Source organism: Lentzea albidocapillata subsp. violacea (assembly GCF_900100275.1).
Lineage (GTDB): Bacteria > Actinomycetota > Actinomycetes > Mycobacteriales > Pseudonocardiaceae > Lentzea > Lentzea violacea.
On record NZ_FNET01000019.1, the window covers coordinates 57,485 to 113,439 of the forward strand.

The 55,955-nt window shown below is 67.3% G+C and carries 60 protein-coding genes (1 of these 60 cut by a window edge); 25 read left to right on the forward strand and 35 right to left on the reverse strand.

The annotated features are described in order from the left end of the window. Positions 1–301 precede the first annotated feature (301 nt). Positions 302–5,110 carry a DUF4082 domain-containing protein gene (locus tag BLR21_RS31855; protein WP_256335069.1) on the forward strand — a complete coding sequence of 1,603 codons (4,809 nt, stop codon included), beginning with the start codon at positions 302–304 and terminating at the stop codon, positions 5,108–5,110. A 70-nt stretch (positions 5,111–5,180) separates the two neighbouring features. Here BLR21_RS31855 and BLR21_RS31860 read toward each other — a convergent pair whose 3' ends face one another. The 3 genes from BLR21_RS31860 to BLR21_RS31870 form a co-directional block, all read right to left on the reverse strand. Further along, positions 5,181–5,717 (reverse strand): carboxymuconolactone decarboxylase family protein, encoded by a 537-nt coding sequence (locus tag BLR21_RS31860; protein ID WP_090011863.1) that lies wholly within the window; start codon positions 5,715–5,717, stop codon positions 5,181–5,183. Between the two features lie 68 nt (positions 5,718–5,785). Next, a complete protein-coding gene (locus BLR21_RS31865) occupies positions 5,786–7,219 on the reverse strand; it encodes an MFS transporter (RefSeq protein WP_090011865.1) in 1,434 nt (477 codons plus the stop codon). A 129-nt stretch (positions 7,220–7,348) separates the two neighbouring features. Continuing rightward, complete coding sequence (locus BLR21_RS31870) at positions 7,349–7,834, reverse strand: DUF4396 domain-containing protein (RefSeq protein WP_090011867.1); 486 nt, start codon at positions 7,832–7,834, stop codon at positions 7,349–7,351. 167 nt (positions 7,835–8,001) lie between these two features. Between BLR21_RS31870 and BLR21_RS44095 the strand changes: the two genes are divergently transcribed. Continuing rightward, complete coding sequence (locus BLR21_RS44095; RefSeq protein ID WP_256335070.1) at positions 8,002–8,247, forward strand: amidohydrolase family protein; 246 nt, start codon at positions 8,002–8,004, stop codon at positions 8,245–8,247. A 3-nt stretch (positions 8,248–8,250) separates the two neighbouring features. Further along, on the forward strand, positions 8,251–8,907 hold the full coding sequence (locus tag BLR21_RS31875) for an amidohydrolase family protein (protein ID WP_256335071.1): 657 nt from the start codon (positions 8,251–8,253) through the stop codon (positions 8,905–8,907). 39 nt (positions 8,908–8,946) lie between these two features. On the opposite strand, the gene BLR21_RS31880 is transcribed toward BLR21_RS31875, so the two are convergent. From BLR21_RS31880 to BLR21_RS31905, 7 genes are all read right to left on the reverse strand, one after another. Then, complete coding sequence (locus tag BLR21_RS31880; protein WP_256335072.1) at positions 8,947–9,153, reverse strand: SHOCT domain-containing protein; 207 nt, start codon at positions 9,151–9,153, stop codon at positions 8,947–8,949. A 130-nt stretch (positions 9,154–9,283) separates the two neighbouring features. Further along, positions 9,284–11,167, reverse strand: a complete 1,884-nt coding sequence (locus BLR21_RS31885; protein ID WP_256335073.1) for a heavy metal translocating P-type ATPase — start codon at positions 11,165–11,167, stop codon at positions 9,284–9,286. After that, a complete protein-coding gene (locus tag BLR21_RS44100) occupies positions 11,149–11,700 on the reverse strand; it encodes a cation transporter (RefSeq protein WP_256335074.1) in 552 nt (183 codons plus the stop codon). The genes BLR21_RS31885 and BLR21_RS44100 overlap by 19 nt, the downstream gene beginning before the upstream one ends. Before the next feature lie 2 nt (positions 11,701–11,702). After that, positions 11,703–12,575, reverse strand: coding sequence for a DMT family transporter (locus BLR21_RS31890; protein WP_090012021.1), 873 nt, complete (start codon positions 12,573–12,575; stop codon positions 11,703–11,705). Between the two features lie 41 nt (positions 12,576–12,616). Continuing rightward, positions 12,617–13,048: an ATP-binding cassette domain-containing protein gene (locus BLR21_RS31895; protein ID WP_090011871.1), complete on the reverse strand. Its 432-nt coding sequence runs from the start codon at positions 13,046–13,048 to the stop codon at positions 12,617–12,619. A 430-nt stretch (positions 13,049–13,478) separates the two neighbouring features. Next, positions 13,479–13,679, reverse strand: coding sequence for a hypothetical protein (locus tag BLR21_RS31900; RefSeq protein WP_143027958.1), 201 nt, complete (start codon positions 13,677–13,679; stop codon positions 13,479–13,481). Positions 13,680–14,171: 492 nt separating this feature from the next. Beyond that, complete coding sequence (locus BLR21_RS31905) at positions 14,172–14,390, reverse strand: DUF2933 domain-containing protein (RefSeq protein ID WP_090011876.1); 219 nt, start codon at positions 14,388–14,390, stop codon at positions 14,172–14,174. An 844-nt stretch (positions 14,391–15,234) separates the two neighbouring features. On the opposite strand from BLR21_RS31905, the gene BLR21_RS31915 reads away from it, so the two are divergent. From BLR21_RS31915 to BLR21_RS31925, 3 genes are all read left to right on the forward strand, one after another. Continuing rightward, the gene (locus BLR21_RS31915) at positions 15,235–15,852 is read left to right on the forward strand and encodes a DUF305 domain-containing protein (protein ID WP_090011880.1); all 618 of its coding nucleotides are present in this window, start codon (positions 15,235–15,237) and stop codon (positions 15,850–15,852) included. 192 nt (positions 15,853–16,044) lie between these two features. Then, positions 16,045–16,410 carry a BlaI/MecI/CopY family transcriptional regulator gene (locus tag BLR21_RS31920; protein ID WP_090011881.1) on the forward strand — a complete coding sequence of 122 codons (366 nt, stop codon included), beginning with the start codon at positions 16,045–16,047 and terminating at the stop codon, positions 16,408–16,410. Further along, entirely contained in the window at positions 16,407–17,345 is a 939-nt protein-coding gene (locus tag BLR21_RS31925) for a M56 family metallopeptidase (RefSeq protein WP_090011883.1), read from the forward strand. The genes BLR21_RS31920 and BLR21_RS31925 overlap by 4 nt, the downstream gene beginning before the upstream one ends. Positions 17,346–17,354: 9 nt before the next feature. Here BLR21_RS31925 and BLR21_RS41905 read toward each other — a convergent pair whose 3' ends face one another. The 4 genes from BLR21_RS41905 to BLR21_RS31945 all read right to left on the reverse strand — a co-directional run bounded on the left by BLR21_RS41905 (position 17,355) and on the right by BLR21_RS31945 (position 20,096). Then, the gene (locus BLR21_RS41905) at positions 17,355–17,942 is read right to left on the reverse strand and encodes a hypothetical protein (protein WP_143027959.1); all 588 of its coding nucleotides are present in this window, start codon (positions 17,940–17,942) and stop codon (positions 17,355–17,357) included. A 15-nt stretch (positions 17,943–17,957) separates the two neighbouring features. Then, the gene (locus BLR21_RS31935) at positions 17,958–19,133 is read right to left on the reverse strand and encodes a lytic transglycosylase domain-containing protein (protein ID WP_176929894.1); all 1,176 of its coding nucleotides are present in this window, start codon (positions 19,131–19,133) and stop codon (positions 17,958–17,960) included. Positions 19,134–19,198: 65 nt separating this feature from the next. Further along, the gene (locus BLR21_RS31940) at positions 19,199–19,669 is read right to left on the reverse strand and encodes a hypothetical protein (protein ID WP_090011889.1); all 471 of its coding nucleotides are present in this window, start codon (positions 19,667–19,669) and stop codon (positions 19,199–19,201) included. 22 nt (positions 19,670–19,691) lie between these two features. Beyond that, positions 19,692–20,096, reverse strand: a complete 405-nt coding sequence (locus BLR21_RS31945; RefSeq protein ID WP_176929895.1) for a TVP38/TMEM64 family protein — start codon at positions 20,094–20,096, stop codon at positions 19,692–19,694. On the opposite strand from BLR21_RS31945, the gene BLR21_RS31950 reads away from it, so the two are divergent. Together BLR21_RS31950 and BLR21_RS44105 are read left to right on the forward strand one after the other, a co-directional pair. Next, the gene (locus BLR21_RS31950) at positions 20,068–20,904 is read left to right on the forward strand and encodes an NADH-quinone oxidoreductase subunit N (protein WP_256335075.1); all 837 of its coding nucleotides are present in this window, start codon (positions 20,068–20,070) and stop codon (positions 20,902–20,904) included. The genes BLR21_RS31945 and BLR21_RS31950 overlap by 29 nt on opposite strands. Continuing rightward, a complete protein-coding gene (locus BLR21_RS44105) occupies positions 20,886–21,152 on the forward strand; it encodes a hypothetical protein (RefSeq protein ID WP_256335076.1) in 267 nt (88 codons plus the stop codon). Before BLR21_RS31950 ends, BLR21_RS44105 begins: the two co-directional genes overlap by 19 nt. A 369-nt stretch (positions 21,153–21,521) precedes the next feature. Here the strand turns inward: BLR21_RS44105 and BLR21_RS31960 are convergent, their stop codons facing one another. Continuing rightward, positions 21,522–23,033, reverse strand: coding sequence for a multicopper oxidase family protein (locus BLR21_RS31960; RefSeq protein WP_090012023.1), 1,512 nt, complete (start codon positions 23,031–23,033; stop codon positions 21,522–21,524). Positions 23,034–23,297: 264 nt separating this feature from the next. Here BLR21_RS31960 and BLR21_RS31965 point away from each other — a divergent pair, with 264 nt between their 5' ends. The 6 genes from BLR21_RS31965 to lnt all read left to right on the forward strand — a co-directional run bounded on the left by BLR21_RS31965 (position 23,298) and on the right by lnt (position 28,931). Then, a complete protein-coding gene (locus tag BLR21_RS31965) occupies positions 23,298–23,579 on the forward strand; it encodes a metal-sensitive transcriptional regulator (RefSeq protein WP_090011895.1) in 282 nt (93 codons plus the stop codon). Between the two features lie 36 nt (positions 23,580–23,615). Continuing rightward, a complete protein-coding gene (locus BLR21_RS31970; RefSeq protein ID WP_090011897.1) occupies positions 23,616–23,825 on the forward strand; it encodes a heavy-metal-associated domain-containing protein in 210 nt (69 codons plus the stop codon). Between the two features lie 11 nt (positions 23,826–23,836). Continuing rightward, the gene (locus tag BLR21_RS31975) at positions 23,837–24,778 is read left to right on the forward strand and encodes a hypothetical protein (protein WP_090011899.1); all 942 of its coding nucleotides are present in this window, start codon (positions 23,837–23,839) and stop codon (positions 24,776–24,778) included. Between the two features lie 28 nt (positions 24,779–24,806). Next, the gene (locus BLR21_RS31980; RefSeq protein WP_090012025.1) at positions 24,807–27,053 is read left to right on the forward strand and encodes a heavy metal translocating P-type ATPase; all 2,247 of its coding nucleotides are present in this window, start codon (positions 24,807–24,809) and stop codon (positions 27,051–27,053) included. A 49-nt stretch (positions 27,054–27,102) separates the two neighbouring features. After that, positions 27,103–27,264 (forward strand): hypothetical protein, encoded by a 162-nt coding sequence (locus tag BLR21_RS42850; RefSeq protein ID WP_176929896.1) that lies wholly within the window; start codon positions 27,103–27,105, stop codon positions 27,262–27,264. A gap of 140 nt (positions 27,265–27,404) precedes the next feature. After that, positions 27,405–28,931 (forward strand): apolipoprotein N-acyltransferase, encoded by a 1,527-nt coding sequence (gene lnt, locus BLR21_RS31990; protein ID WP_176929897.1) that lies wholly within the window; start codon positions 27,405–27,407, stop codon positions 28,929–28,931. On the opposite strand, the gene BLR21_RS31995 is transcribed toward lnt, so the two are convergent. The 11 genes from BLR21_RS31995 to BLR21_RS32045 form a co-directional block, all read right to left on the reverse strand. After that, positions 28,897–29,352, reverse strand: a complete 456-nt coding sequence (locus BLR21_RS31995) for a DUF2231 domain-containing protein (RefSeq protein WP_143027960.1) — start codon at positions 29,350–29,352, stop codon at positions 28,897–28,899. The genes lnt and BLR21_RS31995 overlap by 35 nt on opposite strands. A 40-nt stretch (positions 29,353–29,392) precedes the next feature. Beyond that, positions 29,393–29,779, reverse strand: a complete 387-nt coding sequence (locus tag BLR21_RS32000) for a hypothetical protein (RefSeq protein ID WP_143027961.1) — start codon at positions 29,777–29,779, stop codon at positions 29,393–29,395. An 88-nt stretch (positions 29,780–29,867) separates the two neighbouring features. After that, positions 29,868–30,482 (reverse strand): TlpA family protein disulfide reductase, encoded by a 615-nt coding sequence (locus BLR21_RS32005; protein WP_090011908.1) that lies wholly within the window; start codon positions 30,480–30,482, stop codon positions 29,868–29,870. A gap of 1 nt (position 30,483) precedes the next feature. After that, complete coding sequence (locus tag BLR21_RS32010) at positions 30,484–31,098, reverse strand: TlpA family protein disulfide reductase (protein ID WP_090011910.1); 615 nt, start codon at positions 31,096–31,098, stop codon at positions 30,484–30,486. Beyond that, complete coding sequence (locus tag BLR21_RS32015) at positions 31,095–31,706, reverse strand: hypothetical protein (RefSeq protein ID WP_090011912.1); 612 nt, start codon at positions 31,704–31,706, stop codon at positions 31,095–31,097. The genes BLR21_RS32010 and BLR21_RS32015 overlap by 4 nt, the downstream gene beginning before the upstream one ends. Continuing rightward, positions 31,703–32,182, reverse strand: coding sequence for a cytochrome c-type biogenesis protein (locus BLR21_RS32020; RefSeq protein WP_090011914.1), 480 nt, complete (start codon positions 32,180–32,182; stop codon positions 31,703–31,705). The genes BLR21_RS32015 and BLR21_RS32020 overlap by 4 nt, the downstream gene beginning before the upstream one ends. Next, complete coding sequence (locus BLR21_RS32025; RefSeq protein WP_090011916.1) at positions 32,175–34,148, reverse strand: heme lyase CcmF/NrfE family subunit; 1,974 nt, start codon at positions 34,146–34,148, stop codon at positions 32,175–32,177. The genes BLR21_RS32020 and BLR21_RS32025 overlap by 8 nt, the downstream gene beginning before the upstream one ends. Then, entirely contained in the window at positions 34,145–34,561 is a 417-nt protein-coding gene (locus BLR21_RS32030) for a cytochrome c maturation protein CcmE (RefSeq protein ID WP_090011917.1), read from the reverse strand. The genes BLR21_RS32025 and BLR21_RS32030 overlap by 4 nt, the downstream gene beginning before the upstream one ends. Positions 34,562–34,639: 78 nt before the next feature. Next, on the reverse strand, positions 34,640–35,359 hold the full coding sequence (gene ccsA, locus BLR21_RS32035) for a cytochrome c biogenesis protein CcsA (protein ID WP_090011919.1): 720 nt from the start codon (positions 35,357–35,359) through the stop codon (positions 34,640–34,642). Beyond that, positions 35,356–36,021: a heme exporter protein CcmB gene (locus BLR21_RS32040; protein WP_090011921.1), complete on the reverse strand. Its 666-nt coding sequence runs from the start codon at positions 36,019–36,021 to the stop codon at positions 35,356–35,358. The genes ccsA and BLR21_RS32040 overlap by 4 nt, the downstream gene beginning before the upstream one ends. Further along, a complete protein-coding gene (locus BLR21_RS32045; protein ID WP_218131025.1) occupies positions 36,018–36,641 on the reverse strand; it encodes an ABC transporter ATP-binding protein in 624 nt (207 codons plus the stop codon). The genes BLR21_RS32040 and BLR21_RS32045 overlap by 4 nt, the downstream gene beginning before the upstream one ends. 112 nt (positions 36,642–36,753) lie before the next feature. On the opposite strand from BLR21_RS32045, the gene BLR21_RS32050 reads away from it, so the two are divergent. Next, positions 36,754–37,449 carry a cytochrome c biogenesis CcdA family protein gene (locus BLR21_RS32050; protein ID WP_455032261.1) on the forward strand — a complete coding sequence of 232 codons (696 nt, stop codon included), beginning with the start codon at positions 36,754–36,756 and terminating at the stop codon, positions 37,447–37,449. A gap of 141 nt (positions 37,450–37,590) precedes the next feature. Beyond that, entirely contained in the window at positions 37,591–37,821 is a 231-nt protein-coding gene (locus BLR21_RS32055) for a four-helix bundle copper-binding protein (RefSeq protein ID WP_256335077.1), read from the forward strand. 89 nt (positions 37,822–37,910) lie between these two features. Here BLR21_RS32055 and BLR21_RS32060 read toward each other — a convergent pair whose 3' ends face one another. The 4 genes from BLR21_RS32060 to BLR21_RS32075 form a co-directional block, all read right to left on the reverse strand. After that, the gene (locus BLR21_RS32060; protein WP_090011925.1) at positions 37,911–38,132 is read right to left on the reverse strand and encodes a heavy-metal-associated domain-containing protein; all 222 of its coding nucleotides are present in this window, start codon (positions 38,130–38,132) and stop codon (positions 37,911–37,913) included. A gap of 13 nt (positions 38,133–38,145) precedes the next feature. Next, positions 38,146–39,228 (reverse strand): sulfite exporter TauE/SafE family protein, encoded by a 1,083-nt coding sequence (locus BLR21_RS32065; RefSeq protein ID WP_090011927.1) that lies wholly within the window; start codon positions 39,226–39,228, stop codon positions 38,146–38,148. Between the two features lie 111 nt (positions 39,229–39,339). Continuing rightward, positions 39,340–39,765, reverse strand: a complete 426-nt coding sequence (locus tag BLR21_RS32070) for a hypothetical protein (RefSeq protein ID WP_143027962.1) — start codon at positions 39,763–39,765, stop codon at positions 39,340–39,342. A gap of 52 nt (positions 39,766–39,817) precedes the next feature. Beyond that, entirely contained in the window at positions 39,818–40,696 is an 879-nt protein-coding gene (locus BLR21_RS32075; RefSeq protein WP_256335078.1) for a class E sortase, read from the reverse strand. A gap of 198 nt (positions 40,697–40,894) precedes the next feature. On the opposite strand from BLR21_RS32075, the gene BLR21_RS41910 reads away from it, so the two are divergent. Beyond that, on the forward strand, positions 40,895–41,242 hold the full coding sequence (locus BLR21_RS41910) for a DUF2752 domain-containing protein (protein ID WP_218131026.1): 348 nt from the start codon (positions 40,895–40,897) through the stop codon (positions 41,240–41,242). A gap of 16 nt (positions 41,243–41,258) precedes the next feature. On the opposite strand, the gene BLR21_RS32085 is transcribed toward BLR21_RS41910, so the two are convergent. Next, positions 41,259–41,783: a COG4315 family predicted lipoprotein gene (locus BLR21_RS32085; RefSeq protein ID WP_143027964.1), complete on the reverse strand. Its 525-nt coding sequence runs from the start codon at positions 41,781–41,783 to the stop codon at positions 41,259–41,261. Between the two features lie 185 nt (positions 41,784–41,968). Between BLR21_RS32085 and BLR21_RS32090 the strand changes: the two genes are divergently transcribed. After that, a complete protein-coding gene (locus BLR21_RS32090; RefSeq protein ID WP_256335079.1) occupies positions 41,969–42,970 on the forward strand; it encodes an NlpC/P60 family protein in 1,002 nt (333 codons plus the stop codon). 24 nt (positions 42,971–42,994) lie between these two features. On the opposite strand, the gene ctaD is transcribed toward BLR21_RS32090, so the two are convergent. Further along, a complete protein-coding gene (gene ctaD / locus BLR21_RS32095) occupies positions 42,995–44,752 on the reverse strand; it encodes an aa3-type cytochrome oxidase subunit I (RefSeq protein ID WP_090012035.1) in 1,758 nt (585 codons plus the stop codon). A 188-nt stretch (positions 44,753–44,940) separates the two neighbouring features. On the opposite strand from ctaD, the gene BLR21_RS32100 reads away from it, so the two are divergent. Together BLR21_RS32100 and BLR21_RS32110 are read left to right on the forward strand one after the other, a co-directional pair. Further along, positions 44,941–45,927 carry a DUF4142 domain-containing protein gene (locus tag BLR21_RS32100; RefSeq protein WP_090011933.1) on the forward strand — a complete coding sequence of 329 codons (987 nt, stop codon included), beginning with the start codon at positions 44,941–44,943 and terminating at the stop codon, positions 45,925–45,927. A 926-nt stretch (positions 45,928–46,853) separates the two neighbouring features. After that, positions 46,854–48,176 carry an aminotransferase class V-fold PLP-dependent enzyme gene (locus tag BLR21_RS32110; protein ID WP_090011935.1) on the forward strand — a complete coding sequence of 441 codons (1,323 nt, stop codon included), beginning with the start codon at positions 46,854–46,856 and terminating at the stop codon, positions 48,174–48,176. A 55-nt stretch (positions 48,177–48,231) separates the two neighbouring features. On the opposite strand, the gene BLR21_RS32115 is transcribed toward BLR21_RS32110, so the two are convergent. Together BLR21_RS32115 and BLR21_RS32120 are read right to left on the reverse strand one after the other, a co-directional pair. Beyond that, positions 48,232–48,912: a M23 family metallopeptidase gene (locus BLR21_RS32115; protein ID WP_176929898.1), complete on the reverse strand. Its 681-nt coding sequence runs from the start codon at positions 48,910–48,912 to the stop codon at positions 48,232–48,234. 60 nt (positions 48,913–48,972) lie between these two features. Further along, on the reverse strand, positions 48,973–49,920 hold the full coding sequence (locus BLR21_RS32120; protein WP_256335080.1) for an NlpC/P60 family protein: 948 nt from the start codon (positions 49,918–49,920) through the stop codon (positions 48,973–48,975). Between the two features lie 353 nt (positions 49,921–50,273). Here BLR21_RS32120 and BLR21_RS32125 point away from each other — a divergent pair, with 353 nt between their 5' ends. The 4 genes from BLR21_RS32125 to BLR21_RS32140 all read left to right on the forward strand — a co-directional run bounded on the left by BLR21_RS32125 (position 50,274) and on the right by BLR21_RS32140 (position 53,657). Continuing rightward, entirely contained in the window at positions 50,274–50,669 is a 396-nt protein-coding gene (locus BLR21_RS32125) for a hypothetical protein (protein ID WP_090011941.1), read from the forward strand. Positions 50,670–50,842: 173 nt separating this feature from the next. Further along, complete coding sequence (locus tag BLR21_RS32130) at positions 50,843–51,913, forward strand: PLP-dependent cysteine synthase family protein (RefSeq protein ID WP_218131032.1); 1,071 nt, start codon at positions 50,843–50,845, stop codon at positions 51,911–51,913. Further along, on the forward strand, positions 51,910–53,166 hold the full coding sequence (locus BLR21_RS32135) for an MFS transporter (RefSeq protein WP_090012036.1): 1,257 nt from the start codon (positions 51,910–51,912) through the stop codon (positions 53,164–53,166). The genes BLR21_RS32130 and BLR21_RS32135 overlap by 4 nt, the downstream gene beginning before the upstream one ends. A 128-nt stretch (positions 53,167–53,294) precedes the next feature. Then, positions 53,295–53,657, forward strand: a complete 363-nt coding sequence (locus tag BLR21_RS32140; RefSeq protein ID WP_090011946.1) for a BlaI/MecI/CopY family transcriptional regulator — start codon at positions 53,295–53,297, stop codon at positions 53,655–53,657. Between the two features lie 70 nt (positions 53,658–53,727). Here BLR21_RS32140 and BLR21_RS32145 read toward each other — a convergent pair whose 3' ends face one another. Next, entirely contained in the window at positions 53,728–55,359 is a 1,632-nt protein-coding gene (locus BLR21_RS32145) for a peptide chain release factor 3 (RefSeq protein ID WP_090011948.1), read from the reverse strand. 115 nt (positions 55,360–55,474) lie between these two features. On the opposite strand from BLR21_RS32145, the gene BLR21_RS32150 reads away from it, so the two are divergent. Further along, a protein-coding gene (locus tag BLR21_RS32150; RefSeq protein WP_090011950.1) for a methyltransferase family protein crosses the window boundary here: on the forward strand, positions 55,475–55,955 show its 5' portion. 152 nt of this gene lie beyond the right edge of the window; 481 of the gene's 633 nt are visible here — the first part of the coding sequence; it begins with the start codon at positions 55,475–55,477; its stop codon lies off the right edge, out of view.

Below are 55,955 nucleotides of genomic sequence, written 5' to 3' on the forward strand. Positions count from 1 at the left end.
CCCTTGTTGAGCCGGTCGGCAGGCCCCCGCGAAGCCCCTGGACAGCTCTCTGCAGCCTGTGCCGGTTGCATTGGATCAGATGGACCGGTCCCGTCGGCTGCTGGTGATCACAGCAGTCGCGGTGAAGAAGCGGCTGCGAGGCGTGGCCTCGAGCACTGCCGGCGAGTTTGTTTCCTGCAGCTTTCCCGGCGTCTGTAACGCAACCCTGCGTGGAACCGACCTTCGATGCGACGAGCAACTACTACGGGGTCTAGTAGCCGCGATGTCGCACAGAGTGATCGGTTACCGAGAGGTGGACAGCATGACGGCGCCGAAGGCCAGACCCCTTCCGCTGCTGAGACGTCTTTCCCGCATGATGCTGTCCCTTGTGGTCGGTGCGGGCGTGGCCATGCCGTTCGTGGTCGCGTCCGCACCGATGGCGTTAGCGGCTCCGTGCGATGCGCCGGTGTCCAACAAGGTTCTGTGCGAGAACACCAAACCCGGCACGCCGGACTGGCAGGTCTCCTCGCGGGACGACTCGATCCTCGGCTACACCACCGACATCAGCGTCACGCCCGGCGGTCGCGTCGACTTCAAGATGCTGACCACGGCGTCGTCGTACACGGTCGACATCTACCGCCTGGGTTGGTACGCGGGCGTGGGTGCGCGACACATGGGCCAGGTCAGCCGCAACACCGCGCAGAACCAGCCGGCCTGTCTGCGGGACGCGCCAACAGCGCTCATCGACTGCGGTAACTGGGCGGTCTCGGTGAGCTGGACCGTGCCCTCCGACGCGGTCTCAGGCATCTATTATGCGCGGACCCGGCGCAATGACACCGGCGCGCAGAACGAGATCGTGTTCGTTGTTCGTGACGACACCTCACGCTCGAAGATCTTCTTCCAGACGTCGGACGCCACCTGGGTCGCGTACAACCGCTACGGCGGCAACAGCCTCTACTTCGGCGACGGTCCTGGCCAGGGTGGGTCGTCGTACAAGGTGAGCTACAACCGTCCGTACACCGGCGGTGACGGCGACGAGAACTTCATCTTCAACGCCGAGTACCCGATGCTGCGCTTCCTGGAGGCGAACGGGTACGACGTGAGCTACACGACTGAGGTCGACACGGCTCGCCGCGGCCAGCTCATCAAGAACCACAAGGTGTTCATGCCGGTCGGGCACCCGGAGTACTGGTCGAACGAGCAGCGCGCCAACGTCGAGTCCGCTCGCGACGCCGGCGTGAACCTCGCGTTCCTGACAGGCAATGAGATCTTCTGGAAGCACCGGTGGGAGAAGAGCATCGACTCCTCCCAGACCGACTGGCGGACTGTCGCAGCTTTCAAGGAGACCAAGGGCACCCAGAACGACGGCCTGAACGACTGGACCGGCACTTGGCGCGACCCGCGCTTCAGTCCGCCCCAGGACGGCGGCCGACCCGAGAACGCATTGCTGGGCAACCTCTTCACCGTCAACGGCCGCCGCGACGACTCGCTGCAGGTACCCGCCGCCTACGGCAAGATGCGGCTCTGGCGGCACACCAGTCTGCAGAACATGACCGCGGGCACCACATACACCTTCGAGCCAGGCACGCTGGGTTACGAATGGAACACCGTGGAGGACAACGGGTTCCAGCCTCCGGGTGTGGCGCAGCTGTCGCGTACCGTGGTCGACCTGCAGGGTTACTACGTGTTGAAAAACCACGGCGACGAGTACGGCTCCGAGGTCAAGACACACGCGATCACCTACTACCGACACCCCAGTGGTTCGCTGGTGTTCGCCGCAGGCACCGTGCAGTGGGCATGGGGCGTGGACGACGAGCACGCCTTCCGCACCAACACACCGACCGCCGACGTCCGGATGAAGCAGGCCACGATCAACTTCCTGGCGGACATGGGCGTGTTCCCATCTACGCTGCAAGCCGGCCTGACCGCGGCGACGACGAGCAGCGACACCGCGCCGCCCGGCGTGACGATCAGCACGGTGCCCGCACAGTCCACGGTCGGGCAGCCGTACACGTTCTCCGGCACGGTGATCGACGCAGCGGGCCAGGTGGCCGGTGTCGAAGTGTCCACCGACGGCGGCAACCGCTGGCATCCGGCGACGTGGCAAGCCGGGCAGACGACGTGGAGCTACACCTACACGCCCGCGCAGTCGGGCCCGGCGCAGTTGAGGGTCCGCGCGGTCGACGACTCGGCGAACCTCTCCGCGCCGGTTTCCGCAACGCCTGGTGTGTCGTCCAGGACGTGTCCGTGCGGTGTCTTCAGCGGTACTGACCTGCCGAAGGTTGTTTCGGCGAACGACAGCTCCGCGCTCGAACTCGGCATGAAGTTCCGCAGCAGCACCTCAGGTTACGTGCGGGGTGTGCGGTTCTACAAGGGCGAAGGCAACACCGGCACGCACACCGGCACGCTCTGGTCGACCAGCGGTGAGCCGCTGGCCACCGGCACGTTCGTCAACGAGACCGCGACAGGCTGGCAGACGCTGCTGTTCCCGTCACCGATCGCAGTGCAGGCGAACACCACCTACATCGCCTCCTACTTCGCCCCGACAGGCCGCTTCTCGTACGACACCGAGTACTTCTTCCGCAAGAAAAAATACCTGGAGCCACTGACCGGCCTGGAGTCCGGCGTGGACGGAACCAACGGCGTCTTCAAGTTCGGCTCGGGCTTCCCCAGCAACACCTTCGGTGACACCAACTACTGGGTCGACGTGGTCTGGGCGCCGGACCCCGGCCCGGACACCCGCGCACCGGTCCAGACGGCCAGCTCGCCCGTCGCCGACGCCGGTTCGGTCGCACTCACCACGACGGTGTCGGGCATGTTCGACGAAGCGGTGACGCTCACCGGCGCGCAGTTCACGGTGACCGGCCCGAGCGGCGCGGTGTCCGGCACGATGTCGTTGTCCGCGGACACGCGAACAGTCACGTTCACACCGTCGGTGCCGCTGACAGCCGCGACCACCTACACGGCGGCGCTCAAAGCCGCCGACGTGTCGAACAACATGTCAGCGCAGACGAACTGGACGTTCACCACAGGATCACCACGTCCGGCGGCGTGCCCGTGCACCGTCTGGGACGACTTCGCCGCGCCGGCCACAATGGACTCCGGTGACACCAACCAGGTCGAGGTGGGGACCAAGGTTCGCTTCGACGGCAAGGGCGAGGTCCTCGGCGTCCGGTTCTACAAGAGCACCGGCAACACCGGCACCCACACCGGCTCGTTGTGGACCTCCACGGGCCAGCTCCTGGCACAAGGCACGTTCACAGTGGAAACCACATCCGGCTGGCAGAAGCTGATGTTCTCCTCGCCAGTCGCGGTGCAGGCGAACACCACCTACGTCGTGTCGTACTACGCGCCGAACGGCCGATACTCGGTCAGCTCCGGCTACTTCAACGGCCAGGGTGCGGACTACAAGTCCCTGCACGCCTTGCAGAACGGCACCGACGGTGGCAACGGCGTCTACCGCTACGGCAGCGGCGGAGGCTTCCCGAGCTCGTCATACAACGCGACGAACTACTGGGTCGACGTCATCTACCGCAACGGCCTCAACGGCGACACCACACCGCCGACGCTGACCAACCGCACGCCGGGCGTCGACGCGACGAACGTCTCGCTCACTGCGCCACTGACGGCAACGTTCAGCGAACCGGTCGACCCGGCCTCGGCGCAGCTCTGGCTGACCGATCCCAGGGGCGGCAAGCTGACCGGCTCGGTGTCGCTCTCGGCTGACCAGAAGACGGTGACCTGGACACCGGCGGGCAAGCTCGCACCGGGCACTCGCTACCAGGCGCACGTGGGCATCGCCGACGCGAACGGCATCGCGCTGGCCGCGCCGGCGGAGTGGGGCTTCACCACCACGACGACGCCAACCTGTCCGTGTTCACTGTTCAGCACAGCGACCGTGCCCACCGTGACATCCACGGACGACGGCGGCGCCTACGAGCTCGGTGTCCGGTTCTCGCCGACGCAGTCCGGCCAGATCACCGGCGTGAAGTTCTACAAGGGCACGGGCAACACCGGCACCCACACCGGCTCCCTGTGGAACGCCTCCGGCACGCGTCTCGCAACCGGTACGTTCAGCGGTGAGACCGCGACCGGCTGGCAGACGCTGACATTCGCGCAGCCGGTGATCGTAAGCGCGGGCCAGACCTACACCGCGTCGTACACGACCACCACGGGCCGCTACGCGGTGAACGGTGGATACTTCGCCACCGGTCCGGTCAACTCGGCACCCCTGACGGCACCGCAGGAGCAGAACGGTGTGTTCGTGCCGGGCTCTGGCTTCCCGACGATGACGTACGGCTCCGGCAACTACTGGGTCGACGTCGTCTACCAGCCGAACGCGGACAACGACGCCCCGGTGGTACAGAGCCGCACCCCGTTGGACGGTGCGACCGCAGTCGGGTTGACGAGCACCGTATCGGTGTCGTTCAACGAACCTGTTGAGCTGGGTAGCGCGCAGTTCTCCCTGACCGATCCCGGTGGGGCGAAACTCTCCGGCACGCTGTCGCTGTCCGGCGACCAGCGCACCATCACGTGGGCTCCATCCGCGAGGTTGGCGGCGGGGGCGCGCTATACGGCAAGTCTGCGGATCGCAGACGCGTACGGGAACCTGATGCCCGCGGCGACCACGTGGTCGTTCACCACCACGTCGACGCAGGCATGTCCGTGCTCCTTGTTCAGCACTGCAACAGTTCCGACAGTCACGGCGACCAATGACAGCGGCGCCTACGAGCTGGGTGTCAGGTTCACGTCCTCGGCCAACGGCCGGATCACCGGCGTGAAGTTCTACAAGGGCGCGGCCAACACCGGCACCCACACCGGATCCCTCTGGACCGCCGACGGGACTCGGCTGGCAACCGGCACGTTCTCCAACGAGACGGAGACCGGCTGGCAGACGCTGACGTTCACCACCCCGATGGACGTCACCGCCGGCGTCACCTACGTCGCGTCGTACACCACGACAACAGGCAGGTACGCGCTCGACACCGGGTACTTCTCGGCATCGGCCGTGACCAGCTCGCCGCTCAGCGCGGGGACCGCCAACGGCGTGTTCCAGGCGGGATCGGGATTCCCGTCGACCACGTACAACGGCGGCAACTACTGGGTGGACGTGGTGTTCGAACAGAGCTGATCGGGAAGTGCAGAACGGCGGGCCGCGCGGACATCCATGCGGCCCGCCGTTTCGTTCACAGGGCAAAGCTTCACGTCTCGCTTGCAACGGTGTCTGCAGGCTCGATACCTGCGACGAGGTTGAAGGCACCAGTGAGCAGGTTGAGGGTCACCACGCCGACCACCTCCGCGATGACGCGGTTGCTCCAGCCGTGTATCCGAAGCCCAGCAACGTCGTCGTCTGAGATTCCGGATGGCTCTGCGAGAACGCGCACCGCGAAGGCGATCAGTGCCGCCTCCCGCGGATCGACGGCGGTTCCCTGGCGTGCGAGGACGATGTCGCTGTCGCTTACCCCGTTCGCACGGGCAGCCTCGGTGTGCGCGGCCAAGCAGGTACCGCAGCCTATCCACTCCTGCGCGGCAAGGGAGATCTTCTCGCTGAGGGCGCGTGGCAGCTTGACACGTTTGAGAGCTCGCGAGAAGTCCAGGTAGCCCTGTAGCAGTGCGGGTGAATGGGCCATGCTGCTCACCATGTCGCCGACCGAATCATGTCGCGTGATGATGTCGGTGAGCAGTTCGCGAGACTTCTCCGGGGCGTCCGCTGGGTCGAGTGCGGGGATGCGTCGCATGTGGAGCTCCTGAAGTGGGAGGGTTGCCGCCCGCCGTGGTGAGGCGGGCGGCAACCGAGGTGGGTGGCTCAGACGTTGGCCGACTCGCGCTCGGCGTCCGGGGCAGCCGCACGGCTGCCGCGCAACGTCCCGGCCGCGATGAGCGCGCCCACGATCGCGATGCCGGCGGCTCCGATGAAGGCGGCGGACACTCCGGTGGTCAGCGCGTTGGCGTCACTGAGCTGACCGGCGCCGTACGAGGCGGCCAGCGCGGTCATCGCGGCCAAGCCGAGTGCGGACCCGATCTGGTAGCTGGTGTTGACGATGCCCGACGCGAGGCCGCCCTCTTCCGGGCGAGCGCTCGAGATGGCCGTGCCCAGCGACGGGATGAACGCCAGCGCCATGCCGGTGGCCGCCACCAGCGAGGCGGGCAGCACGTCCACCCAGTAGTTGCCGTCCGGGCGCACCAGCGCGAGCCAGCCCAGACCAGCCGCGAGCACGACGAGCCCGGTGACCACCATCGGCTTGACGCCGAACCGGGCGGTGAGGCGAGGTGCGACGACCACCATCAGCACCATGATCGCGGTGGTCATCGGCAGCAGCGCCGAGCCGCTCGTGAAGGCACCGAGGCCCAGCACCTGCTGCAGGTAGAGGTTGAGGAAGAACCACATCGGGATCCACGCGCCACCGAGCAGCAGCTGGGCGATGTTCGCCGCCCCGAGCTGGGGAGTGCGGAAGATGCCCAGCCGCACCAGCGGAGCCTTCCGCTTGGCCTGGATCAGCAGGAACGAGCCCAGCAGCACGACGGCGACGATCAAGCCGACGATCGTCTCGGCAGAGGCCAAACCCGCTTCGGGAGCGCGCACGATGGCGTAGACCGCTACCGCGAGTCCCGCGGTCACCGTGATCGCGCCGAGCAGATCGGTGGAGCCGCGCTGAGCGGCACCGGCGGGCATCAGGGCCGGGATGGCGATCAGGGCGATCACCGCGATCGGCACGTTGATGTAGAAGACCCACGGCCAGCTCAGGTACTCGGTGATGACGCCGCCGAGGAAGACGCCGGCGGTACCACCGGCCGGAGCGGCGGCGCCGTAGATGGCGAGCGCCTTGCCGAGCTGGGCGGGTTCGCTGCCGAACAGCATCATCAGCAAGGTCAGAGCGGAGGGGGCGATGAGCGCGGCTCCGGCGCCCTGCACCGCGCGACCGAGCAGCTCGACCCAGATCTCGCCCGCGGCGCCGGCAACGACGGAGCCCACCAGAAGCACCAGCCAGCCGGTGGCGAACATGCGGCGGGCACCGAACAGGTCGGACAGCTTGCCGCCGAGCAGCAGCAACCCACCGAACGCGACGACGTAGGCGTTGAAGACCCAGGACAGGTTCTCTTGGGAGAAGCCGAGATCCGCCTGGATCCTCGGCAGGGCCACCCCGATGATCGAGGTGTCCATGATGACCATGAACTGTGCCGCGGCGATGAGGGCGAGTGCCCACCACCTGCGCCGGGCGGACTTATCCACACTGGACATTTCAATACTCCATACCGGTAGGGGGTATTGACCGGACAGACTCCTGCCTTGGTCGCGCAAAGCGGCTACCCCTGCGAAACGGAAGATCTTGACGGATCGTGGCCGCGATTCCCTCGCGGCCACGTTCACTCAGTGCTGGTGATGACCTTCGTGGCCGCCACCGTGGTACTGGTGCACCACCGCGTGCCCCTTGCCGCGCGAGATCAGCCAGCGGTTGACCGGAACCGTGATCACGAACGCCACTGCCAGCGCGAACGCGAGGCTCACCCAGAACAACCAGCTGCCGAGGCCTGCTTCCATCGCGCCCGGCACAGCCAGCATGACCCCGTTGTCGACGATCTCCATCACGGCGATCGATACGGTGTCGGCGGCGAACGCGACGCCGATGGCGGTACGGAGAGGCAACCCGGACTTCAGCACGGGCCGGATGGTGAGCGCGTAGCCGAACACGAAGGCAAGGGCGACGGCGAGCGCGATGGTCGACAGGTTCGACCAGCCCAGCGCGGTGCCGATGACCATGCCGAGCACCTCGCCGATCGCACAGCCGGTGAGGCAGTGCAGCGTCGCAGAGATGGCGAGCTTCGTCAGATTCGTTTGCGCACCAGCGTGATCCATGACCCGTTCCCTTGCCTTAGCTCTCGGCTTGCATACCCTGCTGGGGTATGCTGTGGCGAAGATACGCCCATACCCCCCAGGGGTGTCAAGGCCACTTTGAGGGACGTCGACCATGCGCGTCATCGCCATCGAGGAACACTTCTCCCACCCGGCCCTGCAGAGCGCCGATGCCCTGGCCTCGCTACGCCGTCACCCAGTTCACCCACGTACAGGAACGACTGGAGGACGACTGGAAAGGAAGGCTGCGCGACATGGACGCGGCAGGGATCGACGTCCAGGTGCTCTCCCACACCGTGCCCGGCGCGGAACGGCTCGTTGGGACGGGAACGATCCAACGCGCAACAGAGGCCAACGACGCTTTGGCCAGCATCGTCGCTACTCACCCGCACCGATTCGCCGGGTTCGCCGCGTGACCGATGCGCGAACCCGAAGCGGCGGCGGTTGAACTGCGGCGTGCGGTCGACGAACTCGGGTTCAAGGGAGCGCTCGTCAACGGCCTTGTCGACGGCCGGTTCCTAGACGATCTCCGCTTCCGACCGGTGCTGCGCCAAGCCGAGCAGCTCGGCGTGCCGATGTACCTGCACCCGGCTGCTCCCCCGGCAGCGGTCGCCGGCGTGTACTTCGGCGGTCTACCGCAGATCACGGCAGATCACCTGGCCACCGCGGCGTGGGGGTGGCACTCCGAGACCGCGTTGCACTTGCTGCGGCTCATCGTCGCCGGGATCTTCGACGAGTTTCCCGCGTTGCAGGTGGTCATCGGCCACATGGGCGAGATGATCCCGTTCGCGTTGGCCCGGATCGACACCGTGCTCACGCCGATCAGCGCCGAGCTGCGGCAACCCGTGGCGGACTACTTCCGCACCAACATCTGGATCACCACCAGCGGCTACACGACGTTCCCGCCGCTGCAGTGCGCGCTTGCCGTGCTGGGGGCCGACCGGATCATCTTCTCCGTCGACTACCCCTACACGCCGAACGAACCCGCCCGAGTGCTGCTCGACAACGCGCCGATCAACCAGGAGGACCGGGAGAAGATCGCGCACGGCAACGTGGAGCGGCTACTCCGCCCGTGAACGACCAAGCGCTGTTCTGTCCATCCTCTTGGCAATACGTCAGGCCGAGTGTTCGCGCAGCGCTGCCAGTCGCCGCCGGTACTCCTCTTCATCGACGTCCCCGCGGGCGAACCGCTCGGCCAGGATCTGCTCCGGCGTGTGCTGCGGTGAGGTGAAGCTCGACCGCGTTTCGCGGCCGAGGTAGCGGACCACTGCTACCACTCCGCCGATCACCAACGCCCAGAACAGGACCATGCTCACGGTCATGAGGACATATCCCCAACCGCTCATTCCGTTGCCATACCAGAACATCATTGTGCTCTCTCCATTCGGACCAGCGGAGCCGACGTACCGCGACGTCGTGGCTCTGCGTACTCACATTCCGTGATTCCCCTTGCTATGTGCTGGAAACGACCGTGCTGGGCGCGGCCGTTTGTGCATGCGGTGCCGCAGATTCCGGGATCTCCGCCGTGGGTAGGTGCAACCGCTTGAGCGCCAAGGCGTTCATCGCGACGATCAGGCTGGAGCCCGACATCGACAGCGCGGCGATCTCCGGACGCAGCATGAGGCCGAAGGCGGGTTCGAACACGCCCGCGGCGATCGGCAGCGCGATGGCGTTGTAGCCGATGGCCCAGCCGAGGTTCTGGCGCATCTTGCGCAAGGTACCGCGGCCAATGCGCAGGGCGATCGGGACGTCGAGCGGGTCGGAGCGCATGAGCACGATGTCGGCGGTCTCGATGGCCACGTCGGTGCCCGCGCCGATGGCGATGCCGAGGTCCGCCTGAGCCAGTGCCGGGGCGTCGTTGACGCCGTCGCCGACCATGGCGACCTTCCGGCCGTCGCGTTGCAGTTCGGCGATCTTGGCCGCCTTGTCGCCGGGCAGCACCTCGGCGATGACGGTGTCGATGCCCAGCTGTGCGGCGATCCGTGCGGCGGTGGCCTGGTTGTCTCCGGTCAGCATGACCACCTCGACGCCCAGGTCGTGCAAGGCCGCGACGGCCGCGACCGAGGTGTCCCTCGGCGCGTCGGCGATACCGATCACGGCTGCCGCGACGCCGTCCACCGACACCAGCACCGCGGTGCGGCCGGTGGCCGCCAGCTCGTCGCGACGCGCCGCCAACGTCCCCAGATCGACGTTCTCCCTCTCGAGCAGGCGCCGGTTCCCGACCACCACACGGCGACCGTCCACATGCGCGATCGCGCCGTGTCCTGGCACGTTCTCGAACCGCTCCGCGCGGGCGGCGTCGACACCGAGTGCGCCTGCATGACGAACGACGGCCTCGGCGAGCGGGTGTTCGGACTCGCGTTCCAAGGCGGCCACCAGCCGCAGCAGCTCGTCTTCCGACATGCCGACGGTGATCACGTCGGTGACCTCGGGCTCACCCCTGGTGAGGGTGCCGGTCTTGTCCATCACGACGACCTGGATACGCGCGGAGGTCTCCAGTGCCATGGCGTTCTTGAACAGCACACCGCGTTTCGCACCCATGCCCGTACCGACCATGATCGCCGTCGGCGTGGCAAGACCGAGCGCGTCCGGGCAGGTGATCACCACGACCGTGATCGCGAACAGGATCGCGGTGGCGAACGTGCTACCGGTCAGCAACCACGTGGCGAGGGTGGCGCCACCACCGATGAGGGCCACGAACACCAGCCAGAACGCGGCGCGGTCGGCGAGCCGCTGACCGGGTGCCTTGGAGTTCTGCGCCTCTTGCACGAGCTTGACGATCTGGGCCAGCGCGGTGTCCGAGCCGACCTTGGTCGCCCGGACGCGCAGGGCGCCGTTGGCGTTGATGGTCGCGCCGATAACCGCGGAGCCTGGAGCCTTGTGCACCGGCAAGCTCTCGCCAGTCACCATCGACTCGTCGACCTCCGACTCGCCCTCCTCGACCACGCCGTCGACGGCGATCTTCGCACCGGGCCGGACGAGCAACAGGTCTCCGACGACGACCTCGGCGGTGCTCACCTCGATCGGTTCACCGTCTCGGATCACCACGGCCTTGGGCGGTGCGAGGTCGAGCAACGTGCGAATCGCGTCATTGGCGCCACCACGAGCCCGCATCTCGAACCAGTGCCCCAGCAGCACGAACGCCGCCAGCACCGTCGCGGCCTCGTAGAACACTTCACCGCCACCGGTCAGCGTGATGACCAACGAGTACAGCCATCCCGATCCGACGGCGACGGCCACGAGCACCATCATGTCCAGCGTCCGGGCCCGCAGCGCCCGAACCGCTCCGTCGAAGAAGATCCAGCACGAGTAGAAGATCACCGGCAGGCTGAGCACGAGTAGAAGATCACCGGCAGGCTGAGCACGAGTGCCCACACGTCCTGCCGCACTCCGAACGGCGTCGGCAGATGCAGGCCGAACACCTCGGTGCCGATCGGCGACCACAACACGATCGGGAGTGAGAACACCAGCGCGACCAGGAAGCGGTTGCGCATGTCGGCGACCATCGCCGCCATCGACATGCCGGCGTGCCCTCCGTGTCCCATCGCCTCGTGCGGAGACCGCAACGTCTCCGCGTGATCGTCGTGATGGTCGTGCCCCGCCCTGTCCGGCTCCTCCATGGGATCGCAGATGTGATGGGGCACCGACTGGCCGGTGCAGTGGTAGCCGCAGTCGATCACCCATTGACGCAGCGTGGCGACGGAGGTGTGCGTGGGGTCGAAGACCACCGTCGCCGTCTGGGCGGTGGGATTGACCGAGACGTCGAGCACTCCGGGTTGCCTGCCCAGCTTGGCGTTGACGACGTTCTGCTCGGACGCCCACCGCAGTCCGCTGACGTCGAGCACGGCTGTGCTGGTGCGATCACTCATGATCATGCCTTCCTGGCTCGCGGTCGATCTGCGGCCCGACTGGACTGGATTACCAACAGGAGAGCCGCGATGACGATCGCGTCGCCAAGCCCCTCCATCAGGGTGACGCGCTCGCCGAGAATCGCAACACCGAACGCGACGCCGGCCACCGGGACGAGCAGTGTCCAGGCGGTGACCGAGGTGAGCGATGCGCGGCGCAGCTCGCCGAACCACAGCACGTACGGCAGTGCTGTCGCGCCTGCGGAAAGCACGAGCAGCGCCGTGATGAAGCGGGCGCTCCAGGTGATGGTGGTGGGCGGGCCTTCGGTGACCGCGGCGACCACCGACAGAGCGGTCCCACCGAGCAGGAACTGCCACGCGCCCAAGGCGAGCAGGTCGACATCGGTCAGACGGCGAGCCAGCAGCGCACCCGCGGTGATCCCGGCGGCGGCCAGCACCGCAAGGCCTGCTCCCCCGCCGAGACCGGTCGGCGCGGCCACCAGCACCAGCCCGCCGAAACCGATCGCCACCCCCGCGATCTCGACCGCCCGTGGCCGCTCGGCGTACAACCACCAGGCGGGCAACACGATCAGCAACGGCGCCGAGTTGCTCAGCACCGCGGCTGCCCCGGCGGTCAGGCCGCTCGTGCTGGCGAACATCGCACCGAAGGTGAGCGTGACGTTCGTCAGTGCCAGCACGCCGATGAGACTCCAGATACCCGCTCGGCGGGGAAGCACTGTCGCGTCCGCCTGCCGACCGGCGATCAGCAGAACGGCGAGCAGCAACAGCCCGGCCACCAGCGCGCGCAGGGAGGCGAACCACAGCACCGGAACGTCCCGCATGCCCCACGTGATCAACGCATAGCACGAACCCCAGCCCACGACGACGATCAGCATGCGCCACGGACGCACTCCTGTCGTCTCTGCACGCGCGGCGATCACGTCTCGTAGCCCAGCGTCGTCACCATGCCGGCCTCGGCGTGGCAGGTGTTGTGGCAGTGAACCATCCAGTGGCCTGCGTACGGCTCGCGACGGGACGTGCGCTCCGCCTCCCTGCTCATCCGATAGGCGTGGCCGAACAGCTCGAAGTCCTCGTCGCAGGTGAGCCGCTCGTAGACCACCGGTTCCTGCCGGCAGTACCCAGGCCGTCCGGACACCGACACGGTTCCCGCGTCCGGTCGCAGGACACCGACCAGGATCTTCATCAGGGTGGACTTGCCCGATCCGTTCTCGCCCACGAGCCCGATCACCTCACCAGGGCGCAGCGTGACGTCAGCACCCCGCAACACCTGCCGGTGGTGCCGGTAGCTCTTCTCGATCCCGGACGCCACCAGTGTGTTGTCGGTCTGCGTCGGAAGTGTTGTGGTCATGGCGCACTCCAGGTGCCGATCGCGTCTTGGGGAAGCCTCTGACGCGCAGTTCGATCGCAGCACCCGCAGGTACCGGCGTGGTGAACCGCAACGTGCCCTCGCGGTGATGCCCGCCCGGCCCCTGCCCGTCCCAGCTAGCGCCCTCCACCTGCCTGCCGTTCACGGTCAACCGGGCCGAGGCAGCCGGATCAAGGGCGAGCTCCACGGTGTGGGTGTCGAACTTGAGCTCGAACGCCGCTCCGGAGCGGTCCAGTGTGAGCGCCGTCATCGTCACCTCGACCGCACCCGCCTGCACCGTACCGAGTACCCAGGTCCGCAGGGCCCGGTTCGGGTCGCGAGAGCCACCAGGCGATCGCCCTGACTACAACCAGCGCGGCCACAGCGATCACGGCGACACCGCGCCACGAGGTGCTGATGTGCGACATGAGTCTCACCGTCCTGTCGCGACTCGTGTGCGACGCAGCCGTCGAGCGGCCAGGAACACGCCGAGCCCGTTGATGGCGACACCGGCCGCCATGATCGGAGTTCGGTACTCGGTGAGGAACACAGCCGCAACGGACGCACCGATGATCGGCGCCAGATCGGCCACGTGGTGAACGCAGCACGCGACCACGACCAGGATCGGAAACATGATCAACGTCGGGATGGCCGGCCACTGCAACAAGAACCCCGGTCATCACCAGCAGGAACCCGTCGTACTGCGGGTGCCGGACCCGCGCGTACGGCCCTGCCGCGGCCAGCCGGTTCTCCCTGGCCGCCTCGTGCAACCGGACCCACGCTGCGGAGATCAACCAGAAGCCACCCGCGATCGCCACGTAGCTGGCCAGGTGGAACGGGCTCAGGTGCGGATCACCGGTCCAGCCCGTCAGGTCGTTCCACAGGTGCCCACCAGCGTGGATGTCCTTCAGCAGCGGGAACCGCGACCCGAGCCAGGACCCGAGCAGGTAGATCGTCAGCGGGATGCCGTACATCTCGGTGAACAGCGCCACCAGGAACGCGGTGAACGCTCCCATCGCCCATCAGTCCCGCCTGGTTCGCGGCTGGAAGAAGCTCATCGCGAACACCACGAACAACACGATGTTCAGGAAGACCAGGGGCCACAGCCCATACGCCGCGTCAGCCATCACGACCGGCCTGAGCTGTGCTGATCGTGGTGCTGCTCGTCCGATCCGCCGTGGCCACCATGACCACCGTGGCCGCCCATCATGAACATCATCATGAGCGGGCAGGCGAGCACGAGCAGGCCGACCAGCATCGTTGGGAGCGGGACTCCCGCAAAGGCCGACCCGACGATCAGGATCGCCAGGGCGATCGCGTACAACCCGAGGTGTTGGCGTTTCATGACGTCCTCCGCTTCATCGGCTGACTTAGAGCATCGGCTCGCGCAACGCCCGGCGGCAGGGACCCAGGTTGTTCGACAACCGGGACCTACTACCCGACCTAGGAGAATCCTTGGGCTCTGCCCCGCCGTCCACGCAGGCGCCAACAGTGGAAAAGGACAGGTGTGCAGCGTGCCTGGCGCTACGAAGGGAGTCCCGCGATGGGCGATGACATCCACGTGGGCCAGATCGCCGGTTTCACTTTGCGCGTCAACTGGAGCGTGCTGGTGGCCCTCGGTCCCCGAGGCTTCGGCCCGACGCGATCAGGTCGTCCTACGCGGAAGCTGCACGTTCGCAACAGTGCGCCGACTGTTGAACCAGTTGAAGCTCTGACCCGTATGAAGCAGCGATGCCACCTACTAGGTACCGTAGTTGCATGACCGAGAGCACGCACCACAGGGCGATACATTGGGTCCTGCTGTGCGTGCTGTTCCTCGGTGTCGTCGGGATGCACCACGTTGCCGTGAGCGATGACATGTCGCCCACACACGGCTCAATGTCCGTGGGCGCTTACGACGCGCCGCCTACCGAGGAACCGGCACCGCAGCCCGCACATGAGATGTTGCACCTGTGCGTTGCCGTGCTGTGTGCCGTCGTGTCGCTACTCCTGCTCGGTTGGCTGTTGTTGCGCGCGGAGCGCCCGATCGCCGGGCGCATCCTGGCATCGGTGGCGTGGCCGCGGGCTCCCGATCGACCCCCTCCCCGAGGCGGTCGCGACTTGCTCAGTTCCCTGTGCGTGTTGAGATTGTGATCAGCCCGGCCCCCAGAGGCAAGTCACTTTCCCCAGCACATAAGGAAGAAGTCCCAATGAGGAAGTCTCTGATCGGGCTCGGTGTCGCCGGTGTGGCGACTGTCGCACTCGTCACCGGGTGCGGTAGCGGCAACGACACGGCGGACATGCAGCACAGCTCGACCACCGCGTCGACCCCGGCCGCGGGCCAGCAAGCGGACCACAACGAGCACGACGTCAAGTTCGCCCAGGAGATGATCCAGCACCACCAGCAGGCGCTGGACATGGCCAAGATGGTGCCGGGCAAGAGCACGAACGCGAAGGTGCTCGACATCGCCAAGCGAATCGAGGGCGCGCAGGACCCCGAGATCAAGAAAATGACCGAGTGGCTCACCAAGTGGGGTGCCGCTCCTACATCAACGTCGATGCCCGGCATGGATCACGGTGCCACGGGCAGTTCGATGCCCGGCATGATGACCGCCGAGGAGATGAACAAGCTCCAGCAGGCCAACGGCGCCGCGTTCGACCGCGCGTGGATGGAAATGATGATCAAGCACCACCAGGGTGCGATAGACATGGCCAAGACGCACCTCGAGAAGGGCAGCAACGCCGACAGCAAGAAGCTCGCCCAGGAGATCATCACCGCGCAGCAGGCTGAGATCACCGAGATGCAGGGGCTGCTGAAGTCGAGCTGACCCCCGCCGGAGGCATTCGGGCCGGGAGTGGACGAGATGTTCCCGCTCCCGGCCCGAACGCTCTTCTCACCGAGTCTGGGGGGAGTTCCTCGGCGAGGATGAAGGCTGGAACGGGGACCCCAGCCAGTGACTACTATAGCGAATCGTAGGCAGACGGGTGCCCCTGCCGTATCCTCTCCCTTTGGAGGAACGATGCACGGACTTGGTGAGTTGGAAGCCGCGGTGATGGACGTCCTGTGGCAGGAGCGGCCGCTCAAGGTGCGCGAGGTACTCGACCGGCTGGAAACGGGAAAGAAGCTCGCTTACACCACCGTGATGACTGTGCTCGACAACCTGCACCGCAAGGGCTGGGTCACACGGGAGCTCGAAGGCAAGGCCTACCGGTACGAGCCCGCGTTGAGCCGGGCTGAGGCAGCCGCCCAAACCGTGCGGGCTGTTCTCGCCTCCTCGGGCGACCCTGAAGCCGTGCTGATGCATTTCGCCCTGTCGGCCACAGAACAGGAGTCGGACCTTCTGCGTCAGGGTCTGCGCAAGAGGAAGAGGTTGGCCGCCTCATGACCGTTGCGGTCTCGCTGCTGTTCGGCGCCGCATTGGTGGGTTGGCTGGTACCGAGGTTTCTTGCGCGCCGTGTCGTCAGCGGAGGCGATCCGCTGGTCGCCGTGGTGGCGTGGCTCGCCTCGGCGACGGCCGTAGTAGCCACGACGATCGTCGGTGTCGTCCTCATCCTGCTGCCCGGCCACGGGTTCGGGCAGTCGATGCTCACCGCGCTGCACAACTGCTGGTCGTCCATTCAGCACGGGAGCGTTCCCAACCTCGAGGCAACCACTGGCGCCTTGGGCGCACTGTTGTTGCTCGGGCTCGGAGTCCGTCTCGTCATCGTTTCGGTGCGCAGTGCACAACGGCGTGCCCGAACTCGTGCCGACCACCTCGCGGTGCTACGCATCGCCGCACGTCGCGAGGGTGAGACGTTATGGCTCGAGCACGACGATCCGCTGGCGTTCAGCCTCGCAGGAAGGCCTGGTGTCGTCGTTGCCACAGAAGGCCTGGCCAAACAGCTGACCAGCGCCCAGGTGGAAGCCGTGCTCGCGCACGAACGTGCTCACCTGACCGGCCGGCACCATCTGATCATCGCGATCGCTGATGCGCTGGCCAACACGTTCCCGTTCTTGCCACTGTTCAAGCTGGCGCCCGGCGTACTTCGCGAGCTGGTGGAACTGGTTGCCGATTCGGCGGCAGTGCGCGTATGCGGCGCGGAAGCGGTGCGGGACGCCCTGCTGAAGGTGTCCCGAAACGGCGTGCCAGGCACGGCCCTGGCGATGAGCGGTACCTCGATCGACGTGCGAGTCGATCGATTGACCCACGGACGCGCTCCCACCAGCCGACGGCGTCAACTGTTCTCCTGCGGTCTGGCGGGCTTCACCGCCATGACCCTCCCCGTTCTGGTGGCCTCGGGCGCGATGTTCGCCGTGGTGACCGTGGCCTGTCCCGCCTGACCAGATCGCTCACCGATCGGCTGGCTGCAGCCGCGCCATCTCGGCCATGACGAGCCAGCGTCCGTCAGGTTGGCGACGCAGTGTGACGAACGTTTCGCGGAGTTGACCGTCGCCTGATCGCCACGTCGCCTTCGTGGTCGCCGCGGACTGCTCCTCGTTGCCGACAGCCACCTCCACGCTGATCACGACCGCCTTGCCGGTCGCCTCCACGACCAGCGAGCCACGCGGATTGTCGGGGTTTTCGGGGGCGAGATACGGCAGCACCCGGCGGTTGGTACGGCCGATCTCGTCCGGCTCAGCCGAGTGCGCGGCCTCGATGAAGGCCTTGGTCACGGACCGGGGATCGGCGAAGTTCGTGCCCGCCGCCGCTGATGGTGTGCCCGACAGCGGCGCCGGCGGTGCTTCGCCTATCGCGGATCGAGCAGCAGGCCCAACAGGTTCCTCGGTCGTCGGCGGCGCTTGCGACGACGGTGGAGCGGACGTGGCCGCCGGTGCCTGCTCTCCGTTGGTGTCCCTGTCGATCAGCACAGACACCAGCAGCAGACCACCACCAGCCAGTACGGCCAGTAGGACGCCTCTTGGACTGCCGGCTGCCATCGCGGTGCTCCTCGATCACGCAGTGAAGCTGATGTGCAGGTGGTCGTAGTGACCGCCGGTGGGGTTGGTGACGTCGTACACGCCTGCGCCGGTGTACTTCTCGCCCCACCCTCCCTGGTCACCGGTGGTCGGATCCCAGTAGCGCCCCTGCCAGATGATGTAGCGGATCTTCAGCGGGCCCGCGTAGGCCCGCGTCCAGGAGGCCATCCGCCAGCCCGCCGCGAGCCGCTCGCCGGCGGGGAACACGCCGAACCGGTCCGGGAACACGTCACATGCCTTGCCCGTGGGATGGTCGCTGAACGGTGTCTCCGGTCGCGCGCCGTAGCAGCTGACCGAGGCGATCTGCGGCCCGAAGGCGCTGCGGAGCTGTTGCAGCGCATGCGCGGTGGCCGCAGTAAGGCACCCCGCTGTCGTGGGATCGTCGACGACGCACCCAGTCGGCGGCCCGGCAAAGGGCACGGAAGCCGGCAGTCCGGCAAGATCCGCACCGCCTGGCACCGGCCCCCCGTCACCGGAAGGCGCGGACTCTGCGGCGGCCCACTCACGTTCGTACTTGCGGATGTTGTCGAGATAGCGGCGGATGAGGGACACACACTCATCACCACACCCCGCTTCCCCCGACTGAGGAATACCGGTGCGGCTCAACAACACCCGGCCGCACCCGGCGATGTGGCACACGCTCATCGCGTCGTGCGGCTCGAGTGATTTACCCGTCTGCTTGATATGCGCGGTCATTCCACGCAAGTTGCTGCACAGGAACTTGAGCCCAAGTCTCATGTGGATCGCCGGATCGAAGATGTCCGCTCCGGAGGGCGGGGGAACGCTGGCCCACGCCTGTCCGCCGAGGTTCTTCCAGTTCGCCTGGTTGATCTGGAGCAGACCCGCCGCTCCGCCGTTGCTGTCGTTGCTCCACGCGGTCGGTCGCCAGCCGGACTCGGCCTGCACTTCGGCGATGACCCGCAACGGGTTGAGCTCCGGGCAGTCCGTGGCGACGAACGACGTGATGATCGGAGCCATTTCCCGGGCCAGCGGCGGGATCTTGGCGATGTCGAAGGTGGCCTGCCCAGTTGCCGCTCCAGCGACCGCACCCTGGTTGGTGTTGCGGACCATGAAAGGCAGCACGAACACGGCCTGAATCGCCAGGAAGGCCGCCAAGGCGACCACGCACACCGCCAGCACCAGGTGCGGCACCCTCATGAAGCCTCCCACCGGACAACAACCCGTGACTTACTATCACGAGTAGTACATCCGGTCCACTAGGCCCCTACGGGTGAACAAGCGGTGGTCGTGCACTCGCGCCGCCGCCACCGCACGACCACGGCCGTCGCGAGCACGGCCAGCGACGCCAAGGCGAGCAGCGGTTGCAGCGGAGCCCAGACGCCGAGCGCCCCGGACACGCCTAGCAACGCCATGACGATCTTGTTGCAGACGGGGCACCCGACCGCGAGCGCGCTGAGCAGTGAGCCGCCGTAAACGCGGGCAGATCCGGCGCGCTCCTGCTGAACACCGGGCCGGATACCGGCCCACGCCGCCGTGAGGACCGCCGTCAGCACGAGCACGGGCAGTTCCCACCACCGGACCGGGGTCATGCGCGTGAACATCGAGTTGTCGATGACATCGGTCGGCACACCCACGACGGCAGCACTCAGCGCCGCGCCGGTGAGCGCGCGAGCCCAACTCCACGTCCAGGTCTGCACCTGAGCGCCGTCCATCGGCACCCCCGCCATATCTACTATCGAAAATAGTAACCTACGCGGTGCCTCCGGCACGACGGAGAAGATTTCTTCCCCACAACACACCCGTCGCGCCGAGCACCAGCCAGGCGGCCAGAGCGGCGATCGAGCGCGGTGATCCGAAGTCCAGCACGGCATCGCCCAGCAGAGCGGCGACCAGCGTGGTGGGCACGAGCCCGAGAGCGGTGCCCAGCGCGAACAGCACCGGACGCACGGCCGTCACCCCGGCGCCGTAGTTCGACGCGGCGAACGGAATCACCGGCAACAGCCGTAGCACGAGCGTCGCGGCCAGACCGTTCTTCGCGAAGACTTCGTCCAGCGTGCGCAGGCGGCTGCCGCCGAGCCAGCGCGCCGCGGCCTCCCGCCCCAACAACAGGGAAACCGAGTTCCACGTGCTCGTGCTGCTCGCGGCGCTGGGCACCGTGGTGATGGCCGATGCGGCGGACCTCATGCTGCTCGCTGCCGGCTATCTGCTGGCGAGCATCCCGCTGTACGCGCTGGCCAGCTTCGCGAAGGACCCGGCGGGCACCGAGGCGTCGCTGAAGTTCTACCTGCTGGGGGCGTTGCTGGGCGTCACCACGCTCATCGGCGTCACGCTGCTGTTCGGCGTTGGAGGGGCCACCGGGTACATGGACCTGCGGCTGGCCGAGGCACCGCCGGCCGCGGTGGCCGTGGGGACCATCGCGTTGCTCGCCGGTCTGCTGTTCAAGATCGGCGCGGTACTCGCCCACTTCTGGGTACCGGACGTGACCGAAGGCGCCCGGCCCGTGGTCGCCGCATTCGTCACCACCGTGCCGAAGATCGGCGCGGTCGTCGCCACCTACCGCCTGGTGACGATGCCTCTGCGCGACGCCGGAATCGACTGGAGCCTGCTGATCGCGGTCATCGCCGCGGCCACCATGACACTGGGCAACCTCGCGGCGTTCTTCCAGGACAACGTTGGGCGGCTGCTCGCCTACTCGACGATCAGCCAGGTCGGCTACCTGCTCATAGCGGTGGCGGTGGCCGAGCGCGCCGACCTGGCGCTACCGAGCGTGCTGCTGTACCTGGCCGCATACGCGATCACGAACCTGGGCGCGTTCGCGGTCGTGTGCGCACTGCCCGCAGCGGTGACGCTCGAGGACTATCGCGGCCTGGTGCGTGAGCGGCCGTGGCTCGCTGTCAGCCTGGTGGTGTGTCTGTTGGGCCTGATCGGCACCCGCCGACCGCAGTGTTCGCCGGCAAGCTGACCGTATTCACCGCAGCCCTCGACGGCGGACTGCTCTGGCTGGTGGTACTCGGAGCGGTCAACACGGTCGCCAGCTTGTTCTACTACCTGCGGTGGGTGGTTCCGGCCGTGCGGGGTGAGGCCCCAGGCACGTCCGACATCCGCCCTTCGGCGGCCCGCGTGGCGTACCTGCTGGCCGCAGCTTCGCTGATCGGTGGCGCCCTGTCCGGGGCAGTGCTGCCGATGTTCGACGGCGCTCTCCTCCAGTGACCGCCCTCTCTCCCTACTACGAATCTTCGTAGGCCGGTGAGGTCGGCGACAAGCACCAGGTTCGCCTTGGGCAAGCCGGACCTGCGGATCAGGTTCACCTCGCAGATGACCACGCGCGACGCGTGCGGGTTCGCGATCCCTTCGAAGCCTGTGCGTCAACGGGTACAACGTGACGATCAACATCGCGCGCTGGGTCTGGGATACGAACACAAGTCCTGTCAGGAGAACGGCGCCCTGGCGTCCGTGATGATGCAGTAGTCGTGGGGTGTCTCGAATGACTACCTGGCCGCGTTGGGCCCTGACCGGATGAGCAAGGACGGCAAGGTGCGCAAGCCCGACGCCTGGCCCTGTCCCATCAGCCGGCGACCGTCACTCCACATAGGACAAGACGGTCATCATTCCCGCCTCGCTGTGGTAGATGTTGTGACAGTGGGTGAGCCACTGGCCGGGATTGTCGGCATCGAAGTCCACGATCAGTTCCCGGCCGGGCAGCACGATCGCGGTGTCCCGGCGAGGACCGGTCTTGCCGTTCGCCCGTACCTGGAACGTGTGGCCATGCACGTGCATCGGGTGAAACATCTGCGACTTGTTCTGCATCCGCAACCGCACGACCTGCCCGGAGCGGATCGGCAGTCCGTCGGTCGGGTCGTAGACCTTGCCGTTGATCGTCCAGGAATATTTGTCACCGGGACCTTCCAGGACGAGATCGTGTGTCACATCCGGCTCGCGCAGCGGCAGGGCGACACTGTCCGTCGCCTGCAGTGCGTTCATCTCCGGCACCACCAGCTTCGCCAGTTCCGCAGCGAGAGACTCGTTGTCCGTTGATGCCGCCACTCCAGTGGACAGCAGGACCTGGGCGAACTGACCGCGGCCTTCAGCAAGGGCGAGCACAGGCGCCGTCCGGTCAGGAACAGTCACGACGCAGTCGAGCCGCTCGCCCATGCCCAGCAGCACGACGTCCAGCTCCACCGGCACCACGGGGAAGCCGTCCGCGTGAGTCACGGTCATCGGCACCCCGGGCACACCGACCCGGAACGCGGTGTCGGCCGCCGCGTTGATCAACCGCAGCCGAATGCGCTGGCCCGGCTTGGCGGCGAACGTCTGCGGTGCTTTCCATACCTTGCCGTTGGCGAGCACGTGCGGATAGATGACGTCGCCGGCGTCGCCCCCGAGCAGATCGGACTTCGGCATCGCCGGCATGCCGGGCATCGAGCCGTGGTCCATGTTCGGCATACCCTTGGCGCGCAGTTCTTCGAACACGGCATCCGGTGTCCGGCCGAGCCCATCGAGCCAGTCGTCGAGCACGACGACCAGTTCGGTGTCGTAGTTCCCGCCGTCTTCCGGGTCCTCGACGATCAGAGGCGCGTACAGGCCGCGGTCGAGCTGCGCACCCGAGTGCGGGTGGAACCAGTAGGTTCCGGGGTCCGGTGCGGTGAACTCGTAGGTGAAGGAACCACCGGGCACGATCTCGCTCTGCGTGAGGTCCGGCACGCCGTCCATGTCGTTGCGCAATGCGACGCCGTGCCAGTGGATGCTCGTCGGCTGCGACAGCTGGTTGCGCAGCTCGACGTTCAACAGGTCACCGCGCCTGATCCTGATCTCCTTGCCGGGCAGCTCCCCGTACGACCAGGTATTCGCCGTGACGCCACCCAGGTCAAACTCGGTCTGGAGGGCGGTGAGCTTGATCGATGTTCGGCGCGCACCCGCGATCTGACGGGCGCGCTCGGCGGCCTCGACCTTCGGAGATTTGGGCCCGATGAGGGTTCCACCGCTGGAGGAACCGCCGCCGCTCGCGCAGCCCGCGGCGCCGGTGGCCACCACGAGGCCGAGGCCGAGCCGGAAGAGGTCCCGGCGGCCGAGAGATGTGGACTGAACAGTCATGACGTCCTCCAGAATCATCTACTAAGATGCATAGTAGCGAGTTCGGCGGCGGACTTCGATCACGGCCACGCCGATCAGGGAGCGCCGACAACACGAGCAGGGCCGCCCGATGCGTGGGTCAGGTCACAGACCATACCCCTACCCCGTATGACCACAAGTCCTTGCACACCCATACCCCCCTTAGGTATAAAGGTGGCAAGCGCCCGTCGTTCCCCCGGTCAGTTGCGACCGGCCGCGCGACGGACCGATCGACAGGAGCGGTACATGCACGGCTACACCGACAACAAGGACGCCCACCTGCGCCGCCTGAAGCGCATCGAGGGCCAGGTGCGCGGTCTGCAGCGGATGATCGAGAACGACGACTACTGCATCGACGTGCTCACCCAGATCTCCGCAGCAACGCGCGCACTCCAGGCTGTCTCACTGGGACTGCTCGACGAGCACCTCAAGCACTGCGTCAGCGAGGCCATCACCGAGGGCGGCGCCAAAGCGGACGAAAAGATCGCCGAGGCCAGCAACGCCATCGCCCGCCTCGTCCGCTCCTGATTCCCCCAGTCCCACCCGCACACGAGGAGTTCCCCAATGGCCGAGGCCACCTACACCGTCACCGGCATGACCTGCGGACACTGCGTCAGCTCGGTGACCGAGGAGATCAGCCAGATCGGCGGTGTGCAGAAGGTCGACGTCGAGCTGGCCAGCGGCAAGGTGACCGTCACCAGCGACCAGCCGGTGGCGGAGGACGACGTCCGGACCGCGGTCACCGAGGCCGGCTACACGCTCGTCGCGAGCTGAAAGGATCCGAGATGAACACCGCCACGAAGGTGACCGCCTACGCGGGCGTGCTGGCGATCGTCTTCGGCGGCGCCTGGGCTGCCGGCGCCGTTGTCGGCCCGTCCGGCGGCGAGAGCGCGCCGGCCGCGATGGACCACGGCGCCGCACAGTCCACCCCCAGCAACACCGGGGACAAGCTGCCGCCCGGTCTGTCCGTCGCGGAGAACGGCTACGTGCTCAAGCCGTTGCGCACCACCGCGACCGCCGGTGAGCAGCAGCCCTTCCAGTTCACGATCGGCACCGCTGACGGCGGCACGGTCACGAAGTTCGACGTGGAGCACGAGAAGCGACTGCACCTCGTACTGGTGCGCCGGGACGGATCCGGTTTCCAGCACGTGCACCCGGAGATGGCCGCGGACGGAACGTGGTCGGTACCGCTGACCCTGCCCGCCGCCGGCAGCTACCGCGTGTTCGCCGACTTCAAGCCGGAGAACGGCACCAAGACCACGCTCGGCACGGACATCCAGGTCTCCGGCAGCTACGAGCCGAAGCAGTACGACACCGACACACGTGAATCCACAGTGGACGGCTACACCGTCCGCCTCGACGGGGAACTCAAGCCCGGCGCGGAATCCCTGGTGACCACGACCGTGACCAAGGACGGCAAGCCCGTCACCGACCTGCAGCCGTACCTGGGCGCGAACGGCCACCTCGTGGCGCTGCGCTCGGCCGACCTCGCCTACCTGCACGTCCACCCTATGGACGCACCGGGCGCCGGTCCTGAGGTGAAGTTCATGGTCGAGGTGCCGACCTCCGGTCGCTACCGCCTGTACCTGGACTTCCAGCACGAGGGCAAGGTCCGCACCGCCGAGTTCAGCCTGGGTACCACCGGATCCGCCCCCGCACCGTCCACACCTTCCACGTCCGCTCCGGCCACCACGTCGTCTGAGAACCACGGCGGTCACGGTGGCTGAGCCCGGCACCATCGAGGAGGCGCGCTCCATGAGTTCACCGGCAAGTGAGATCGAGCTGTCGATCGGCGGCATGACCTGCGCCTCCTGCGCCGCGCGGATCGAGCGCAAGCTCAACAAGCTCGACGGCGTGCAGGCCACCGTCAACTACGCCACCGAGAAGGCCAAGGTCAGCTTCCCCGAGTCACTGACCGCCGAAGACCTGGTGAAGGTCGTCGAGAACACCGGCTACACGGCCGAGCTGCCTACTCCCCCGCAGGCCGACGGGAGCACCGAGCAGTTCGAAGAGGATCCGACGCGCTCGTTGCGGCAGCGGTTGATCACCTCGGTCGTGCTTACCGTGCCGGTGATCGCGTTCGCCATGATCCCGGCGCTGCAGTTCACCTACTGGCAGTGGCTGTCGCTCACGCTGGCCGCACCCGTCGTGGTGTGGGGTGCATGGCCGTTCCACAAAGCGGCGTGGACCAACCTGCGCCACGGCGCCGCAACGATGGACACGCTGATCTCGATCGGCGTCGGCGCAGCGTTCCTGTGGTCGCTGTACGCGCTATTCCTCGGCACCGCTGGCACGCCCGGCATGACGCACGCCTTCGAACTCACCGTCCAGCGGATGTCCGGCGCGGGCAACATCTACCTCGAAGTCGCCGCGGGCGTGACCACGTTCATCCTCGCCGGCCGCTACTTCGAGGCACGGTCCAAGCGTCGCGCCGGTGCCGCGTTGCGTGCCCTGCTCGAACTCGGCGCCAAGGAAGTCGCGGTCCTGCGGGACGGACGCGAGCAGCGCATCAGCATCGACGAGCTGAAGGTCGGCGACCGGTTCGTGGTGAGGCCGGGCGAGAAGATCGCCACCGACGGCATGATCGAGGAGGGCAGCTCGGCGATCGACGCGAGCATGCTCACCGGCGAGTCGGTGCCCGTCGAGGTCACCACCGGTGACGCGGTCGTCGGCGCCACGGTCAACGCGGGCGGACGGCTCGTCGTGCGCGCCACCCGCATCGGCGCGGACACACAGCTCGCGCAGATGGCAAAGCTCGTCGAGGACGCGCAGAGCGGCAAGGCCGAGGTACAACGCCTGGCCGACCGGATCTCCGCGGTGTTCGTGCCGATCGTGATCGCACTGGCCGTCGGAACGCTGGCGTTCTGGCTCGGTGCGGGCTCGGGTGCCTCGGCGGCGTTCACCGCCGCGGTCGCCGTGCTGATCATCGCCTGCCCATGCGCACTCGGCCTGGCCACGCCCACCGCGTTGCTGGTCGGCACCGGTCGCGGTGCCCAGCTCGGCATCCTGATCAAGGGTCCCGAGGTGCTGGAGTCCACCCGCCGCGTCGACACCGTCGTGCTCGACAAGACCGGCACGGTCACCTCCGGGCAGATGAGCCTGGTCGAGGTCCATGCGGCAGACGACGTGACCGAGGAGGAGGTGCTGCGCCTGGCGGGCGCGCTGGAGCACGCCTCCGAGCACCCGATCGCCAAGGCCATCGCCACCGGCGCCACCGAACGCGTCGGCGAACTGCCCGCGGTCGAGGGCTTCCAGAACCTGGAAGGCCTCGGCGTGCAAGGTGTCGTCGACGAGCACGCCGTCCTCGTCGGCCGCGCTCGCTTGCTCGAGGAGTGGAGCGTCCGACTCAGCGAAGAGCTCACCACCGCGAAGAAGGAGGCGGAGGACAAGGGCCGCACCGCCGTGCTGGTGGCCTGGGACGGCGAAGCACGGGGTGTGCTGGTCGTGGCCGACACGGTCAAGCCCACCTCGGCCGAGGCGATCGCCGGACTGCGTGATCTCGGACTGCGGCCGGTGCTGCTGACCGGCGACAACGAAGCCGTCGCCAAGGCCGTGGCCGCCGAAGTCGGGATCGACGAGGTCATCGCCGAGGTCCTGCCCAAGGACAAGGTCGACGTCGTCAAGCGCCTGCAGTCCGAGGGCCGTGTGGTCGCGATGGTCGGCGACGGCGTCAACGACGCCGCGGCGCTCGCTCAGGCCGACCTCGGGCTCGCGATGGGCACCGGCACGGACGTCGCCATCGAGGCCAGCGACATCACGCTCGTCCGAGGCGACCTCCGGGCCGCGGTGGACGCAATCCGGCTGTCGCGCCGCACGCTCGGCACCATCAAGGGCAACCTGTTCTGGGCCTTCGCCTACAACGTGGCCGCACTTCCGCTGGCCGCACTGGGACTGCTGAACCCGATGATCGCCGGGGCCGCAATGGCGTTCTCGTCGGTGTTCGTGGTGAGCAACAGCCTGCGCCTACGGGGATTCCGCAGCGCGAACAAGCAGACCGTCTGACTCGGTGGTCCGGCTCGCACATCCGCGAGCCGGACCGCCACGTCTGCTCGTGACCACTGAGGGCGTGAGGCTGTTCCTGGTCGGTGAAGCCGCGGACATGACCTGGCACGTGATCTTCGGCATCGAGGTGGACCTCGAGGCCGCTCAGCCCAGCAAACCTGCTGTTGATGTCCAGCGGCGTCCGATTGGCGCCCGCCGTTCGCCGCCGTGACACTGCTCTGTTCGGGGACCTCGCCGTCCGCCGGCTCAGGCACAGCGCCGACCGGCCTGGCGGGCTCCGGATCACAGGGCACACCGATGGACGCCTCACCACTACTACTAAGATCCGTAGTAGGAATGAGGTGGCCATCGGTGTTGACCAGAACGATCGTCCGAGGACCGTGGCGGGGTGCTGCCGTCGCCGTCACAGGAGGCGTCAGCCTCGCGCTGGCGTTTCCACCCGCCGGACTGTGGCCGCTGGCCGCACTCGGACCCGCACTGCTGGTACTGGCCGTCTCCGGGCGCCGCCCGCGGGCGGCCTTCGGACTCGGCGCCGTGTTCGGACTGGCGTTCTTCGGCCCGCTGCTGTGGTGGCTGACCAACCTGGGCCTGCTGCCGTGGATCGGCCTCGTGGTGGTGCAAGCGCTGTTCGTGGGTGTGCACGGCGTCCTCATCCGGGAACTGCTGCGGCTGCGGTGGTGGCCGGTGGCGGTCGCGGCGAGCTGGGTCGCGATCGAGGCGGTGCGCGGCCGGTTCCCTCTCGGCGGATTCCCCTGGGGCCGGCTCGGGTTCAGCCAGGCCGACGCACCGTCACTGCCGTGGGCGAGCATCGGCGGGGTTCCACTGCTGAGCCTGCTCGCCGCGCTCACCGGATCGGCACTCGCATGGACACTCCTGTCCGGCGCACGACGCCGGACCGGCCTGGTCGTCGTGCCCGTCGCCGGGCTGGCCTGGATGGCAGGAGGAGCCCTGCCCGCCCCGGCACCGTCGGACCGAGACCTCACCATCGCGGTCGTACAGGGGAACGTGCCCCGCGGCCGGACACTGGCCGAGCAGGTGCGGGTCCGCCAGGTGACGCAGAACCACGCCGAGGCGACGTTGAAGCTCGCCGAGGACGTGCGGGCCGGTCGAGCGGCCGCCCCGGATCTCGTCGTGTGGCCGGAGAACTCGACCGACACCGACCCGCGGGACAACCCGGCCATCGCCCAGACGATCCGCACCGCGGTGCAGGCCATCGACCGGCCGGTGCTGATCGGCGCGATCGTCCGCCAGGACGGACGCATGTTCAACGTGGGCCAGCTGTGGTTGCCCGACCGCGGCTCGGTGGCCGAGTACGCCAAGCGGCAGCTGGTGCCGTTCGGCGAGTACGTCCCCGGCCGGTCGCTGTTCCGCTGGGTCCAGCAGCTGCAGTACATCCCGCGCGACTTCAGCCCTGGCGATGGCGACGGCACGCTGGACGCTGGCGGCATCCGGATCGGGGACGTCATCTGCTACGAGGTCGCGTACGACGGCCTGGTGCGGTCTTCGGTCAATGCCGGTGCGGCGTTGCTGGTCGTGCAGACCAACAACGCCACGTACATGTTGGACGGTCAACGCGGAGAGACACTGCAACAGCTGGACATGGCCCGTGTTCGCGCGGTGGAGCACAACCGGCCCGCGGTGGTCGCCTCGACCACCGGCATCAGCGCGGTCGTCCGCCCGGACGGGTCGATCGCCGCCATGACCGAGCCGTGGGCGCAGCAGGTCCTCGTCGAGCGGGTGAACCTGCGCACGACCACATCGGTGTGGCTCTCGCCGTGGCTCGAGCTGCTCGCCGTGCTGCTCGTGGTGGCCGGACTGGGCGCGGCCGTCGTGGACCGCCGGCTCAGACGCGCCGATGAGCCAGCAACACTCCGCTGACCACTCCCGTCAGGAGAAAGAGCGCGCCGAGCAACGACGCCACCAGCGCCTGCACACCGACGGGCTGGTTGAGAGGCTCAGCTTTCCTCAGCACATAGCCGGTGAGGAAGGCGATGAAGGCGACGGTCATGAGTCCGAAATGGACCAGGGCCAGGCGGAACGCCTTGGTGCGCGCGGGAATCGGCATCGAGTCGAGGAAACCGACGACTCCGGCGGCACCCGCGGCCAGCAGCCCCCACCCGATCAGCGAGGTCGCTCCTCGGACATGTGCCGCCGGGTCGACGGCCGAACGGGAGGTGAAGTCCAGGACGAGACTCACCGACCAGCAGCCGACAGGGAGCACTGCCAGCACCGCGTGCGGTCTGGTGTGCCGTCGCCACGGCCGTGACCTGGCAGCATCCATTTCGCGGTCGATCCACATCCGATCAACTCTACTATTCAGAATAGTAGAAAGGTAGGGATCACGGCATCGTCGGTTGCCGCAGGCGATCAGCGAACACGCCAAGCGGGACGACCCGGTCGCCACCCCCAGCGGCAACCTCGTCGACTGCAGGCAGCGTCTTCTGGTCGATCATGCGGTCCGCGAGCCCGTCCGGCATGTCGGCCTGACCTGGGCCGCCTGCTGCGACCCACGCGAGGATGTCCTGGGTCGCCTCCTCGGTGAGCACCCCGCCGAACCAGACAGGACGTGTTCCCCGCGCACGTACCGCCGGAGCCGGGCGGACAACCACGACGTTGGAGTAGTCGCACGAGTCCAGGCAGTCCGCGACGCGGACGTTCCCGGCTCCGGCGCCCTCGCGCAACCCTCGATTCGCGCTGCGCAGTGGGGGCGGCTGTTCACCCTCCATGTCGTGCTCTACCCCGGCCGGATGAGGGTGGATCGAGATGATGCGGGCCGACCGGGGCGAACCACTTCCTCGGCCTGTGGAAGTGCGATCAGGGCGAGCCCGCGGCACCGAACGCCGCCACCGCCGCCCGGACCTGATCCGGGGTGCGGAACACCAATGGGTCGGTGATCTGCCGCACCGTCCCGTCCGGCCGGACGACGTAGGAGACGGGCAACACCCGTGGGACGGCCAGTGCCTTCTGGACGGCTTCGCCGGTGTCGACGACGCTCGGGTACCGGACGCCGAGTGCGACAACCGCGCCGAGCGCTTCGGAGGGCACGTCCTGGACGTTGACCCCGACGACCGGGACGGCGCCGGGTTGCCGGGAGTACTCCTGCAACACCGGCATCTCCTCCCTGCACGGCTGGCACCAGGACGCCCACAGGTTCAGCAGCACGGTCCGTCCGGCCAGCGCACCGCCCAGCTCCACGGTGCCGGGAGATCCCAGGCACTGCACCGTGAGACCGGCGAGCGGGCCGGCGGATGACCCGGTTCCTGCCTGTGGGCAGGGTTCGAGTGCTGCCCGCTGCCGCGCCTCGGCCAGTGCCGCGTCATCCTGCGCCGGAACCGAACGGCTCGGCCGGACGTCGTTCGCGTCGTCCCTAGGCCACAGCGCCACAGCGGCCGCCACGGCGAGCACGACGACGAGAATCGCCCACCTCATCTCACCCTCCCGGAGCGGGTTGCACGGAACCCTCGGTTCGCGAGTCGGGCCTGCGGCCGTCCAGCATCGCGTCCAGCGCGCTCTTCAGCAGGGCCGCATCGGTCTTCCCGGTGATCTTCGCCTCGATCGTGCCGTCGCGACCGACCAGGAACGTCTCGGGCACCCCGAACACTCCGAACTCCAGGGCTAAGGCCGATCCTTCGTCACGCACGTACCGGTACGCTCCGGCGGGGCCCCGTCCCAGTTCGTCGAGGAACACCTTCGCACCAGCAGGTTTGTCCTGGTAGTTCACGCCCACGAAGACGACGCCGGCATCCTGATAAGCCTTGGCGGCGGCCACCAGGATCGGGTGCTCCTCGCGGCACGGCACGCACCACGAGGCCCAGAAGTTCACCACGACGACGTTGCCGCGCAGCTCGGCGAGCGACGTCGAGCCGCCGCCTTCCAGGTTCGGCGACGCGACGGCCGGCACCCGCTTCCCGATCAGCGGCGAGTCGACCAGTGCCGGGTCCTTGCCCAGGCGACTACCGAAAACGGCACCGACGGCCACCGTGACGACGACCACGGCCAGAGCCGCCCACCGGACCTTGCGCCACCCGGACCTCGTGTCTGTCATCGCGATCCCGTCTCCTTGAGCGCGGTGAACCGATCACGCACGGCAGCGGGTACGCCGTCACGCCGCAGGACATCGTCCACAACGGACAGCGCGTTCGCACGGTCCTGGTCGGCCGTCTCCTTCTGGAGCAGGATCTCCAGGTGTGCCGCAGCCTTGTCGTACGCACCGGCGGTGACGTACCTGCGCACCAGCGCGAGCCGCATGCCCGCCACGCCGGGGTTCGCCGCGATCACCTGCTCCATCTCCTCGTCCGTCACCGCGGAAAGGTCCCGTGACGGCTGCTGGAGCACCTCGTTGCCGCTCACCGCGCCACCGGCGGGCCGCTCGCCGAGCTGGTCCGGCAACAGAACCACCACGGCGAACAACGCGACCACCGCGGCAACCACGTAGGCGATCGCGGGACCGCGCCGTCCTTGTCGCCGTGCCCGGCGGGCGACAGGCGATTCGAGCTGCCGAATGGCCGCGGCGGCGACCGCCTCGTACTCGTCGCGGAGCCGCTGTGCCGCGGCGGGAGGGATTTCGCCGGCCTCGACCTGTCGCTCGAGGTCGACGATGTCGCGCAACGCCTGGTCGCGTCGCTCTTCGATGCGTTCCACGTCCTCGGTCACGGCTGTTCCTCGATCGGGTCGCGCGTCCGGATCTCTTCCAGTGCGGCGTCGACCATCTCGCGGTCCTCAGTGGACGGTTCCACCGGTTCCGGCCGCCGCCTCCAGCGGAGCACGAACCACGTCGTGCTCGACGCGACCGCGGCGAGAGACAGGATCCACAGCGCGAGAGTCCTGCCGGACATCGGCGGGTCGATCAGCACCCAGCCGCCGTAGCGGGCCCGGAAGTGATCGATGATCTGGTCGTCGGTCCGGCCCGCGGCGATCTGGTCGCGCACTACCTGCCGCATGGCCTGGGCGGTGTCCGATGGCGAGTCCGCGACCGAGACGCTCTTGCACACCGGGCATCGCAGCCGCTGTTCCAGCTCGTAGGCGCGGTCGGTTTCGCGCCCTGGGCCGCCGGCCAACCCGATCACCGTGACGGCGAGCAGCACGACCAGCAGCAGCCCGCTCCCCCACCGCACCAGCAACCTACGCACGGGAGACCACCTCCGGCGCAGCCTCCTCGTCCGTCTTCTTCCGGCGTAGCCGTCCGCTGACAGCCCAGAACCCGCCTGCCGCGACGAGCGCGCCACCGGCCCACAACCACGACATCAGCGGGTATCGGTAGAGGTTGAGCACCACCCGGTTGTCTTCGAGCGCACCGAGCGCCACGTAGACGTCCTGCGCGACGCCGGGCCAGACCGACGGCTGTCCCACCGCCTGCGGGCGCCCGGCGAAGACGCCGAGCCGCGGCTCGGCGACCCGGACCACCCGGCCGCCCTCCCTGAGCACGATGTGGGCGTCGGTGCTGGTCCGGTCGGAAAGCTCGTGGCGCTCGGTTTTCTCGAACGTCACGGAGTACCCGGCGAACTCGGCCGAGGCGCCTCGTTCGAGGGTCACCGTGGCGCGCTGCGCGAAGGCGCTGGAGGAGACGATCGCCAGTGCCACCACGGCGACGCCGAGGTGCGCGAGCTGGCCACCCCAGTAGGCCCGCTGTGACCTCAGCAACCGCCACACCGCCGCGGGGCGCGGATGCGGCACCGTGACGACCAGCTGCCGGACTGTCGCCGTGACACTTGCCGTCACCAGGAACATCACCAGGACGACGCCAGGATCGCGCACTCCCGCCAGCACCATCGCCGCGGCGGCGGAACTCGCGATCAGCAGCGGGATGCGCAAACGCATCCACATCACGCCGAACGTGGCGTGCCGATAGGGCGTGAACGGCCCGATTCCCATCGCCAGCAGCAGCCCGAGCGACAACGGGACCGCCATCCGGTCGAAGAAGGGCCTGCCCACCGACACCTGTGCCCCGGTCACCGCCTCCACCAGCACGGGATAGACGGTGCCGGTCAGCACGACGAACGCGAACACGGTCAGCAACAGGTTGTTGACCAGGAAGACGCCCTCGCGACTCGCGAGACGTTCCGGGCGTGACAAGGACGCCATCCGCTCGCCGCGCAGGGCGAAGAGCGTGAACCCGCCACCGAGCACGAGCACGAAGAATCCCAGCAGCGCGGGACCGACCGCGGACTGCGAGAAGCTGTGCACGGACACGACGACGGACGAGCGGGTCAGGAACGTGCCGAGGATCGTCAGCGCGAACGTCGCCAGCACCAGCACGAAGTTCCACGACTGCAGCATCCCGCGCTTCACCTGCACCACGGCCGAGTGCAGGAACGCGGTGGCTACCAGCCACGGGATCAGCGCGGCGTTCTCCACCGGGTCCCACGCCCAGTAGCCGCCCCAACCGAGCACCTCGTACGACCACCACGCGCCGAGCACCAGCCCGCCGGTCAGAAAGCTCCACGCGACGAGGCCGGCGCGGCGGCTGCGGCGCAACCAGTCGACGCCTCCTCGCCGCAGCAGCAACGCCGACATCGCGAAGGCGAACGGCACGGTGAACCCGACGAACCCGAGGTAGAGCATCGGCGGGTGGAACGCGACCATGATGTGGTCGCGCAGCAACGGGTTCGCACCCGGCCCATCGGCAGGTGGATTGGCCATGATGGTGAACGGGTTGGCCACCGTGGTGACGAGACCGAAGAAGAAGATCCCGACCACGCCCATGACACCCAGTGCTCCGGTGCCCAACCGGTCCTCGACCGAGCGCACCTGCCGTGCCACAACGGCGGTGTAGCCCGCCAGCACCAGCGTCCACAGCACCAGACTGCCGCCCAGGGACGCCCACGCGCTGGTGATGGTGAAGAACAACGGTGTGGACCGGGAATGCACTTCGGCCACATAGGACATCGCGAAGTTGTCGGTGACCAGGGCTCCGATGAGGGCGCTCATCGACAGCACGGCGCCGCCGAGCATGCACCACGCGGTCACCCGCAGGCGTGCGTGACGTACGCGGTCAGGATTGCGCTGAGCCCGGAAACCCAGTAGCGCCAACACGATGGAGGCAGCGAGGCCGAGCATCGCGCCGCTCCAGCCCGCGGAGGGCAGGACGGTGTTCACGGTGCCGCACCTTCCGTCGCGGGTGGACGGTAGTTCTCGTCGTGCTTGACGATCATCGTGTCGGACACGAACCGGCCGCCCTGCCAGGAACCTTCGACAACGACGCCGATGCCAACCTGGAAGAGCTGAGCGGGCGCACCGGTGTGCTCGACGGTCACCGAGGAGCTCGTCGCGTCCAATCCCGAGCTCACCACGAACCGCAGCCCGCCCGAGGAACGGTCGACGCTGCCGTCGCGGACGAGTCCGCCGAGCTGAAAACGGCGCCCGTCCGGGAAGTCCGCCCTGCGCCCGACCGCCTCCTCCGGGGTCAGGTAATAGACCAGATTGCGGTTGAGGTTGCCGAAGACAAGCAAGCCCACGAGCACAAGTACGACGCCTGCGACCGAGACGACCAGAAGCCGGTAGCGCTTCACGAGCGGCGCACCAAACTGATCGCGTACACAGCAAGCGCGCCATAGGCGATCACGAAGCCCAGCACGACCCAGGACCACTCACTCATCGCGGGAGACTCCTTCCAGACGAGGTGCGGTGACGACGTCACCTGCCAGCGGGCCTGGCAAGGTGTCCTCTTCGTCCTGCGCCACGGCGAGACGCACACGCGCCCGCACGAACAACGCGAAGACCGCCGTAAACGCCAGCACGTTGACCAGCAGCGCGGCCAGCATGCTGTGGTCGATGGTCGGATCACCTGGCTTGAGCACTGTGGGCGGCTGGTGCAGCGACCTCCACCAGAGCACCGACATGTGCACGATCGGCACCTGGACGAACGCCAGCACACCGAACACCGCGGCTCGGCGGGCACGCACCAGCGGATCGAGTGTCGCCCGGCGCAACGCCAGATAGCCGAGGTAGACGAAGAACATCAACGCGGTGGTGACCAGCCGTGGGTCCCACGTCCACCACACGCCCCACACCGGCTTGCCCCACACCGACCCGAGCACGATGGCGAGACCGGTGAAGAACACGCCGACCTCGGCCGCGGATGCGGCCAGCCGGTCGTACCGGGGTTTCCGCCGCCACAACCAGGCGAGGCTCGCGCCGAAGGTGATCGCGAAGCCGAGGAAGGCCAGCCAGGCGGCGGGCACGTGGACGTACATCAGCCGCTGGAGGTTTCCCTGGATGCGATCCGGCGGTGCCACCAGGCCCGCGACGAGTCCGACGGCGAGCAACACGGCCGCGATGATCGGCAGCCGGCGGCCGAACAGTGTCATGCCACCTCCTCGAGGTGTGGTGCCCCCAGCAACAATGCGAGCGCGGCGATCAGGTCGACGGTCAGCATGAGCAGCAACCAGGGCCACGGGGCGTGGCCCAGCGCGGCGGCCGCGGGTGCCTGTGTTGCTCCGAGCAGCAAAGGGACCGCCAGCGGCAGTACCAGCACCGGTCCCAGGGTGGTGCGACCGTCGAGCCCTTGAGCGAGCGCGCCGGCGAGTGTCCCGAGCAGACCGAGCCCCGCCGCGACGAGCGGCAGCACCACGAGCAGCCACGGCCATCCGTGCGGCGCGGGGTCGTACAGCGCGACCGCCACGGGTACGAGCAGCAGTTCGAAGGCGAGCAGCAGCAAGGCGCTCGCCGCCGCACGACCGGCGAGCCTGACGACGGAATGCACTCCGCAGAGACGCAGCAAGGCGATCTGGGGCGGCGTGTCCACGGCGCTGGTCCGCAGTGTGACGAGCAAGCCGAACAACAGGACCACCACCCAGTACAGGCCGGGGCCGATCCCCCGCAGCAACGGGGTGTCGGTGCCGACGGCGAGTGGCACGAACAGCAGTGCCACCGCACCGAACGGCGTGGTGACCAGCAGTGCCTCGCCCGACCGTGCCTCGAGGCGAAGATCCTTGCGGGCGATCTCGACGAGCTGACGCCACGCCGTCATGCGACCACCGCCGGCGCGACGCGTCCCGCAGCGAGCTCGACCACGCGATCCGTCAGGCGCGCGACTTGATCACGGTCGTGGGAGACCACCACGCACGCCCCGCCTCGGCGCCGCACGCCGTCCACCACGTGATCCACCAAGGCTGCCGAGGTGACGTCCAGTCCGGTGTGCACCTCGTCCAACAGCAGCAAGGACGGCTTGGTGACGAACACCCTCGCGAGATCCGCTCGCCGCCGCATGCCGTGTGAACAGCGATCCGCCCGCCGGTCCGCGGCCGCGGCGAGCCCGACGGTCGCCAGCGCCGCGTCCGCCACGGCGTCGTCCCGGCCGGTCATCCTCGCGACGAACTGCAGGTTCTCCCTGAGAGTGAGCTGCGAGTAGAGCGCTGGGGCGTGGCCGAGCAACGCGACGGGACCACGCACCTGGACTGTGCCTGCCACCGGCGGAATCAGGGTGGCCAGTACGTTCAACAACGTGCTCTTGCCCGACCCGTTCGCACCGATCAGGCCGAGCACCTCGCCGGCCGCCACGACGAGGTCCAGTCCGCGCAGCACGGAGGTGCGCTGCACGTCGACGTGGACGTCGGTGAGCTCGGCCTGTGGGGACAGCTGAAGATGCACGGGGCGGACCTGCCAGAGGAGCGTCTACTAGGATGCATCGTAGGCTAGCCGCACGGCCGGGACGGCCCGCATCCGGGAGGAGGTCGCGCTGGAACTCTTCGCGCTGACGTCGTTGGCACTCGTGGCCGGCGTGGTCTCCTTCACCTCACCGTGCACTTTGCCATTGCTGCCAGGCTACCTCTCGTACATCTCCGGACTGTCCCACGAGGAGCCGAGGTCCCGCACCCGCACAGTACGAGCGGCGCTGCTGTTCGTACTCGGCTTCTCCACGGTGTTCGTCGCGCTCGGCACGACCGCCTCGGCACTCGGCCTGGCGCTGGCACAGAACCTCCGGGCGATCAACATCGCGGGTGGCGCGGTGATCGTCCTCATGGGACTGACGGTCACCGGTCTCGTGCGGATTCCACTGCTGGCACGCCAGGTGCGGTTCGACCTCACCCAGATCGGCCGCGGACCAGCCGGTGCGTTTCCGCTGGGCGCGGCTTTCGCGTTCGGCTGGACACCCTGCGTCGGGCCGGTATTGGCCTCGATCCTCACCACGGCCGCCACCACGGCCACCGTGTCGCGCGGGGCGCTGATGCTGCTCGCCTACTCGACCGGCCTCGGCCTGCCGTTCCTCCTGCTGGCACTCGGGTTCTTCCGAGGGAACGACCGGCTCGGCTGGCTGCGCCGCCACTCCCGGCACATCGAGATCACCGGCGGCGCCCTGCTCATCGTCATGGGCATCGCGGTGATGACCGGCGACTGGACGCGGTTGATGAGCGACATGCTCGGCGTCTACGCCCGGCTCGGCTGGCCGCCCCTCTGAACCTACTATTTAGAATGGTGGATCTGGCCAGTTGGATGCGTTCCACAGGGGTAGTCGGATGCCATCGACCGTCAGTGAAGAAGCAGTAACCATGACGCAGGCGGCCGAGATGCTCCGCACCTACCCGGTAGACCTGGGCGGGTGAACCAGCAGGCGTTGGCTCGTTGCATCGAAGCGCACATCTGCGACACGACCGGGCGCGTCCTGTCCCGGCACACCGGCTACAACGCGAACCTCACCTGCGCCGTCCTCGAAGCCTGTACCAGCGCCTGCAAAGCGTGCGGCGACGAGTGCAAGCGCTGCCAGGTGTACGCCGAGTCCTGTCGTCGTTGTGCACAGGCGTGCCGAGAACTGCTCGATGCTCTGGGCTGAGCGGCTTCCGTGCGAGGCGGGTCATCGCCACCGCAAAGGCCGAACGTTGGTGTGGTGAGCGGTGCCACGCCCACCACACCAACGGGTTGTCAGGGCATCGGTGATGCCTGGTAGCCGAGCTCTTCGATCGCGCGGATGACGTCCTCAGGAGTGCTCTGGCCCGGATCCAGCTCGACCGTGCTGCGCCCCTGCTTGACCGCGGTCTGGGTGCTTTGGACGCCGGGCAGGTCTTCGAGGGCGTCATCGATGAGCAGCGCACAGCTGCCGCAGTGCATGCCCTCGACTCGGAAGACGTGGGTCGTGACGGCCACAGTGGAACCTCTCTCAGACGATGGTGATGACACCGGTGTACATGCCCATTCCGCAGGCGTAGTCCAGCCGTCCCGGCTGCAGCACGCCCAGATCGATGCGCGTCTCGCCTCTCACCGGCAGAACCTTCTGCTCGTCGCGGATGACGAACGACCGCACGCAACCCTGCGCGTTCTCCGACTTGACGACGAGCGTCGTCGGCATACCGGAACGAACCTGAACGTTCTCGGGGCTGTAGGAACTTGAGCGTGCGGTGATCACCACCGTTTGCTGCCCACCTGCTTCGGACACGGCAGTGGTGTCGGCAGGGGCGTCATTCCCACCGAAAGATTGCGCGATCCTGCTTGCCGCCAACGGTGATCCGGCCAGTTCCAGGCCACCGTTGAGCGTGTACAGGCCCATCGCCAGCACCACCAGGCCGGTCACGACGGCCAACCTGCCCTTCCAGGCGGTGGCCGCTTTGCGGGCGGCGTAGCCGAGGATCGCGAACAACGGGCCCGTACCGAGCACGAACACGGCCATCGTCGCCGCTCCCGACAACGCGGAACCGGACGCGAGCGCCAGCGCCTCCACGGACAGCGTGACACCGCAAGGGATCAGCACCGTGGCAAAGCCGAGCAGCGCCGGCGCCAACGCAGCCTGCGAACGTGCGCGACTGCGCACGATCTTCATCCAGGACACCGGCGGTTCGACGACTATGCCGCGGAAGCCCGGCACCCCGAGCTGCGCCAGTCCGAACACGATGATCAGCAGACCGGCGCCGATCTGCAGCCACGTGCGAAGCCCGACAGACAGCTCCACCACGCTGCCGAGTGCGCCCAGCAACGCGCCGAGCAGCGCGTGCGAGACCAGTTTGCCGGCCAGGAAACCACCGACCGGGGCCAGGTCGTCACCGAGCTGGGCACGCCAGTTCTGCCGCTCGGCGACTGCGGCAGCCTGCTTGTTCTTCCCTCCCGCGGCACGACGGGCAGGGGCAGCAGGTTCGGCGGTCGCCGCGCGCTGGCGGGTGATCAATCCGGTGAGCAGACCACCCTGCACCGCGGCGCAGGAAACACCACCGGCGAACAGTCCGGTGACCAGAACAGCAGCAAGATTCACGAAAGCTCCTCCACGCGAGATGGGAAAGGCCGAAGGACGCACCGGACGAAGTGCCGATGTCGCACGGTTGCCCGCCACCCGGCGTCGAACCGGGGTGCGGGCAGACCTCTCCTAAATCCGCAACAGACAGAGCCTCTCGAGGCTTGGCGCCCGCGCCAGAACCACCGGGAACAACGCCGTGCGGGCAGACCTCGCCGCTGCTACTGCTGAACTGTGTACGCGAGGCAGCCCGAGTCGGGCGACGAGGGCGATCACGGCCGCGATGAGCATCAGGCAAGCAGCGAGTGCACCGCCCATATCGCTGTCGCCATGAGTGTCCTGATCCGGAGCGACGGACATTCCGGCCGCGACGGGACGCTCAACGGAGAGCTCGTGACCACCATCCGCCATGACGGCGTTCGCGCCGTGTGGCATCGACATGCCGTCGGTGCACTGCACGCCCACCACGAGGGCCAACCCGGCGAGCACGGCCAGGACGACGGCCAGCCGCACGAGGCGTCCTCGCGCGCCGTGCGAGCAGCTGGCCGTGCCGTTCATGGCCGACATCCTACGGAGCAGCTGTCAACATCGTGTTTGCTGTGCGGGCACATCACTCTTCGGTCAGCTCGCCGGGCAGGAAACCAGGTCGTTTGGGGTATGACTGCGTCAACACGGCGTGCACGATCAGCCGCTGCCGATCCGAGAACTTCGGATGGCAGGTCGTCATCGTCATCAAGCTCGCCAGCTGGTCCGCCGGTAGCTCGCCTCGGTAGTTCGGCACCGGATCGATCACTTCTCCCTGTTCCGGCCGGATGATCTCCTGACCAGGCGTGTTCGCATACGGCGCACCGTGAGACCGCTCGAGTGGCTGGACGCCCGCGCATCGCGGATCGCGTTCCTTGTCCTGGGTCCAGCTCGCTTCCTCGTTCGTCATCGGCAGCACGCGGTAGACGAACCACATCGACTGGGTCTCCACCACAACGGCGCCACAGGACTGGAGCAGGTCGAGGTCGTTGAACGGCGCCCCCTTGCCGACCCGGTGGCCGGCGACCGCGAAGTTGCCCTTCTCCCCCGGTCCGGCCGTGGCCCGGTAGTGGCCGGGACCGATCTCCAGGTCCGCGGGCGTGGTGCCCTCGACGACGGCGAACTGGTAGTCCCGCCCGAGCGCGGGGATGTACATCTTGGCGAACGCCTCACCCGGCACGAGATTCGTCCTTACGGGACGTTGCGGATCGGAGGTGACGGTGTTGGCTTCCGCATCCCATCGTGCGTTCACCTGGGCATCGGCGTTGCTCTGCTTGCGCATGGACATCAGGTCCGTTACGTACACCTCGTAGACGACGAAGAGGAGCACCACCAACCCGACAGTGATCAGGACTTCGCCAAGACCGCGGACCGAACGACGTCCGATGCCGTCACGCGGAGACGCGCTCACCCTGGGGAGCACGACGGTGTCCTCGTCGAGTCGACGCCTGGTCCGCACCTTCACAACGCCTACTATCGACACTAGTAAGTCGGTCGGCAAGGCCGAGATCAATGGAACGCACTCCGAGGGGACGATGACGTCACGCGATCGCAACCTCCGAATCGGCTGGTCGGACCACGATCGCGCCGCCTGGTGCACCAGTGCAGCAGTGCAGCAGTGCAGCAGTGCAGCAGTGCAGCAGTACTCTTCAGCGTCGCCGCCGTGGCATTGCGGATCGTCGGGGTGCCGCCGGTGGACCTGCACGGTCCGCTGCACTACCTGGGTGTCATGGACCCGCTCTGCGGCGGAACGCGGGCCACGTTCCTGTTGCTGTCAGGTGATCTCGCGGGAGCGGCCAGGTACAACCCGATCGTGTTCCCTCTGGCGGCTGTGGCCGTGCTCGTCTTCGCCCGTGCCGTGGTGGGCATGACGACCCGGCGGTGGCTGGACGTACAACTCGGACGGATGTCGCGGATCGCGGCGTGGACCGCTCTCGCGCTCGCGCTGGTACTGCTCGAGGTGCGCCAGCAGCTCAACGCAGACCTGCTGATGCAGGCATGGCCGGCTTGAGTGTGGAGCGGGTCCGTCACCCGCGCGCTTTCTCACCGCTCGGTGCAACGGCGAACCACTGGCCGTCCAGCCCGTTCCCCTTCGCATCACCGGCCTGCTCGTCGTCGACGTACCGGTAGAGCGGCCTCCCGGCCAGCGTTACCTGCGTCGTGCCGTCGTCGCGCTTCATCGTTCCGACGAGCGCCTTGTCCACCCCCTTCAGATCGAACTGGCCGACAGGCGCCAGCAGCGGCGGCCACACCAGGGTGCATTCGGGGTCGTTGCAGCTCGACCTGGGCGGGCTCGTGGCGTCCTTCTCGTACCGGTAGAGGGTGTATGCCTCTCGGTCAGCCACCAAATCACCGATGGATGCCCCCTGGACCACCTGCAACGTCGTGATGTCACCTGGAAGCACACGACTGCTGGTCGGCCCGACTGTGGGACCGACCGGCGTTTCCGAAGCTTGTTCCGAGGCGGATTCGGGCGACTGGCTGTCGCCGCCCGCCGAGCAGGCACCGGTGAGCAGAAGCAGTGCAAGGGCGACGACATGACCTTTGGACACCGCAGTTCCTCCCGATCAATGGACAGTCCCCGTTGTTGGATACGGATACCGACCGATGTCAGTTCACGGCACACGGCACGTTGGACTTCCGAGCCGGGCAACTATGCGATCTAGTAGACGAACGGACGCGCGGCCCGTAGCCTGCCGCTGGACCTGACAGCCTGGATCAAGGAGACGGGCGCGACGTGGTGTCGCATCGGAACAAGCGCATTTCGCGAACGATCCTGACCGGCGCGGTGCTGGCTACTGCGGTGGCGCCGACCATGGCAGCCTCGGCACAACCGGCTGACCCGGACCCGCTCGCCCGCTACAACGAGCTGAGTGCTCATGCCGCGAAGACCAACGAAGACCTGCTGAAGGCGCGGGGTGACCTGAAGGCCAAGCGGGAGCAGCTCGCCCGGTCCACCGTGGCCGAACAGCAGGCGAGGGAAGAAGAAGAGCGGTTTCGCGGCCAGGTCGACGCTCTGACCACCGCGACGTTCGAGGGCGCCCGCTTCAACCAGCTCTCGGCGCTGCTGGTGAGCGAGTCCCAGCAGGACTTCCTCAACCGCATGTCCGCACTGAACATGCTCGCCACCGACAACAACGAGGCGTTGCAACGGCTCGGCCTCGCGGTCGCGAAGGCCGACCACGCTCGACAGAGCGCACAGGAGGCCGCGAACGCCGCAGCCAAGCTCGTCGGTGAGGTCGAGCAGCGCCAGAGGGACCTGGACGGGCAGATCAAGGAGGTGCGGGCCGCCCTCGGCTCGCTGGACCCGTCGGTGCGCAACGACCTCAAGCGGGTCAAGGACACCGGCAGCTATGTCGGCCCACCGGGGTCCGCGAACGCCGCGCTCCAGGCGGCGTTGTCCAAGCGCGGCGCGGCCTACGAGTGGGGAGCGGAGGGTCCGTCCGCATTCGACTGCTCAGGCCTCACGATGTGGGCGTACCAGCAGGCGGGCATCCAGCTTCCCAGGGTCGCTTCCGCTCAGTACGACGTGGGCATGGCTGTACCGCTCAACGCCCTCCTGCCGGGCGACCTGCTCTTCTACGATGACGGTACCGGCAACCCAGCGGCGATCCACCACGTGGCGATGTACGTCGGTGACGACAAGATGGTCGACGCACCGACCCAGGGCCAGGTCGTCGACCTCCGGCCGAGCCGTGGTGACGGTCACCTCATGGGTGCGCGGCGCATCGCCGGGTAGCGGCGGAAGCCACTCGATCCTTGCTCAACCTCCGCTTCGACCGTCGGCAGGATCCACCACCTCCGCAGCGAGCTCCGAGGGTGCGGCAGGACCGTCATGCCCTGCGGTGCCGCCGACGTGGGCCTCCAGCCTGATGCGTTCGATCATGTGCGGGTAGTGCAGCTCGAACGCCGGCCGCTCCGACCGGATCCGGGGCAGCTCGGTGAAGTTGTGCCGCGGCGGCGGGCAGGATGTAGCCCACTCCAATGAGTTCCCGAACCCCCACGGGTCGTCCACCTTCACCACCTCGCCGTAGCGGTAACTCCTGAAGACGTTCCAGATGAACGGCAACGTCGACACGCCGAGCAGGTAGGCACCCACCGTGGAGATCGTGTTGAGCGTGGTGAAGCCGTCAGTGGGCAGGTAGTCGGCGTACCGGCGGGGCATGCCCTGGTTCCCGAGCCAGTGCTGGACCAGGAAGGTCGCGTGGAAGCCGATGAACGTGGTCCAGAAGTGCAGCTTGCCGAGGTTCTCGTCGAGCATCCGCCCGGTGATCTTCGGGAACCAGAAGTAGATCCCCGCGTACGTCGCGAACACGATGGTGCCGAACAGCACGTAGTGGAAGTGCGCCACCACGAAATAGGTGTCCGACAGGTTGAAGTCGATGGGCGGCGACGCCAGCAGCACACCGGACAGCCCGCCGAACAGGAAGGTCACCAGAAAGCCGACCGAGAACAGCATCGGCGATTCGAAGGTGAGCTGCCCCTTCCACATGGTGCCGATCCAGTTGAAGAACTTGATCCCCGTCGGGACCGCGATGAGGAACGTCATGAAGGCGAAGAACGGCAGCAGTACGGCTCCCGTCGCGTACATGTGGTGGGCCCACACGGCGACGGACAGCGCCGCGATGCCCAGCGTCGCGAAGATCAGTCCTTTGTAGCCGAAGATCGGCTTGCGGCTGAACACCGGGAAGATCTCGCTGACGATGCCGAAGAACGGCAGCGCGACGATGTAGACCTCGGGGTGGCCGAAGAACCAGAAGAGGTGCTGCCAGAGGATCACTCCGCCGTTGGCCGGGTCGAACACGTGCGCGCCGAGGTGCCGGTCGGCCAGCAGCCCGAACAGGGCGGCGGTGAGGATCGGGAACGCGATCAGGATCAGCACGCTCGTCACCAGGATGTTCCAAGTGAAGATCGACATCCGGAACATCGTCATGCCGGGCGCCCTCAGGCAGACCACCGTGGTGATCATGTTCACCGCGCCGAGGATCGTGCCGAGGCCGCTGATCAGCAGGCCGGTGATCCACAGGTCGGCACCGACGCCGGGTGAGTGAATCGCGCTCGACAGTGGCGTGTAGGCGAACCAGCCGAAGTCCGCGGCACCACCCGGCGTGATGAAGCCGGAGACGACGATGATGCCGCCGAACAGGTACAGCCAGTAGGAGAAGGCGTTCAGGCGCGGGAACGCGACGTCCGGTGAGCCGATCTGCAGTGGCAGGATGAAGTTCGCGAACCCGAACAGGATCGGCGTCGCGTACAGCAGCAGCATGATCGTGCCGTGCATGGTGAACAGCTGGTTGTACTGCTCGTTGGACAGGAACTGCATGCCCGGCTTTGCGAGCTCGGTCCGGATGAGCAGGGCCATCACGCCGCCCGCCAGGAAGAAGGCGAAGCTGGTGACCAGGTACAAAATGCCGATCTGCTTGTGGTCCGTGGTGCGGAACATCCGCAGCAGGAACGACCCCTTGACCGGCCTGGCAGCACGGGCGACGGGCACGGGAACAGGCTGAGCGGTGACCGTCATCTTCATGATCTCCCGGTGACTCATCTTCTACTAACTTGGATAGTACCCAGGGAGACGGCCGCAGCGTCACGAAGGCCGTCGGCATCCGCGGAGATGCCGACGAGCACCCGATCAGAATTCAGATAACAAGTGGATAACGACCGGTCCGCCTGCTGAGCCGGCTACTAACCAGCTTCGTAGACCTCGGCATGGGCGATCGCACGAACGACTCGAAGCCGCGCTGGTTCATGACGGTCGCGGTCAGCCTTCTCCTCACGATCGGCACACCGGTCGGCAGCGCGGCTGCCCATGACGGGACGAACGCTCCGTCCATCCCTCCTGCCCTGCCGTCGAGCCTGCCGGCAGCACCGCTGGGCAGCGGCGGGCAGGGCGACGATGTGGTGGAGACCAAGTGGGGGCCGCTCGGCGCAGCCGATCGAGACTTTCTGGCGAAGGTCCGGTTGGCAGGACTCTGGGAACTACCCGCAGGGCAGCAGGCTCTCCAGAAGTCCCAGAATCCCAAGATCCAAGAAGCAGGTAGGCACCTGATCGACGGCCACAGCGCACTCGACGACATGGTCCGCAACGGCGGTCAGGCGCTCGGCGTGGAGTTGCCCAACCAGCCCAACTCGGACCAACTGGGATGGTTGAAGGAACTGACGACCACGCAGGGCGAGGAGTACGAACGGACCTTCGCCAACCGCCTGCGTGCCGCACACGGCAAGGTTTATGGATTCGCCGCGCAGGTTCGTGCCGGCACCAGGAACGAACTCGTCCGGGCGATGGCGAACCAGACGATGAGCACGGTGTTCGACCACATCAGCCAGTTGGAGAAGACCGGCCTGGTCGACTTCCAGGCGCTGCCGTCTCCCACGGTGTTGGGGGCCTCCGCCACGCCCAGCTCTGATGCTCCTGTTGATCAGCCGAAGCCGCTGCAGCGCACCGCCAGTCAGGCCACTCCCACCGCGGACTCCGGTATCGGTGGCGCAATCTTGTTCGTGGTCATTATCGCGGTGATCGGTGGCCTCGCTCTGCTCTTCTTGCGTTGGCAACGCAAGAAGTCGCCCGGTTTGCCCCAACACCGCGCCGAAACCCTCGAGTCGGAGCCCGTATCGGTCCGTGCCACGTCACCTGCCAGGGAAAGTGTCGTGAGGACACACCGATCGGACGAGCGTTTCAAACGGTTCCGGCAGTGACGTCTGCAGGGCAGCCAGCTGCACGATGCCGTCCTCGGTGGTTTCGTTGCTCGGCAGGAACGGTCAGAGGGTACTGAAGCGGGAGATGGGACCACGCAACCAAGCGATGGCCTCACCCTCATGCCGGTCACCAGCAGGACCCCGACAACCAGGAGCAGCGCTTCGCCGGTGACCTGCGGCGCACGCGTGTGGCGCCTGAGTCAGCCCGCCGTGTTGACCGCTCAGCGAGCGGACACGGCGAGCAACACGAACGGCAGTCCCAGACCGAGGCAGTAGGCGGCGGCCAGGGCCAGGCCTCGCCACACCGGCCGGCGCCGGGCACGGCGAACGCGGCCCTCGCAACCGGCGACGCCCGACAGGTCACCCCCGGCATCATCGTCGCCAGAGCCGCTGCGGTGGGTCGCACATGGCCTGGAATCGACCGGGCGGTGTCCGATCTCCGCCGTGCGGACCACGATTGACGATGTCGGCCCACCGCCTCGTGTCTGGACGAGATACACCAGGCCGCACGCTGCCGGATCCACTCGATCGGTACATCTCTCGATCACACGCTGGCCAGCCCGTCTGTCGTAACGTGAGCAGCTCGACGAGCACGACCGCGACGGTGATGAGATCGCGTCGACTACCGCGAGCGGCCACGGCGATCACGGCGGCTGTCAGACGCAGGGCGTCCTGCGGGACGAGAGGTCTTGAACTGCGCCTGTGCATGGCGGATCTGAGGACGGCGTGCAGGTGTTGTACGCGTGGCCACTACACCACTGACACGCATCGCCGCGGTGTTTTCTGTCGACCCCGGCTCGCGATCAGGACGACTGCACGCGAACCAACCAGACAAGACCGCAGCTCCTATCGCACGTGCCACCACCTTTGGACCGTTCCAACACCCAGCCAGACCGCGATGCGCGCGCCAAGAATGGGGTAGTCCGATGAACCTGAGCCGACGCCGAGCCGTCGCCGGACTGGTGACAGCCAGTGCAACCGCCCTGTCAGCGCGAAAATCCGACGCCGCACGACACGAGGGTGAGCCGATCCTGGTCGCACCACCCGGTTCGGACCCGCAGCGACTCGCCCGCGACGAGCGGTTCTGGGGACAGGTGGCCCGGCAGTTCCGGGTGAATCCCGGCTTCACGAACCTGGAGAACGGCTACTACGGCATCATGCCCGCCCCCGTTCTGCGGGAATACGAGCGGCAATGCCGTCGGCTCAACGAGGATAACTCCTACCTGCTGCGAGGCTCGTACAAGCAAACTGAGCACGACCGGGTGCGGGCCAGAGTGGCCGATGTCTCCGGTGTGGCTCCGGACGAGATCGCGCTCACCCGATGCGGCACCGAGGCGCTGCAGAACCTCATCGCGGGCTACAACCGGCTCCGGCCGGGAGATGCCGTGATGTACTGCAGCCTCGACTACCACAGCGCCATCTACGCGATGAACTGGCTCAAGGACCGCCGAGGCGTTGACGTCATCAGGTTCGAACTGCCCGAACCCCACACGCGGCAGGCGATCCTCGACCACTACGCCCGCCAGCTCCGCGAACACCCTCGGGTCAAGTTGCTCCTGCTCACCCACATGAACAACCGGACCGGCCTGGTGTCTCCCGTAGCGGAACTGGTCGCGATGAGCCGGCAGCACTCGGTGGACACCATCGTCGACGCAGGCCATTCCTTCGGCCAGCTCGACTTCCGTCTACCTGACCTCGGCGCTGACTTCGTGGCCTGCTGCCTGCACAAGTGGATCCATGCGCCGCTGGGGTCCGGCTTCCTCTACATCCGCTCCGGTCGCCTGCCCGACATCGACCCCTGCTACCGGGACGAGAGCCACCCGTTGGACAGCATCCGCTCCAGGGTCCATTCCGGAACCATGGACATCGCTCCGTTTCTCACTCTCCCAGCAGCACTGGAGCTGCACGAAGCCATCGGCGTGGCCAACAAGCAAGCCCGCCTTCGTCACCTGCGTGACCGCTGGGTCCATCAGGCGCGCCACCTCGACGGCATCGACATCCTCACCCCCGAGGACCCGTTGACGTACGGGGCGATCACGGCGTTCCGCGTGCGTGGCCGGAAGACCAAGCAGGACAACGAGGCCATCGCCCGATACCTGATGGACAACCATCGCATCTTCACCGTCCCCAAAGGTGGGATGACCGCTGGTGACTGCATCCGAGTCACCCCCGCGCTCTTCACGACCACTGACCAGGTCGACGAGCTGGCGGAAGCACTGATCGACGTCGCGCGTAAGTTCCGGCGGTGAGGGCACTCTCGCCATCGCCTTGAGCTGGAGCAGCAACGCCCGCCTCGGTTGCGGATCAGCCAGTCCACACACCGTACGACTGCAGCCACGCCAAGGGGTCCGCCTTCCTTCCGGCCTGGTCCCAGAGTTCGAAGTGCAGGTGCGGTCCCGAGGAGTTACCGCGGTTGCCGACTTCCGCTATGACCTCGCCGGCACTCACCCGCTGACCCTCACGCACGGAAAAGCTGTTGATGTGGCCGTAGACAGCGATAGTTCCGTCCGTGTGCCGGATTCGGACCCACAGCCCGAAGCCACTGGCCGGGCCCGCATCCACCACCACACCGTCCATAACGGACCGAATGGGTGTACCGATCCGGTTGGCGATGTCCAGACCGTAGTGCGTCGCTCCCGAACGCGGCCCGTAGTTCGACGTGATGGTGCCCTGAGTCGGCGCGAACACCTTGATCTTTCGCGCCTGCTCCGCCTCGTACTCGGCCTTACGACGGACGGCCTCGGCTGTCTCTCGCTGCTCGACCATGCGCTGGCTCTTCTTGAGCGCCTCCAGGTCGTCGTGTCCGGGCTGAGAAAGCGACAGCAGGTTCGGCCCCGCGGTGTCACCACCTATACCGGTGTTGTCATCAGACAGGCTGGCGGCCAGCCAGACGCCGTTGGGCGCCGGTGATGACGCCGACGTAGGCCCGCCGATGTCCGCCTGGAACGCGACGGCCGCACCGGCCGCCACCCCGAAGATGACCATGTGAGCAGAGACCCGCGCTGAACGATCCGGCCGAGGCCGGATGTGTCGTGCCATCTCGAGTCAGCCCACGATCCGCCGAGCGCCGATGTAGTGGCCATCGCCTCGGATCGGACGCACGTCCACAAGTTGCCCCTCGGTCGGCGCGTCCACCATCTTGCCTTCGCCCACGTACATCGCCACGTGGTGGATCGTGGCCGGGTTTCCCGACCCGTCGTCGTAGAACACCAGGTCACCCGGCTGGAGTTCGTTCTGGGCCACCGGCCTGCCGACTCGGTACTGGTCCACCGCCACGCGAGGCAGCGTGACTCCGGCTGCCGCATAGGCCCACTTCGTCAGACCGGAGCAGTCGAAGGCGTTCGGACCGTTGCCGCCCCACTGGTACTGCGAGCCCCGCTTCGACAGGGCTGCCTGCAGAGCCGTGTTGGCCGCACCGGGAGGTCCCAGGTAGGTGCCGGTGTCCTTCACCTGGCCGAACCCGAGCCCGGCTTTCTGAGCCGAACTGAGGTTGTTCACCGCCTTGCGGAGCTCGACGATCCGGCCGTCCAGGTCGGACTTGCGCTTCTTGAGGTCGTCAGCGACCGCCGTCGCCTCACTTGCCGCTTTCTCGGCGCGCTGCTGGACGTCGTTAGCCTGTGCCACCGCGGCCGACAGCTTGTCCATCGCCTCCGCGTTGTCGGCCGCCAGCATCTCCAGCGCGGACATGCGGTTGAGGAAGTCCTGCTGGGAGTCACTGACGAGCATCGCCGAGAGCCCGTTGAATCGTGCGCCCTGGAAAGTGGACTCGGTGAGCACATCGACCCGACCGCGCAGCTGCTCCTCGGCCTGCCTGGCCTGGTTCAGCTCCGCACCGGCCTTGTCCAGCTCAGCCTTCTTGGCTTCGACGTTCTCCTGAGCCTTCAGCACGTCGTCGTTGAGCTTCTCCGCCTGCCCGCTCAGCTCCTCGTACTGCTTGACCGGGTCGGCTGCCGGCTGAGCACCCGCAGGACCGGGACTGCTCCCGATCGCCACCAGAACAGCCGCAGACGCCAGTGCACCTCGAGTACTGCGCTTCAGTCGATGCGACGTCACGTCGCGCTTACCTCCGTAGTCGGGAACAGGGCCTCCCCCGATGCCCTGGCGCAAATTACGGCAACATCACGGCGATGTCTACTAGTTCCATTAGTAGAGCAAGGAGCATGTGGCCCGGAACACTCCAGGCCGCCATCACACTCCGCAACGGCCATGTCTTCACCTTTGACAAACTTCATCCAAAGAGTCCTCGCGACGAACATGCGCTTTGCAGGGCATACATCACAAAGATGATGATCATTTGTCCACAATGGACACGATCGAGCGATTACTTCTCGTAACAAGATCACGCTATGGTCGTGACCGTGCGGATCGAGTTGACGACAGTGCGTGTCGCCCGCGTGACAGTGCTCGCCGTCGCGCTGGCGCTGTTCGCGTCGCTTCTCGGTGTGCTGTGCACAGCGAACGCGCACGGGTCTCCCGTCGTCAGCCATGTCCATGTGGCCGGCTCTCCTTCGGGCGATCACTGCGATCACCACCACGAGCCCGTTCACGAGGCTGCCCTCGACCGGGCACTGCGGCGCCCGACCGGCACGCCGTGCGATCCAGGGCCTTCAGTTGACGATGTCCCGGTCGGCTGCTGCGTCGCTGCAGCCGTCAACGGTCAGCCCACCGCCTCGCCGGACGCAGGTCGCGTGCCCAGATCCGGCCGCCACCTGTTGATCACCCTCAGCGTCGCCCGGAACTGATCAACGCATTGCAGCAGCGGAGACGAGACCGCGCATCCCTGCGCACCTCGTCTGTTCGCGCTGCCGCGAAGACAATCTCCGGACCATCACGGCACTGCCGTACACACGACGCTGAGGACACGATGCTCACCACCCGTGGCCGGCCCGAAACGCCGGTCATTCCTCCCGCGCACATGCTCACCTCGTCTGCCGCACCGCTCTGCCGCACTCCGGCGGCGGTGGTGGGAAACACGCCGGTCCAGTGGATCGACGACCTGTCCGGCCTGTCCTCCCGCGGCTTCTGGGCCAAGCTCGAAGGCTTCAACCCCGGCGGGATGAAAGATCGCCCGGCACTGCACATGATCGCCAAGGCGCGTGAGCGCGGCGAGCTCGCTCCGGGCGGCGTCGTCGTGGAGTCGACGAGTGGCACGCTCGGCCTCGGTCTTGCGCTCGCCGGCATCGTCTACGGCCACCCGGTGACGCTGGTGACCGACCCCGGCATGGAGCCCATCGTGCAGCAGATGCTGCAGGCGCACGGCGCGCAGGTCGACCTCGTGCCCTCTGCACACCCATCGGGTGGCTGGCAGCAGGCACGGCGCGATCGGGTCGAGCAGCTGCTCGCGGACACTCCCGGCTCGTACTGCCCGGACCAGTACAACAACCCTGACAACGTGGCCGGTTATGAGTCACTGGCACTCGAACTCGTGGCACAACTCGGACGCGTCGACGTGCTCGTGTGCTCGGTCGGCACGGGCGGGCATTCCGCTGGGGTATCTCGGGTACTGCGCGAATACTTCCCCCATCTGCGGCTGGTCGGCGTGGACACCGTCGGCTCGACGATCTTCGGCCAGCCCGCGCGACCGCGCCTGATGCGAGGACTGGGATCGAGCATCTACCCGAGCAACGTGGACTACGCCGCGTTCGACGAGGTGCATTGGGTCAACGCCGCCGAGTCCGTGTGGGCGTGCCGCAGGCTCGCCGCACGCCACCACGCCAGCGGCGGTTGGAGTGTCGGCGCGGTGGCGCTGGTCTCCAGCTGGCTCGCACGCACACATGACCCGGACGTCCGCATCGCGGCTGTCTTCCCCGACGGGCCACAGCGTTACTTCGACACCATCTACAACGACACGTACTGCGCGGCGAACGAGCTGGCCGTGGGTTCTCCGCAGCCCGACCCTGCGGAGATCAGCTCCACGAGTGACCGGGAGGTCACCGAGTGGACCCGCTGCCGCAGTGTCGCCGACCCGGCGGAGCGCCGACCGTGACCGGTACGATCCGGCAGTTCAGGTCGTTCGATCGGCCAGTGCAGCTGCTGTTGCTCAACCAGTTCACCATCAACGTGGGCTTCTACATGCTCATGCCGTATCTCGCGATGCACCTGTCGGGCGAGCTCGCTCTCGCAGGCTGGGCCGTGGGTCTGGTGCTGGGTGTGCGGAACTTCTCCCAGCAGGGCATGTTCCTGGTCGGAGGAACGCTCGCGGACCGGCTCGGCTACAAACCACTGATCGTGGCGGGGTGCGCCCTGCGCACGGTGGGGTTCGCGGTGCTCGGGTTCGTGGACAGCCTGCCTGCTCTGGTGATCGCCTCGGCGGCCACCGGCTTCGCCGGCGCGTTGTTCAACCCCGCGGTGCGGGCGTATGTCGCGAACGACGCAGGGCCACGGCGGGTGGAGGCGTTCGCCCTCTTCAACGTCTTCTACCAGACCGGCATCCTGGTGGGGCCGATCATCGGGCTCGTGCTGACCGGGGTCACGTTCAAGTTGACGTGTCTGGTCGCGGCTGTCGTGTTCGCCGCGCTGACCGTGCTGCAGATCAAGTCGCTGCCCGCGCGAACACCGAACCGCGACGCCGTCCCGGCGACCGTGCTGCAGGACTGGCGGGGAGTGCTGGCGAACCGCCGGTTCGTCCTGTTCTCACTGGTCATGACCGGCTCGTACGTGCTCTCGTTCCAGGTCTATCTCGCCCTGCCACTGGAGGCCCGCCGTCTCGCGGGTTCCGGCATCGAGGGCACCGCACTGGTCGCAGGACTGTTCGCGGTGTCAGGTGTGCTCGCCATCGCGGGTCAGCTGCGCATCACCGCGTGGTTCCGGGAGAAGTGGGGACGCGACCGATCACTTGTAGCCGGCTTGCTACTGCTGGGTGCTGCGTTCCTCCCGCCCGTGCTCACCGCGGCCTCACCGAGCGGGGCGGGAATGCCGGGCTACATCTCCCTGGTTCTGGCGGCATCGTTGCTCGCGCTGGGGACGATCGTGGTGTTTCCCTTCGAGATGGACACCATCGTGACGTTGTCCGGCGACCGGCTCGTCGCGACGCACTACGGCCTGTACAACACCATCGTCGGGATCGGCATCATGGCCGGAAACCTGTTCACCGGCACCATCCTCGACCTGAGCCGTGCGGCTGGTGTTCTCGTGCTGCCATGGCTCGGACTGGTCGCTGTGGGCATGTTCTGCGCCTGGCGCCTGCACGTGCTCAACCGGCCTTCCCCGGCCACGCACGCAGAGAAGCTGCTCAGCTAGGACGTGGCATCGGCGAGCTGGGCGGGCATCGACACGCCGCAGCTCGCCCGATGCGGCAGATGCCGATCAGCGGCTACTATGACGTCTAGTAGGCAGCGGCGTGCGGCCATTTCCGGCCGGGAGGAACCATGCACGGACTCGGTGACCTGGAAGCGGCGGTCATGGACGTGCTGTGGCGCGAGCAGCAGTCACTCAAGGTTCGCGACGTCCTCGATCGACTCGGCGGAGAGCGCCCACGGGCGTACACGACGGTGTTGACCGTGCTGGACAACCTGCACCGCAAGGCATGGGTGAACCGGGAACTCCGCGGCAAGGCGTTCTGGTACGAGCCCGCGGTGACCCGTGCCGAAGCTGCGGCGAGAGCCCTGCGCCAGGTGATCGCATCCTCTGGAGATCCGGAGGCGGTACTGCTTCAGTTCGCGCAGTCGGCCACTGACCGCGAGTTCGACCTGCTCCGCAAAGCACTGTCCACGAGAAGAGCCAAGCCGTAACCGCGACCGGCACCGGCCCATGACCTGCCGGTCGGCGTGACCCGCTCGGCGGCCCGTTCGACGGGGCAGGTCAGTCGACGCCGCCGACGAGGTGGTCGAGCTTCAGATGTGGATGCAGGCGTTGCAGCACAGCCAGTTCGACCTGGCCCGCGAACACCGCGAGCTCCGTTCCGTCGTCCCGCATCAGCACCTCGCTGCGCCAGCCGGTGTCCACGAGCGGACGCTGACTCGGATCAGCCAGCCGTCGCACGACCGTGTACGGCAGGTGTTCCAGCGTCATAAGCGCGGCGAACTCCCACTCCATCCGGTGCAGGGCCACTTCGAACTGCATCGGTCCGACAGCGGCGAGAACCGGGGCACTTCCCTGACCTCGGCGCTGAGACCTCATCACCTGCACGACTCCTTCAGCGTGCAACTGCGCGATGGCGCGGTGGAACTGCTTGGCACGGGCGACATCCGCGGGCCGGGCGACGGCGAAGTACGCCGGAGCGAACCTCGGCAGGCGCGGGAACCGCACCTCCGGAACGCCTGCGAACAGCGTGTCCCCCACTCGCAGCGCGGAGGCGTTCACCAGCCCGATGACGTCGCCTGGATAGGCAACGTCCAGTGTGGTCCGTTGCTGACCGAATGCCTGCTGCACGTACTTCGTCGCGAACGGCTTGCCGGTCGCGACGTTCGTCACGACCATGCCCCGCTCGAACGCGCCGGAGCACACCCTGGCGAACGCGATCTGATCCCGATGGGCCGGGTTCATGCCCGTCTGCACCTTGAACACGAAGGCCGAGAACGGCGCGTCGAGCCGCCTTGGCCGCCCCGACACATCCACTCTGGGGCGCGGAGCCGGGGCGAAGTCGACCAGGAAGTCCAACAGATGGCGGACGCCGTAGTTGAGCATCGCGGCACCGAACAACACTGGCGAGGCCTCAGCTGCGAGAAACCGCTCGTGGTCGAACCCGCCGCCGGAGGCGTCGAGCAGGTCCGCTTCTTCACACGCGCGAGACCACGCTGGGCCCTCCTGGGCCGCTGCCACGGCAGGATCAAGACGCTCTTCCTGCGCCGCGGTGGCGCCGCCCACGGTGCGTTGATAGCGCACCATAGTTCCGTCACGACAGTCCAGCAGCCCGTGGAACTCCCCCGCCGGCCCTATCGGCCAGGTGAGCGGCATCGGCTGCAACCCGGTGTGGGTGGCGAGCTCGTCGCACAGGTCCAGCGCATCACGACCAGGCCGATCCCATTTGTTGACGAACGTGATGACCGGAACGCCCTGAGACCGGCACACGTCGAAGAGCTTCAGCGTCTGGGCCTCCAGCCCTTTCGCCGCGTCGAGCAACATCACCACGCTGTCCACTGCGGACACGACTCGATACGTGTCCTCCGAGAAGTCCGCGTGTCCGGGCGTGTCCACGAGGTTGATCAAGGTGTCGCGATGGGAGAACCGGAGCACCGCGGAGGTGATCGAGATTCCGCGTGCCTGTTCCATCCGCATCCAGTCGGACACGACAGCACGCCGCCCAGCCTTGCCGTGCACGGCGCCCGCCTGGCTGATCGCCTTGGCGTGCAGGGCGATCGCCTCGGTCAAAGTCGACTTGCCGGCGTCCGGATGGCTGATCACCGCGAAGGTGCGCCGCCGTGCTGCCTCGTACGGCACATCGGTCTCACGCGCGCCCATGATCTCCTTCCATCCGGTCAGCCGATCCGCCATTCGAACAAGGCGACCCCCATCTCGACAGGTCCATGTGGCCGCACTGTTGCACGAGTTGACCAGGCCGCCTAGCATTCATGCATAGATCGCTATGTATGCATGAAAGGGACTGCGGATGTCGTCAACGACCGCGGGCGCCATTGCCCTTGGCCTGTACGTCACGTACATCGTGTGGGCCTTCGGCGTCCGGACGGTTCTGCAGTATCGACGGACGGGTTCTACCGGCTTCCACGGCGTGAGCGGACGCCCTGGGACCGTGGAGTGGTGGGCCGGAGTGCTGTTCGGCATCGCTCTCGTCCTGGGTCTGCTCGCCCCCGCCGCGCAGTGGTCCGCGTTGGTCACGCCGGTTCCGGTACTCGACCACACGGCCCTTCAGCTCATCGGCACCGTGCTGGTCGCCACCGGATTCGCCGCGACGGTGGTTGCACAGCTCGGCATGGGCGCTTCGTGGCGCATCGGTGTCGATGAGGGGGAACGGACAGCACTCGTCACCACGGGAACGTTCGCCCTGGTGCGAAACCCGGTGTTCACAGCGATGATCAGTGGTGCGACAGGGCTGACGCTGCTGGCACCCAACCTCCTCGCCATCATCGGTC

Bases quoted from the DNA above. Each gene is read 5' to 3' on its own strand.
- BLR21_RS31940 (WP_090011889.1), bottom strand. From the start codon at position 19,669: ATGGCGGGGGTGCCGATGGACGGCGCTCAGGTGCAGACCTGGACGTGG.
- BLR21_RS44095 (WP_256335070.1), top strand. From the start codon at position 8,002: ATGCCCTGGCCTCGCTACGCCGTCACCCAGTTCACCCACGTACAGGAA.
- BLR21_RS31905 (WP_090011876.1), bottom strand. From the start codon at position 14,390: ATGAAACGCCAACACCTCGGGTTGTACGCGATCGCCCTGGCGATCCTG.
- BLR21_RS31895 (WP_090011871.1), bottom strand. From the start codon at position 13,048: ATGACCACAACACTTCCGACGCAGACCGACAACACACTGGTGGCGTCC.
- BLR21_RS31980 (WP_090012025.1), top strand. From the start codon at position 24,807: ATGAGTTCACCGGCAAGTGAGATCGAGCTGTCGATCGGCGGCATGACC.
- BLR21_RS31965 (WP_090011895.1), top strand. From the start codon at position 23,298: ATGCACGGCTACACCGACAACAAGGACGCCCACCTGCGCCGCCTGAAG.
- BLR21_RS32130 (WP_218131032.1), top strand. From the start codon at position 50,843: ATGCTCACCTCGTCTGCCGCACCGCTCTGCCGCACTCCGGCGGCGGTG.
- BLR21_RS31975 (WP_090011899.1), top strand. From the start codon at position 23,837: ATGAACACCGCCACGAAGGTGACCGCCTACGCGGGCGTGCTGGCGATC.
- BLR21_RS41905 (WP_143027959.1), bottom strand. From the start codon at position 17,942: ATGGCAGCCGGCAGTCCAAGAGGCGTCCTACTGGCCGTACTGGCTGGT.
- BLR21_RS31865 (WP_090011865.1), bottom strand. From the start codon at position 7,219: ATGTCCAGTGTGGATAAGTCCGCCCGGCGCAGGTGGTGGGCACTCGCC.
- BLR21_RS31925 (WP_090011883.1), top strand. From the start codon at position 16,407: ATGACCGTTGCGGTCTCGCTGCTGTTCGGCGCCGCATTGGTGGGTTGG.
- BLR21_RS31915 (WP_090011880.1), top strand. From the start codon at position 15,235: ATGAGGAAGTCTCTGATCGGGCTCGGTGTCGCCGGTGTGGCGACTGTC.
- BLR21_RS32100 (WP_090011933.1), top strand. From the start codon at position 44,941: ATGGGCGATCGCACGAACGACTCGAAGCCGCGCTGGTTCATGACGGTC.
- BLR21_RS32110 (WP_090011935.1), top strand. From the start codon at position 46,854: ATGAACCTGAGCCGACGCCGAGCCGTCGCCGGACTGGTGACAGCCAGT.
- BLR21_RS31855 (WP_256335069.1), top strand. From the start codon at position 302: ATGACGGCGCCGAAGGCCAGACCCCTTCCGCTGCTGAGACGTCTTTCC.
- BLR21_RS31880 (WP_256335072.1), bottom strand. From the start codon at position 9,153: ATGACCGTGAGCATGGTCCTGTTCTGGGCGTTGGTGATCGGCGGAGTG.
- BLR21_RS31920 (WP_090011881.1), top strand. From the start codon at position 16,045: ATGCACGGACTTGGTGAGTTGGAAGCCGCGGTGATGGACGTCCTGTGG.
- BLR21_RS31995 (WP_143027960.1), bottom strand. From the start codon at position 29,352: ATGTGGATCGACCGCGAAATGGATGCTGCCAGGTCACGGCCGTGGCGA.
- ccsA (WP_090011919.1), bottom strand. From the start codon at position 35,359: ATGACACTGTTCGGCCGCCGGCTGCCGATCATCGCGGCCGTGTTGCTC.
- BLR21_RS32005 (WP_090011908.1), bottom strand. From the start codon at position 30,482: ATGAGGTGGGCGATTCTCGTCGTCGTGCTCGCCGTGGCGGCCGCTGTG.
- BLR21_RS31870 (WP_090011867.1), bottom strand. From the start codon at position 7,834: ATGGATCACGCTGGTGCGCAAACGAATCTGACGAAGCTCGCCATCTCT.
- BLR21_RS31875 (WP_256335071.1), top strand. From the start codon at position 8,251: ATGCGCGAACCCGAAGCGGCGGCGGTTGAACTGCGGCGTGCGGTCGAC.
- BLR21_RS31890 (WP_090012021.1), bottom strand. From the start codon at position 12,575: ATGCTGATCGTCGTCGTGGGCTGGGGTTCGTGCTATGCGTTGATCACG.
- BLR21_RS31900 (WP_143027958.1), bottom strand. From the start codon at position 13,679: ATGTTTCCGATCCTGGTCGTGGTCGCGTGCTGCGTTCACCACGTGGCC.
- BLR21_RS44100 (WP_256335074.1), bottom strand. From the start codon at position 11,700: ATGAGTGATCGCACCAGCACAGCCGTGCTCGACGTCAGCGGACTGCGG.
- ctaD (WP_090012035.1), bottom strand. From the start codon at position 44,752: ATGACGGTCACCGCTCAGCCTGTTCCCGTGCCCGTCGCCCGTGCTGCC.
- BLR21_RS32010 (WP_090011910.1), bottom strand. From the start codon at position 31,098: ATGACAGACACGAGGTCCGGGTGGCGCAAGGTCCGGTGGGCGGCTCTG.
- BLR21_RS32040 (WP_090011921.1), bottom strand. From the start codon at position 36,021: ATGACGGCGTGGCGTCAGCTCGTCGAGATCGCCCGCAAGGATCTTCGC.
- BLR21_RS32070 (WP_143027962.1), bottom strand. From the start codon at position 39,765: ATGAACGGCACGGCCAGCTGCTCGCACGGCGCGCGAGGACGCCTCGTG.
- BLR21_RS31960 (WP_090012023.1), bottom strand. From the start codon at position 23,033: ATGACTGTTCAGTCCACATCTCTCGGCCGCCGGGACCTCTTCCGGCTC.
- BLR21_RS31970 (WP_090011897.1), top strand. From the start codon at position 23,616: ATGGCCGAGGCCACCTACACCGTCACCGGCATGACCTGCGGACACTGC.
- BLR21_RS32115 (WP_176929898.1), bottom strand. From the start codon at position 48,912: ATGGTCATCTTCGGGGTGGCGGCCGGTGCGGCCGTCGCGTTCCAGGCG.
- BLR21_RS32125 (WP_090011941.1), top strand. From the start codon at position 50,274: ATGGTCGTGACCGTGCGGATCGAGTTGACGACAGTGCGTGTCGCCCGC.
- BLR21_RS32000 (WP_143027961.1), bottom strand. From the start codon at position 29,779: ATGGAGGGTGAACAGCCGCCCCCACTGCGCAGCGCGAATCGAGGGTTG.
- BLR21_RS32145 (WP_090011948.1), bottom strand. From the start codon at position 55,359: ATGGCGGATCGGCTGACCGGATGGAAGGAGATCATGGGCGCGCGTGAG.
- BLR21_RS31860 (WP_090011863.1), bottom strand. From the start codon at position 5,717: ATGCGACGCATCCCCGCACTCGACCCAGCGGACGCCCCGGAGAAGTCT.
- BLR21_RS32140 (WP_090011946.1), top strand. From the start codon at position 53,295: ATGCACGGACTCGGTGACCTGGAAGCGGCGGTCATGGACGTGCTGTGG.